This window comes from Saccharolobus shibatae B12 (genome assembly GCF_019175345.1).
GTDB lineage: Archaea > Thermoproteota > Thermoprotei_A > Sulfolobales > Sulfolobaceae > Saccharolobus > Saccharolobus shibatae.
This window is the reverse complement of sequence record NZ_CP077717.1, coordinates 1-57,671: the sequence shown is the minus strand read 5'-3', so window position 1 is coordinate 57,671 and position 57,671 is coordinate 1. Positions and strand designations below refer to the sequence as shown.

General features: G+C 34.0%; 61 protein-coding genes and 5 tRNA genes (1 of these 66 running past the window's edge). 22 read left to right on the top strand and 44 right to left on the bottom strand.

Going from position 1 to position 57,671, the window contains the following annotated elements; genetic code table 11:
- The 5 genes from J5U23_RS00605 to J5U23_RS00585 form a co-directional block, all read right to left on the bottom strand.
- A protein-coding gene (locus J5U23_RS00605; protein WP_218258987.1) for a CopG family transcriptional regulator crosses the window boundary here: on the bottom strand, nucleotides 1-394 show its 5' portion. 296 nt of this gene lie to the left of the window's left edge; 394 of the gene's 690 nt are visible here — the first part of the coding sequence; its start codon is at nucleotides 392-394; its stop codon lies beyond the left edge, outside the window.
- Nucleotides 395-439: 45 nt separating this feature from the next.
- Nucleotides 440-1,141, bottom strand: a complete 702-nt coding sequence (gene pdo / locus J5U23_RS00600) for a protein disulfide oxidoreductase (RefSeq protein ID WP_218258986.1) — start codon at nucleotides 1,139-1,141, stop codon at nucleotides 440-442.
- Between the two features lie 192 nt (nucleotides 1,142-1,333).
- Nucleotides 1,334-2,017 carry an AmmeMemoRadiSam system protein A gene (gene amrA / locus J5U23_RS00595; RefSeq protein WP_218258985.1) on the bottom strand — a complete coding sequence of 228 codons (684 nt, stop codon included), beginning with the start codon at nucleotides 2,015-2,017 and terminating at the stop codon, nucleotides 1,334-1,336.
- The gene (locus tag J5U23_RS00590) at nucleotides 1,944-2,474 is read right to left on the bottom strand and encodes a Mut7-C RNAse domain-containing protein (RefSeq protein WP_218258984.1); all 531 of its coding nucleotides are present in this window, start codon (nucleotides 2,472-2,474) and stop codon (nucleotides 1,944-1,946) included. Before J5U23_RS00590 ends, amrA begins: the two co-directional genes overlap by 74 nt.
- Nucleotides 2,471-2,722, bottom strand: a complete 252-nt coding sequence (locus J5U23_RS00585; RefSeq protein WP_218266612.1) for a hypothetical protein — start codon at nucleotides 2,720-2,722, stop codon at nucleotides 2,471-2,473. The genes J5U23_RS00590 and J5U23_RS00585 overlap by 4 nt, the downstream gene beginning before the upstream one ends.
- 11 nt (nucleotides 2,723-2,733) lie before the next feature.
- Here J5U23_RS00585 and rqcH point away from each other — a divergent pair, with 11 nt between their 5' ends.
- From rqcH to J5U23_RS00570, 3 genes are read left to right on the top strand one after another with little or no spacing between them, the layout of a single operon-like run.
- A complete protein-coding gene (rqcH, locus tag J5U23_RS00580) occupies nucleotides 2,734-4,563 on the top strand; it encodes a ribosome rescue protein RqcH (RefSeq protein ID WP_218266611.1) in 1,830 nt (609 codons plus the stop codon).
- 19 nt (nucleotides 4,564-4,582) lie between these two features.
- Nucleotides 4,583-5,446 (top strand): serine/threonine-protein kinase RIO2, encoded by an 864-nt coding sequence (locus tag J5U23_RS00575; protein ID WP_218266610.1) that lies wholly within the window; start codon nucleotides 4,583-4,585, stop codon nucleotides 5,444-5,446.
- Complete coding sequence (locus tag J5U23_RS00570) at nucleotides 5,443-7,284, top strand: DUF460 domain-containing protein (RefSeq protein ID WP_218258980.1); 1,842 nt, start codon at nucleotides 5,443-5,445, stop codon at nucleotides 7,282-7,284. The genes J5U23_RS00575 and J5U23_RS00570 overlap by 4 nt, the downstream gene beginning before the upstream one ends.
- Here the strand turns inward: J5U23_RS00570 and J5U23_RS00565 are convergent.
- Both J5U23_RS00565 and J5U23_RS00560 read right to left on the bottom strand, forming a co-directional pair.
- The gene (locus J5U23_RS00565; protein ID WP_218258979.1) at nucleotides 7,258-8,472 is read right to left on the bottom strand and encodes a methionine adenosyltransferase; all 1,215 of its coding nucleotides are present in this window, start codon (nucleotides 8,470-8,472) and stop codon (nucleotides 7,258-7,260) included. The two genes, J5U23_RS00570 and J5U23_RS00565, sit on opposite strands and share 27 nt — an antisense overlap.
- Nucleotides 8,473-8,507: 35 nt before the next feature.
- Nucleotides 8,508-8,771 carry a U6 snRNA-associated Sm-like protein LSm6 gene (locus J5U23_RS00560; protein WP_009990440.1) on the bottom strand — a complete coding sequence of 88 codons (264 nt, stop codon included), beginning with the start codon at nucleotides 8,769-8,771 and terminating at the stop codon, nucleotides 8,508-8,510.
- Nucleotides 8,772-8,877: 106 nt separating this feature from the next.
- Between J5U23_RS00560 and J5U23_RS00555 the strand changes: the two genes are divergently transcribed.
- Nucleotides 8,878-9,177, top strand: coding sequence for an ArsR/SmtB family transcription factor (locus J5U23_RS00555; protein WP_218258978.1), 300 nt, complete (start codon nucleotides 8,878-8,880; stop codon nucleotides 9,175-9,177).
- Here J5U23_RS00555 and J5U23_RS00550 read toward each other — a convergent pair.
- Entirely contained in the window at nucleotides 9,145-10,752 is a 1,608-nt protein-coding gene (locus tag J5U23_RS00550; protein WP_218258977.1) for a CTP synthase, read from the bottom strand. The genes J5U23_RS00555 and J5U23_RS00550 overlap by 33 nt on opposite strands.
- Nucleotides 10,753-10,842: 90 nt before the next feature.
- Here J5U23_RS00550 and J5U23_RS00545 point away from each other — a divergent pair, with 90 nt between their 5' ends.
- Both J5U23_RS00545 and J5U23_RS00540 read left to right on the top strand, forming a co-directional pair.
- The gene (locus J5U23_RS00545) at nucleotides 10,843-11,520 is read left to right on the top strand and encodes an orotidine 5'-phosphate decarboxylase / HUMPS family protein (RefSeq protein ID WP_218266609.1); all 678 of its coding nucleotides are present in this window, start codon (nucleotides 10,843-10,845) and stop codon (nucleotides 11,518-11,520) included.
- Between the two features lie 22 nt (nucleotides 11,521-11,542).
- Nucleotides 11,543-12,010, top strand: coding sequence for a DUF1411 domain-containing protein (locus J5U23_RS00540; RefSeq protein ID WP_012711902.1), 468 nt, complete (start codon nucleotides 11,543-11,545; stop codon nucleotides 12,008-12,010).
- A gap of 11 nt (nucleotides 12,011-12,021) precedes the next feature.
- On the opposite strand, the gene J5U23_RS00535 is transcribed toward J5U23_RS00540, so the two are convergent.
- The 5 genes from J5U23_RS00535 to coaBC form a co-directional block, all read right to left on the bottom strand.
- Nucleotides 12,022-12,441: a DUF2153 domain-containing protein gene (locus tag J5U23_RS00535; RefSeq protein WP_153424051.1), complete on the bottom strand. Its 420-nt coding sequence runs from the start codon at nucleotides 12,439-12,441 to the stop codon at nucleotides 12,022-12,024.
- Between the two features lie 42 nt (nucleotides 12,442-12,483).
- Nucleotides 12,484-12,873 carry a Trm112 family protein gene (locus J5U23_RS00530; protein WP_218258975.1) on the bottom strand — a complete coding sequence of 130 codons (390 nt, stop codon included), beginning with the start codon at nucleotides 12,871-12,873 and terminating at the stop codon, nucleotides 12,484-12,486.
- The gene (glmM, locus tag J5U23_RS00525) at nucleotides 12,870-14,237 is read right to left on the bottom strand and encodes a phosphoglucosamine mutase (RefSeq protein WP_218266608.1); all 1,368 of its coding nucleotides are present in this window, start codon (nucleotides 14,235-14,237) and stop codon (nucleotides 12,870-12,872) included. Before glmM ends, J5U23_RS00530 begins: the two co-directional genes overlap by 4 nt.
- A 65-nt stretch (nucleotides 14,238-14,302) precedes the next feature.
- A tRNA-His gene (locus J5U23_RS00520) sits at nucleotides 14,303-14,376 on the bottom strand.
- 49 nt (nucleotides 14,377-14,425) lie between these two features.
- A complete protein-coding gene (gene coaBC / locus J5U23_RS00515; RefSeq protein WP_218266607.1) occupies nucleotides 14,426-15,667 on the bottom strand; it encodes a bifunctional phosphopantothenoylcysteine decarboxylase/phosphopantothenate--cysteine ligase CoaBC in 1,242 nt (413 codons plus the stop codon).
- 32 nt (nucleotides 15,668-15,699) lie between these two features.
- Here coaBC and rimI point away from each other — a divergent pair, with 32 nt between their 5' ends.
- Nucleotides 15,700-16,203, top strand: coding sequence for a ribosomal protein S18-alanine N-acetyltransferase (gene rimI, locus J5U23_RS00510; RefSeq protein WP_218260181.1), 504 nt, complete (start codon nucleotides 15,700-15,702; stop codon nucleotides 16,201-16,203).
- On the opposite strand, the gene J5U23_RS00505 is transcribed toward rimI, so the two are convergent.
- The 10 genes from J5U23_RS00505 to J5U23_RS00460 all read right to left on the bottom strand — a co-directional run bounded on the left by J5U23_RS00505 (nucleotide 16,184) and on the right by J5U23_RS00460 (nucleotide 22,719).
- Nucleotides 16,184-16,690 (bottom strand): metallophosphoesterase family protein, encoded by a 507-nt coding sequence (locus J5U23_RS00505; RefSeq protein ID WP_218266606.1) that lies wholly within the window; start codon nucleotides 16,688-16,690, stop codon nucleotides 16,184-16,186. The genes rimI and J5U23_RS00505 overlap by 20 nt on opposite strands.
- Complete coding sequence (locus tag J5U23_RS00500) at nucleotides 16,641-17,528, bottom strand: triphosphoribosyl-dephospho-CoA synthase (protein ID WP_218266605.1); 888 nt, start codon at nucleotides 17,526-17,528, stop codon at nucleotides 16,641-16,643. Before J5U23_RS00500 ends, J5U23_RS00505 begins: the two co-directional genes overlap by 50 nt.
- Entirely contained in the window at nucleotides 17,500-18,399 is a 900-nt protein-coding gene (locus J5U23_RS00495; RefSeq protein ID WP_218266604.1) for a nucleotidyltransferase domain-containing protein, read from the bottom strand. Before J5U23_RS00495 ends, J5U23_RS00500 begins: the two co-directional genes overlap by 29 nt.
- Nucleotides 18,363-19,253, bottom strand: coding sequence for a DUF1464 family protein (locus J5U23_RS00490; protein WP_218266603.1), 891 nt, complete (start codon nucleotides 19,251-19,253; stop codon nucleotides 18,363-18,365). Before J5U23_RS00490 ends, J5U23_RS00495 begins: the two co-directional genes overlap by 37 nt.
- A 159-nt stretch (nucleotides 19,254-19,412) precedes the next feature.
- Nucleotides 19,413-19,485: transfer RNA gene (locus J5U23_RS00485), tRNA-Asp, on the bottom strand.
- A 98-nt stretch (nucleotides 19,486-19,583) separates the two neighbouring features.
- Nucleotides 19,584-19,686: transfer RNA gene (locus J5U23_RS00480), tRNA-Met, on the bottom strand.
- A gap of 646 nt (nucleotides 19,687-20,332) precedes the next feature.
- Nucleotides 20,333-20,416, bottom strand: a tRNA-Ser gene (locus J5U23_RS00475).
- Between the two features lie 33 nt (nucleotides 20,417-20,449).
- Nucleotides 20,450-20,758, bottom strand: coding sequence for a 30S ribosomal protein S10 (rpsJ, locus tag J5U23_RS00470; RefSeq protein ID WP_009990464.1), 309 nt, complete (start codon nucleotides 20,756-20,758; stop codon nucleotides 20,450-20,452).
- 26 nt (nucleotides 20,759-20,784) lie between these two features.
- Nucleotides 20,785-22,092: a translation elongation factor EF-1 subunit alpha gene (gene tuf, locus J5U23_RS00465; protein ID WP_218258966.1), complete on the bottom strand. Its 1,308-nt coding sequence runs from the start codon at nucleotides 22,090-22,092 to the stop codon at nucleotides 20,785-20,787.
- 45 nt (nucleotides 22,093-22,137) lie between these two features.
- On the bottom strand, nucleotides 22,138-22,719 hold the full coding sequence (locus J5U23_RS00460; protein ID WP_218258965.1) for a 30S ribosomal protein S7: 582 nt from the start codon (nucleotides 22,717-22,719) through the stop codon (nucleotides 22,138-22,140).
- Between the two features lie 78 nt (nucleotides 22,720-22,797).
- On the opposite strand from J5U23_RS00460, the gene J5U23_RS00455 reads away from it, so the two are divergent.
- Nucleotides 22,798-23,274: a bifunctional nuclease family protein gene (locus J5U23_RS00455; protein ID WP_012711889.1), complete on the top strand. Its 477-nt coding sequence runs from the start codon at nucleotides 22,798-22,800 to the stop codon at nucleotides 23,272-23,274.
- Nucleotides 23,275-23,345: 71 nt separating this feature from the next.
- Here J5U23_RS00455 and J5U23_RS00450 read toward each other — a convergent pair whose 3' ends face one another.
- The 7 genes from J5U23_RS00450 to J5U23_RS00420 are packed head-to-tail and all read right to left on the bottom strand — an operon-like array spanning nucleotide 23,346 to nucleotide 32,021.
- On the bottom strand, nucleotides 23,346-23,789 hold the full coding sequence (locus tag J5U23_RS00450) for a 30S ribosomal protein S12 (protein WP_012736067.1): 444 nt from the start codon (nucleotides 23,787-23,789) through the stop codon (nucleotides 23,346-23,348).
- A gap of 13 nt (nucleotides 23,790-23,802) precedes the next feature.
- A complete protein-coding gene (locus J5U23_RS00445) occupies nucleotides 23,803-24,234 on the bottom strand; it encodes a NusA-like transcription termination signal-binding factor (RefSeq protein WP_218260180.1) in 432 nt (143 codons plus the stop codon).
- A 6-nt stretch (nucleotides 24,235-24,240) separates the two neighbouring features.
- Nucleotides 24,241-24,558 (bottom strand): 50S ribosomal protein L30e, encoded by a 318-nt coding sequence (locus J5U23_RS00440; RefSeq protein ID WP_218258964.1) that lies wholly within the window; start codon nucleotides 24,556-24,558, stop codon nucleotides 24,241-24,243.
- A 6-nt stretch (nucleotides 24,559-24,564) separates the two neighbouring features.
- Nucleotides 24,565-25,743, bottom strand: coding sequence for a DNA-directed RNA polymerase subunit A'' (gene rpoA2, locus J5U23_RS00435; protein ID WP_012711886.1), 1,179 nt, complete (start codon nucleotides 25,741-25,743; stop codon nucleotides 24,565-24,567).
- The gene (rpoA1, locus tag J5U23_RS00430; protein WP_218258963.1) at nucleotides 25,740-28,382 is read right to left on the bottom strand and encodes a DNA-directed RNA polymerase subunit A'; all 2,643 of its coding nucleotides are present in this window, start codon (nucleotides 28,380-28,382) and stop codon (nucleotides 25,740-25,742) included. Before rpoA1 ends, rpoA2 begins: the two co-directional genes overlap by 4 nt.
- On the bottom strand, nucleotides 28,375-31,770 hold the full coding sequence (locus J5U23_RS00425) for a DNA-directed RNA polymerase subunit B (RefSeq protein ID WP_218258962.1): 3,396 nt from the start codon (nucleotides 31,768-31,770) through the stop codon (nucleotides 28,375-28,377). The genes rpoA1 and J5U23_RS00425 overlap by 8 nt, the downstream gene beginning before the upstream one ends.
- On the bottom strand, nucleotides 31,767-32,021 hold the full coding sequence (locus J5U23_RS00420) for a DNA-directed RNA polymerase subunit H (RefSeq protein ID WP_012711883.1): 255 nt from the start codon (nucleotides 32,019-32,021) through the stop codon (nucleotides 31,767-31,769). Before J5U23_RS00420 ends, J5U23_RS00425 begins: the two co-directional genes overlap by 4 nt.
- Before the next feature lie 382 nt (nucleotides 32,022-32,403).
- On the opposite strand from J5U23_RS00420, the gene infB reads away from it, so the two are divergent.
- Nucleotides 32,404-34,206: a translation initiation factor IF-2 gene (gene infB, locus J5U23_RS00415; protein ID WP_218266602.1), complete on the top strand. Its 1,803-nt coding sequence runs from the start codon at nucleotides 32,404-32,406 to the stop codon at nucleotides 34,204-34,206.
- Here infB and ndk read toward each other — a convergent pair.
- Both ndk and J5U23_RS00405 read right to left on the bottom strand, forming a co-directional pair.
- The gene (gene ndk / locus J5U23_RS00410) at nucleotides 34,195-34,611 is read right to left on the bottom strand and encodes a nucleoside-diphosphate kinase (protein WP_218258960.1); all 417 of its coding nucleotides are present in this window, start codon (nucleotides 34,609-34,611) and stop codon (nucleotides 34,195-34,197) included. The genes infB and ndk overlap by 12 nt on opposite strands.
- Nucleotides 34,612-34,614: 3 nt before the next feature.
- Complete coding sequence (locus J5U23_RS00405) at nucleotides 34,615-34,800, bottom strand: 50S ribosomal protein L24e (RefSeq protein WP_009990483.1); 186 nt, start codon at nucleotides 34,798-34,800, stop codon at nucleotides 34,615-34,617.
- Between the two features lie 69 nt (nucleotides 34,801-34,869).
- Between J5U23_RS00405 and J5U23_RS00400 the strand changes: the two genes are divergently transcribed.
- The 5 genes from J5U23_RS00400 to J5U23_RS00380 are packed head-to-tail and all read left to right on the top strand — an operon-like array spanning nucleotide 34,870 to nucleotide 38,496.
- A complete protein-coding gene (locus J5U23_RS00400) occupies nucleotides 34,870-35,121 on the top strand; it encodes a 30S ribosomal protein S28e (RefSeq protein WP_039698603.1) in 252 nt (83 codons plus the stop codon).
- 9 nt (nucleotides 35,122-35,130) lie between these two features.
- Nucleotides 35,131-35,781 carry a uracil phosphoribosyltransferase gene (gene upp, locus J5U23_RS00395; RefSeq protein WP_218266601.1) on the top strand — a complete coding sequence of 217 codons (651 nt, stop codon included), beginning with the start codon at nucleotides 35,131-35,133 and terminating at the stop codon, nucleotides 35,779-35,781.
- A 6-nt stretch (nucleotides 35,782-35,787) separates the two neighbouring features.
- Entirely contained in the window at nucleotides 35,788-37,215 is a 1,428-nt protein-coding gene (gene gatB / locus J5U23_RS00390) for an Asp-tRNA(Asn)/Glu-tRNA(Gln) amidotransferase subunit GatB (RefSeq protein ID WP_218266600.1), read from the top strand.
- Between the two features lies 1 nt (nucleotide 37,216).
- Nucleotides 37,217-37,957 carry a phosphoribosyltransferase family protein gene (locus tag J5U23_RS00385; RefSeq protein ID WP_218258957.1) on the top strand — a complete coding sequence of 247 codons (741 nt, stop codon included), beginning with the start codon at nucleotides 37,217-37,219 and terminating at the stop codon, nucleotides 37,955-37,957.
- Entirely contained in the window at nucleotides 37,954-38,496 is a 543-nt protein-coding gene (locus J5U23_RS00380; RefSeq protein ID WP_218266599.1) for an MBL fold metallo-hydrolase, read from the top strand. The genes J5U23_RS00385 and J5U23_RS00380 overlap by 4 nt, the downstream gene beginning before the upstream one ends.
- 221 nt (nucleotides 38,497-38,717) lie before the next feature.
- On the opposite strand, the gene tes is transcribed toward J5U23_RS00380, so the two are convergent.
- The 4 genes from tes to purB all read right to left on the bottom strand — a co-directional run bounded on the left by tes (nucleotide 38,718) and on the right by purB (nucleotide 43,050).
- Nucleotides 38,718-40,466 carry a tetraether lipid synthase Tes gene (gene tes / locus J5U23_RS00375; protein ID WP_218266598.1) on the bottom strand — a complete coding sequence of 583 codons (1,749 nt, stop codon included), beginning with the start codon at nucleotides 40,464-40,466 and terminating at the stop codon, nucleotides 38,718-38,720.
- Nucleotides 40,467-40,527: 61 nt separating this feature from the next.
- A complete protein-coding gene (locus J5U23_RS00370) occupies nucleotides 40,528-41,478 on the bottom strand; it encodes a thiamine-phosphate kinase (RefSeq protein WP_218266597.1) in 951 nt (316 codons plus the stop codon).
- 55 nt (nucleotides 41,479-41,533) lie between these two features.
- Nucleotides 41,534-41,621 (bottom strand) — tRNA-Thr (locus J5U23_RS00365).
- A gap of 73 nt (nucleotides 41,622-41,694) precedes the next feature.
- The gene (purB, locus tag J5U23_RS00360) at nucleotides 41,695-43,050 is read right to left on the bottom strand and encodes an adenylosuccinate lyase (RefSeq protein WP_456153902.1); all 1,356 of its coding nucleotides are present in this window, start codon (nucleotides 43,048-43,050) and stop codon (nucleotides 41,695-41,697) included.
- A gap of 55 nt (nucleotides 43,051-43,105) precedes the next feature.
- Between purB and J5U23_RS00355 the strand changes: the two genes are divergently transcribed.
- From J5U23_RS00355 to J5U23_RS00335, 5 genes are all read left to right on the top strand, one after another.
- Nucleotides 43,106-44,119 (top strand): formate--phosphoribosylaminoimidazolecarboxamide ligase, encoded by a 1,014-nt coding sequence (locus J5U23_RS00355; RefSeq protein ID WP_240780690.1) that lies wholly within the window; start codon nucleotides 43,106-43,108, stop codon nucleotides 44,117-44,119.
- On the top strand, nucleotides 44,120-45,169 hold the full coding sequence (locus tag J5U23_RS00350) for a formate--phosphoribosylaminoimidazolecarboxamide ligase family protein (RefSeq protein ID WP_218266594.1): 1,050 nt from the start codon (nucleotides 44,120-44,122) through the stop codon (nucleotides 45,167-45,169).
- Between the two features lie 123 nt (nucleotides 45,170-45,292).
- Nucleotides 45,293-46,300 (top strand): adenylosuccinate synthetase, encoded by a 1,008-nt coding sequence (locus J5U23_RS00345; RefSeq protein ID WP_218266593.1) that lies wholly within the window; start codon nucleotides 45,293-45,295, stop codon nucleotides 46,298-46,300.
- Nucleotides 46,301-47,710, top strand: a complete 1,410-nt coding sequence (locus J5U23_RS00340) for an NAD(P)/FAD-dependent oxidoreductase (protein WP_218266592.1) — start codon at nucleotides 46,301-46,303, stop codon at nucleotides 47,708-47,710.
- A 26-nt stretch (nucleotides 47,711-47,736) separates the two neighbouring features.
- Entirely contained in the window at nucleotides 47,737-48,720 is a 984-nt protein-coding gene (locus J5U23_RS00335; RefSeq protein WP_218258949.1) for an Lrp/AsnC family transcriptional regulator, read from the top strand.
- On the opposite strand, the gene J5U23_RS00330 is transcribed toward J5U23_RS00335, so the two are convergent.
- The 6 genes from J5U23_RS00330 to J5U23_RS00305 are packed head-to-tail and all read right to left on the bottom strand — an operon-like array spanning nucleotide 48,697 to nucleotide 53,908.
- Nucleotides 48,697-49,506, bottom strand: coding sequence for a prephenate dehydratase (locus J5U23_RS00330; protein ID WP_218266591.1), 810 nt, complete (start codon nucleotides 49,504-49,506; stop codon nucleotides 48,697-48,699). The genes J5U23_RS00335 and J5U23_RS00330 overlap by 24 nt on opposite strands.
- 29 nt (nucleotides 49,507-49,535) lie before the next feature.
- The gene (gene ilvA / locus J5U23_RS00325) at nucleotides 49,536-50,753 is read right to left on the bottom strand and encodes a threonine ammonia-lyase (RefSeq protein WP_218266590.1); all 1,218 of its coding nucleotides are present in this window, start codon (nucleotides 50,751-50,753) and stop codon (nucleotides 49,536-49,538) included.
- Between the two features lie 23 nt (nucleotides 50,754-50,776).
- Entirely contained in the window at nucleotides 50,777-51,292 is a 516-nt protein-coding gene (locus tag J5U23_RS00320) for an HIT family protein (protein ID WP_218258946.1), read from the bottom strand.
- 38 nt (nucleotides 51,293-51,330) lie between these two features.
- Complete coding sequence (gene radA / locus J5U23_RS00315; RefSeq protein ID WP_218266589.1) at nucleotides 51,331-52,305, bottom strand: DNA repair and recombination protein RadA; 975 nt, start codon at nucleotides 52,303-52,305, stop codon at nucleotides 51,331-51,333.
- Between the two features lie 56 nt (nucleotides 52,306-52,361).
- Nucleotides 52,362-52,910 (bottom strand): hypothetical protein, encoded by a 549-nt coding sequence (locus J5U23_RS00310; RefSeq protein ID WP_218266588.1) that lies wholly within the window; start codon nucleotides 52,908-52,910, stop codon nucleotides 52,362-52,364.
- The gene (locus tag J5U23_RS00305; RefSeq protein ID WP_218266587.1) at nucleotides 52,889-53,908 is read right to left on the bottom strand and encodes an RsmB/NOP family class I SAM-dependent RNA methyltransferase; all 1,020 of its coding nucleotides are present in this window, start codon (nucleotides 53,906-53,908) and stop codon (nucleotides 52,889-52,891) included. The genes J5U23_RS00310 and J5U23_RS00305 overlap by 22 nt, the downstream gene beginning before the upstream one ends.
- A gap of 9 nt (nucleotides 53,909-53,917) precedes the next feature.
- On the opposite strand from J5U23_RS00305, the gene cyaB reads away from it, so the two are divergent.
- Genes cyaB through J5U23_RS00290 form a run of 3 tightly spaced genes read left to right on the top strand, consistent with a single transcriptional unit; the run spans nucleotide 53,918 to nucleotide 55,750 of the window.
- Entirely contained in the window at nucleotides 53,918-54,478 is a 561-nt protein-coding gene (cyaB, locus tag J5U23_RS00300; RefSeq protein WP_218258943.1) for a class IV adenylate cyclase, read from the top strand.
- The gene (locus J5U23_RS00295; protein WP_218258942.1) at nucleotides 54,441-55,277 is read left to right on the top strand and encodes an SAM hydrolase/SAM-dependent halogenase family protein; all 837 of its coding nucleotides are present in this window, start codon (nucleotides 54,441-54,443) and stop codon (nucleotides 55,275-55,277) included. Before cyaB ends, J5U23_RS00295 begins: the two co-directional genes overlap by 38 nt.
- On the top strand, nucleotides 55,232-55,750 hold the full coding sequence (locus J5U23_RS00290; protein WP_218267466.1) for a nicotinamide-nucleotide adenylyltransferase: 519 nt from the start codon (nucleotides 55,232-55,234) through the stop codon (nucleotides 55,748-55,750). Before J5U23_RS00295 ends, J5U23_RS00290 begins: the two co-directional genes overlap by 46 nt.
- A 7-nt stretch (nucleotides 55,751-55,757) precedes the next feature.
- Here J5U23_RS00290 and J5U23_RS00285 read toward each other — a convergent pair whose 3' ends face one another.
- On the bottom strand, nucleotides 55,758-56,297 hold the full coding sequence (locus J5U23_RS00285) for an endonuclease dU (RefSeq protein WP_218258941.1): 540 nt from the start codon (nucleotides 56,295-56,297) through the stop codon (nucleotides 55,758-55,760).
- On the bottom strand, nucleotides 56,278-57,471 hold the full coding sequence (locus tag J5U23_RS00280; RefSeq protein ID WP_218266586.1) for a Cdc6/Cdc18 family protein: 1,194 nt from the start codon (nucleotides 57,469-57,471) through the stop codon (nucleotides 56,278-56,280). Before J5U23_RS00280 ends, J5U23_RS00285 begins: the two co-directional genes overlap by 20 nt.
- Nucleotides 57,472-57,671 lie beyond the last annotated feature (200 nt).

The window sequence follows — 57,671 nt, the reverse complement described above, 5'->3', positions numbered from 1 at the left end:
GTATATCTATTGCAGTCTTCTTATGCTGAGGTTCAGATTTTATGTTAAGAGATTTAGATTCAAAACTCTTTTTTGGTTTTTTATTCATATCTTTCGTAGTGTCCTTACTTTCACCTAATTTTTCCTCTAATATCTCTATTCTTTCCGTTAATATTGCTATTTTTTGCTTAAGTTCATCAATCTGAGAAGTAAAAGGATTGATCATGTCTTGCATCTTTTTTTCTATTCTTGATACAACTTGCGCATTATCTACTTGAGAACCATGAGAATAAGATGAAGTAGAGAAAATAAGTGATTTAACGAAATCGCTTAATAAAACGAAACCTTCTTTTCTAGCTCGTTCTTCTAACTCCTTATACTCCTCCTCTGTTAGCTTTATTGAAATTATCCTCATTACTCTCTACTATACTATTTAATAGATACTGTGATAAAAGAGTTTTTAGCTTATCTTTTGCTTTTCTAAAATTGCATTGATAAAGTTCTCTTCGTATGGTACTCCTATAAATTCTACAGATTCATTTATAGCTATAGATGGTACTGACATTACTTGATATTTCTCAGCAATATCTTGATTTTCATAAGCTTCTACTACATCAGATACAACATTACACTTCCCTGCTCTGCAAGCCTCAAAAGCAACCATGTGTGCCATTAACGCTGCATATGGACAATATGGACAAGATGGTGTGACAACAGTTTCTATCTTTACTTTACCGTTCAGTTTAGATTTTATAGCTTCTACAGTTTCTTGACTTAAACCGCTCTCGCCTTGTGAAAGCCTTACTATAGTCTCAACTAATGCTCTTATTTCCTCACCTAACGGAGCTCCTGTCCATCTAATATATCCATTATAAAATGCCACAGTAGGAACTCTCTCCACATTGAACTCTTCGAAAATCTTTCTGTCATTTTGATTTGCTCTATCCACTATATGAACCTTTAATAAACTACCATTACCATCTTTTGGTGCTGCACTAGCTATAAATTCCAGAAATTTAGTAGTGACACTACAATATTGACAATTGGAGTCTTCACTGTCTACGAATACATAAACATCTACGGGATTTCTCATATCTTTTAATGCGTCTTGTAATGCGTTTTTAACTTCATCACTAAATAGTTCGGCATATTCTTGTTCCATTCTTTAACACCGTATATACAACATCTCACTACTGGCATAAAAAAGTATTTCTGAGCTTTTTATCTAAATCTCGTTGGTCCTACTTTATAATTATTATATTTTTTAAGTATTTATTCAAGAAGAAAGAGTTTTATTTCCGAGGATTATTGTATAAGTCATAATCGAAGTTCCTCTTCTTAGCTTATAATATCCTCAAAAATTATTTAATAATTCGTTTAATTTACATTTAATATCACTTGGTTTTACTACTATAATATCACTTCCATCTGGTCTAGTCTCTCTAAATATTATTCCATGGAATCTTTTAATTCTGACCGAATTATCTAACCAACAATCTGGTTCTAAAGAAGCTTTAATACAAGTTTCTGCCAAGAATGTTTCTTCATCCCAACAATATTCCATGGGAACTTGAGGTAGTAAAAGGCCACTATGGAGAATACCTTTTTCAGCTATTAAACCATCCTCTCCAACTTTTATGATCTTAGGTAAATCCCACCTATCTTTTACCTTTATCTCTTCTGGTTTTGTTAACACTGTAACCTCAATAATAATTTCTGATAATTCATCCTTTTGTAGCGGATTAAATCTTGGATCTGAAAAAGCAGCAGCTTTAGCTGCAGACGCTACTATCTGCTTTAAAGGAGCAACTGCTTCAACATAACCTATGCAACCCCTTAAGGAACTCATGTTATACGTAATTTTCTCCAAAGTTACAAAAGCTAGACCTTTTTTGTCTAAAATGGAATTATTATAGTTACTCAAATCTAACTTGTCTAACTTGAATTCTTCTTTAATGGCTTTTCTAGCTATTTCTATTAGCAACCGTCCTATCTCGTTGTTTAACTCTTGTATCTGTACTAGATCCCCTTGAATCATTTTTAGCTTCCAATTTTATTAGCTCAGAATTAGCTTTAATTATTACCTCTTCAATTGTTTTCCAATGCCTACCTTTCCAATACTCTTTCTTGCATTTAGGGCACGTCCACCTACTTTCTGACAACTTACTCAAAACTGAATTGCACTGAGGACATCTAGTGGCGTTTATATTTACAGATAAATCAATTTTGGATCTAAATGCAATAAAAGCCAAATCTTGTATTATATCGGAATCCGGTGAAAGTAGAATACAATTTAATCCCCTTTTGAGAGAACGGTTATAAATACCTCTATCTCTAGTTACAATAATTCTTTTTTGCGTCTCAGCAATCTTCAGAATCTTCCAATCCTCAAGATCATTACTGTATAATGTATCATAACCCATAATTCTTAGCCATCTTGCAATTTTACCAAGCATACTATCTACAACGAATTTTTGCGTTAGCATGATCCTCATCTCAATGCGAGATTGTAAATTAATAGTAAACTTACAAACCATGAAGAAAGATATATTCCGGTACCTTTGCCAAAGACATTTCTTGCCCTTTTTTCCCTAAATAAGAAAAGTGAAAGCATTGCTGAGAAGACATAAAAGGAGATTATTACTGCAAGTATATAAATCGATGAATAAAATATTGTTGAGATACCTCCGGCTACAATTCCTAAAATGCCTCGCATAATTAATATTTTATCTTCTATTTCCACATGTCTAATGAATGAGCTCTCAGAATATAAAATTACAGAGAAAAAACAGTATGACGTACTTCGATTTAATAGCATGGATTACAGAAAATAGAAAAGCGGTAGAAGGATGTATAATAGATAATGTTTTCTTAGTACAAAATACTGAAGATACATATATTCTGAAATTACATTGTGGTGGAAGAGACCAAGAATTAATTATAGAGCCAGGTAAAAGAATAAACATAACGAAATATAATTATCCAAAAATTTCTTCAACAAAAATAACTGCACTAAGAGGATTAATTAGGGGAGATATAATTACAAATATACATATATTAAACCAAGAAAGGATATTAATTCTAGAACTTAAAAGGGATGAGAAAAAGATAATAGTAGAACTACTACCTAGAGGAGTTTTGGTAATAGTAGATAAAAATGATAAAATATTATTTGCAAATGAATATAAAGAATTCAAAGATAGGCTCATAAGAATAGGGGAAACATATAAACCTCCACCTACGGTCGAACCTAATAAAGAGGAATTAGAAAAGTTAATTAAGAAAGGGAGCATAGCAAAAGCCTTAGGAATCCCACAAGAAGTAGTAAACTATCTTAGTTTGCAAAGCACTACACCAGATATTAACTTGATAAGAGAAAAAATAAAAAACTTGGAGATTTCACTCATTAATGGAGAAATAAAACCATGTCTTATAGAAGATACAACTGTAGTTCCTTTTCCTCTTGATGGGTGCAAGGAATACCAAAGATTCAATGATGCAATAGACGATTATTTCTATACCATATCTCAAAAGGAGTTATCTGAAAAATCCTCCAGAAAAATCTCAGAAGAGAAGCAGAAGATGATAACCACAATTAAACAAATAGAGGATAGTATAAAAGAATATGAAAACAAAGAAAAAAGTTATAGACAATTAGGCAATATTATACTTTCCAAAGCTTACGAAATAGATCAGTTATTATTAGACAATAAACCAAAAAGTAAAAAGATAAAACTTAATCTAGATGGAGTTGAAATTGAATTAGATACTTCACTTTCAGCTACTAAAAACGCGATGAGATTTTTTGACGAAGCTAAGGAATATAAAAGAAAAATTGAAAAGGCTCTTGAAAGTTTAGATGAATTAAAAGAAAAATTAGAGAAAATCGAGAAGCAAGAAATAGAAAAACAAAATGAGATAAAACTGGTACTAAGGAAAAAGGAATGGTATGAAAAATACAGATGGAGCATTTCAAGAAACGGATATTTAATAATTGCAGGAAAAGATGCAAGTCAAAATGAAAGTATAGTTAAAAAATACCTAAGGGATAAGGATATATTTCTCCATGCAGATATCGCAGGTGCTCCAGCGACAATTATCATAGCACAAGAAAATAATACAATCCTTGAAGATGATATCTATGATGCAGCAGTAATTGCTGCAAGTTACTCAAAAGCATGGAAAGTAGGTTTAGCCTCTGTTGATGTATTCTGGGTTCTAGGTAATCAAGTCTCTAAATCGCCACCAAGTGGAGAATATCTGAATAAAGGTTCATTCATGATTTATGGAAAAAAGAATTTCGTAAAGAACGTTAAACTACAATTGGCAATAGGCCTTATACTAAGTGAAAACAGTGTATCAGTGATAGTGGGAAGCGAAGAAACCGTTTCAGCTAAGACTAAATACTATGCTATCATAGCTCCAGGTGATGACGATAAAGAGAGAATAGCCCAAAAGATTATAAAAATATTTAGTAGTGCTTTACCAGACATAAAAGGGCTAAATGCATTAAAAACAGATATTGAAGATAAAATTCCAGGTAAGAGTAAGATAGTTAAGACAAGTATAACATATAATAGTTAAAAACTAATATAAAATAGGAATGAGACTTTCACTGGCGGAGAAAGCATCACTAGTGGGGCCCTTTGATTATATATTGTTAAAAACAATATATAGTCTTAGAGATAAAAACGAATTTGTTAGTTTTAATTCCTTAAAAAGAAAATTAGATATTAAAGACGATAAAGAACTTAAAATATCCTTAATGAAATTATCTGAGCTTAGGCTTATTTTCAAAAATCCAACAGACTTATCTTTTAGGTTAACCTTTTCTGGCTTAGATATTTTGGGAATAAAACTGTTATTTGTGAATAAAATCTTGAATAGATTAGCAGAGATAGTAGGAATTGGAAAAGAAAGCGTAGTATATTATGGGTATGATTTTAATGATAATAAAATAATAGTTAAGTTTCATCGAGTTGGTACGGATAGTTATAAGAAAGTTAAGTTTAGAAAAAGCTTGGAAAAGAAAAGTTGGCTTTCAATTACCGTGGAAAATGCTAAAAGGGAGTATGAAGCTCTTACATGTTTAAGTAATGAAGGGGGCTATGTTCCTAAGCCATTAGGAGTAGAGTATAACGCAGTGGCAATGGAATATATCGATGGAATAGAGCTTTACAAAGTACCTGTTAATAATCTAGATCTAAACTTAGATGAGATCCTTGAAAAGATTTTACAAACCATGAGGATAGCCTACACTATTTGTAACATAACACATGGAGATCTAAGCCCGTATAATGTACTTATAGACAAAAATGGAAATCCGTATCTTATTGATTGGCCACAAGCAACAAAATCTGAGGAAAGATTAGAAAAAGATCTATCAAATCTTATAATGTTTTTTAGAAAATATGGAATAGATATAGATATCCGTAAGATTTTCGATTATGTAAGAGGGGTATCATGAAGATTATGGGAATTGATATAGAGGCGATGGAAAGCCCTTCCTCTAAGTCACAGCCACTATACTCAGTTATTATTATTGACGAGAACGAGAAAATAGTCTATAAAGCAGAAAACGTAAGTTTAAGTAGAGTTATTAGATTATGTTGGGAATACAACGTTGATATATTAGCGACTGACAATATTTACGAATTAGGAGAAAGTGATAAAGAGATCATTAATATCGTGAAACTATTACCCCAAAATACTAACATCGTTCAAGTCACATATCATAATGGAGAATTTAAACAAATAAAGGAATTAGCTAGGGAAATAGGGTACGAAGTACAAGGAAAATTATCACCACAAAAAACTGCATATTTAGATGCGTTATTAGTTTTAAAAGGATATGGAACTAGTATAAAAATTGAAGAAAAACGTACTAAAATAGTAGTGTCAAGGGGAAGAGCATTAGGCCCAGGAGGAATGAGTCAAAATAGATATAAAAGATATATTAGAGGAACCCTTCTTCGAGTAGCTAAGGAGATAAAGGAAAAACTTGACATGAAAGGATTTGATTACGATATGATAGTGAGGAGGTCCAGAGCTGGAATTGAGGGAGCAGTATTCATAGTTTATACTCCTAGAGAAAGACTCTATGGAATTATAAGAAAAATGAAAGGCCATGACGTAGTAGTAGATATTAAGCCAATATATAAAAATAAGATTGAATTTAAGGATAAAAGAACTGAAAGAAGATTAATTGTTGGAATAGATCCTGGTACAGAAGTTGGCCTATCAATAATTGATATTTATGGCAGACCAATTCTATTAATATCAAGAAGAAACATCGATAGAGATGAAATCGTCTCCTTAATCTCTAAAGAGGGAAAAGCAATAATAGTAGCGACTGATGTCAATCCATTGCCAGACACTGTAAAAAAGATCGCTAGTAAATTTAACGCTAAAATATTTATCCCGGAAAAAAGTCTAAGCATAGATGAAAAACAAAGACTTATTGACGAGTACTCTAAGCTACATAAGCTAAAAATAGATAATCCCCATATTAGAGACTCATTAGCTGCTGCTTTAAAGGCATATAATGAGATAGAAAGCAAATTAAGGCAAATTGAGAGTTTCATCAGTAGATTAGATATTGATGTAATAGACGAAAATCGTATTTATGATTGCGTAATATTTGGTACTACGGTATCTGAATGTGTAGAAAAGGAAATTGAAAAAATTATCAGAAAAGATGATAATAATAAAATAGAGGAGAAACAAAAGGAAAAAGATACTACTCAAAATGTAAATAAATTAACTAAATTAGAAGAGGAAAATAAAAGGCTAAAGTCGGAACTAATGCATTATAAGAGGATAATTTATAATCTCATTAATGAAAGGGATTCATTAATAAGGAAGATTGACGACATTAAACTGCATATTAATAAAGAAGTGGAGAGGGACAGGAAGATTTACGAGCTAAATCTAAACCTACAGAATGCATACAAGGTGATAAATGAACTTGAGAATAAATTACGTTATGACGAGAAACAAATTGAGAAACTAAAGGAAGTGCTATATAATCTATTAAATGGAAAAGTAATAGTCGTTAAGAGGAATAGTAAAGTTAATGGTATAACCTTTGATGGAAATAACATTTACATTGGGGAGGAAAAAGTTAACAATGAGATAGCAGAATATGTAGATAAGGAGATTATAATATTAGATAAACAAGTCTTGAATGATCTGGAAGTATTACGGAAAGAACTACAAATAGAAAGATCTAAGGATATTGATATAAAAAGAATAATTGATGAATATAGAAATAAAAGGTTAAAAGAGAGTAGCTTTTCCTTCTAATATTAGTTCAGTTAACTTATTAAATGAACTTAACATTTCGTCTACAATTCCGCTTATTTCATTTTTAGTCTCGTCATTAAGTTTTCCGTCATAAGTAATTACATCAACATTAGCTATTAAAGGATCGTCTATTGGTCTTCCTATTTGTCCAAGAACTTGAACTTGCGAGAATTTCACATCCTTTACTTCTTGAGCTATTTTATTAGCTATAAGATTAGCTAAAACGTTATACAATTTACCAACATGATTAACGGGATTCTTTCCAGCAGTAGCTTCTAATGACATAGGCCTCATTGGTGTTATTAACCCAACACCTCTATTTCCTCTCCCTGTCATTCCGTCGTCCCCATGTTCAGCAGAAGTACCAGTCACTGTTAAATAAAGTATATTCTTATCTATCTTATCCCCAGTGTTAACATAAATTCTTACATCATAGTCTGGTGCTATCTTTGATGCTAGATCTAGGATTTCGTTCTTTACTTGTTCTTTTACATTAATATAATGATTAACGTCTTCTATTAGTTCACTAATTGTTGCCATTGCTATCGTAAGGTCAACCTCATTCCCTCTCCTTAACCCCATGACCTTTATGTCCTCTCCTACCTCAGGTAATTTTGCTTTGAATTGTTTTGAGTTCAAATGTCTCTCCGTTTCATAGACTAGTTTTTCTAACTTAGTGAATGGAGCGAAACCTACTCCAAAACTCGTATCATTGGATAGCGGAACTCTCTTGCCAGCTTCAAATATGCCTACTAAATCAGTTGACCCTTTACCTATCTTATAGTCAACTATGAGGTGTTTTTCTGCATCAAGATATCTAAAGTTATTTCTTATCCACTCTTTTACGCTTTCTATAATGATAGTACCTACAGGTATTTGCTCTATTCCACTTTCCGTTTTTACCTCTGTTGTAGCTCTGCCTGCTACTATAATATATATTGGCTGTATTACATCCCCACCTTTAAAACGAGGCGTAGCTTGCCCTCCAACTACTAATGTTTTATCTAAATTATGATGTAAAATCACACCATATCTTTTGAGATAATACAATGAAAGCTTTCTGCTAGCCTCTTCAGCAACTGCATCTGCAATATAATCTGGATGTCCTAGTCCTTTTCTCTCTACTAATTCTACTTGAAGTTTCTCTATATCTGAGAGGGGATTTAACTGGACATTTATGTTTCTCATTATAGGTTCCTCAAACAAATATACTAATTTAAATCTTATTTCTCACTATTCATAACTGTCTCATAGTCAACACTAATGAATAATATATTGCTACCTCTTATAAGTACCCTACCATATTTTGCTACTGGTTCAGAAGTACCTTCTCTAATTTCAGTACAATCTCTTAATACTAAATTCATAGTTCCGTCAGTTTGTTCTAGTTTTCCAATGTACTCTGAGCCGTCCTTAAGTTTTACCAGCACGATCCTATTTATTGCCGTTCTTAAACTCTTCAACGGATTTTCTACTTTTGCTTGCACAATATCATCCCTCTATTTTCTAATTTAAATTTTATCTTGTAAGCTTTAACTTGCTGGCATATATGCATTATTGTTTATTAGAGTTAGCAATTAGAAGCTAATATTTATGGAGCTAGTAATCGATGATCCAGAGAAAATCTACGAAATTTCTAAGGCGTTATCTACAATGACTAGAATAAATATACTGCAACTGGTTTCAATAATGCCAATGAGCATATCAGAGCTCACTGAAAAACTTAATATGAGTAAGGGAAACATAAGCTCACATATTTCTGAACTTGAAAATCTAGGTTTGGTTGAAGTCGAGTATCAGAATGGAATAAAAGGAATAAAAAAGATTATAAAAGCCAAATATGATAAAATTATAATAGTTTTAAAGAGTAGCAACAGCCCTAATGAAGCCTAGATATATAGGAGATGGATTTGTTGGTCTGCTCTTAAATTCTGGATGAGCTTGAGTTGCTACAAAGAACTTATTAGAAGGTAACTCTATAATTTCAACCAAACCATTTTCACTAATACCAGAAACTACTAATCCTGCATCTTCTAGTAAATCAACATATTTAGGATTTACTTCATATCTATGTCTATGCCTTTCATATACAACCTTTTTACCATATAACTGATAGGCAATTGTCCCTTCTTTTATTATAATCTTCTGGGCTCCTAGCCTCATAGTCCCTCCAAGTTGAGTTACATTTTTTTGCTCGTCTAGTAAAGTAATAACTGGATCCTTAGTATTTGGATTAATTTCAGTAGAATTAGCATCACTAAGACCTAAAACATCCCTAGCGAATTCTACAATAGATAGTTGAAAACCAAAGCATATACCCAAGAACGGTATATTACGTTCTCTAGCGTACTTTATAGCCTTAATCTTACCTTCAGCTCCTCTACTTCCAAATCCAGGTAAAACTATGATTCCATTTACATTCCCTAATACCTCATCTAAATTCTTGGAATCCTTTTCCAAATCAGTCGATTCTATCCATATAAGATTAGGCCTTACTCCTAAGTAAGCTGAAGCATGATAAATCGCTTCCTTGATACTTATGTAACTATCCTTTAGCTTTGTGTACTTTCCAACTAGTGCAATATTAATGGTCTTTTTACTATTTATTCCTTTTATGTTATTAACGAAGCTTATCCAATCTGTCAAATCTACTTGCCTATCCTCTAATTTAAGCCTAGTAAGTATCTTAGAAACTAATTTCTGGTTTTCTAGGATAATGGGTACCTCGTAGGATGTTTCTACATCATAGCTAGAGACTATATGATCTACCTTAACGTTAGTGAACAGAGCAATTTTGCGCCTAGTTTCATCATCTAAGGCTAATGTAGCTCGGCCAACAATAAAATCTGGTTGTATTCCAATTCTTCTTAATTCTTGCACACTATGCTGCAATGGTTTAGTTTTCAGTTCTCCAGTTACAGATAAATATTCTACTAAAGCTATATGCACAAAAACAACATTATCTTCGCCTTCTTCTAGTTTGAGTTGTCTAGCTGCTTCTAGAAATGGTAAACTTTCTATGTCACCTACAGTCCCACCTATTTCCACTAAGGTAATCTCGGCGTTATTTATCTTACTTGCATATCTTATCATATCCTTTATCTGATCAGTAACGTGTGGGATAATTTGCACGGTTTGACCTAGATATTTGCCTTCTCTTTCCTTCTTTATAACCTCAAAATATACCTTACCTGCTGTTATATTATTATACTTTGTCATATTAATATCCATAAATCTCTCATAATGACCTAAATCTAAATCTGTCTCTGCACCATCCTCAGTTACAAATACTTCACCATGCATATAAGGATTCATTGTACCCGCATCAACATTAATATATGGATCTACTTTTACTGCAGTTACATTATATCCTCTTCTTTTAAGTAGCATACCAATAGAGGCAACTAACGTACCTTTACCAACACTTGATAAAACTCCACCTGTAACGATTATGTACTTGTTGGACACTAATATCCACAGTAATTTGCATTCACTGCTATAAAATAAAAAGTCACTGTCAATTACTTTAAGTACTTTTAAAGCACATATTTACCTTAAATGAGAGAGGTACTACTTGAAAAACTTCGTACTGAAAAATTTTTACAAATAGCTCTAGATTTTATAGATATCAATGACGCAATAAAAGTAGTTAATGAAGTTAAAGATCTAGAAAATGAAATCATTGAAATAGGAACACCATTACTAAAATCATTCGGGATAGAAGGAATAAGAAAAATAAAATCAATAGTTCCAGATAAAATAATTGTGGCTGATACTAAAACTGCAGATGCAGGAGACGTTGAAGTTGAAATAGCTAAACTAGGCGGAGCTAACATAATGACAGTTTTAGGAATAATGGACAATTCAACTATTCATTCAGCGGTAAAAAAGGCTAGAGAATTAGATATACTAGTCCAGGCTGATTTAATCAACGTTAAAAACGTATATGAAAGAGCAAAAGAACTTAAGCAATTAGGAGTAGATATTATAGGTTTCCATGTAGGTTTGGATGTACAAAAGAGTAGAGGCATAAGTGTAGCAGATTTAAAGAGTGAAATCAGAAAGGTATCTGAGCTAGACTTATTAATATCAATAGCTGGAGGCTTAAATAAAGATAGAATTTTAGAACTCATAGATCTACCGGTAAGCATATATGTAGTAGGAGGAGCGATAACTCGAAGTAAGGAACCTAAGAACGTCTCTAAAGAGATAGTTAACATATTAAAGGGGAGATAATAAGTATATATGGGGTTTAAATTTGTCACAACCGGGACAACAAAAGTCTAAAGACGTAAAGATGGTATCTAAACAAGTTATAAGTACCAATATAATAAATGAGGATAAGAGAAAATTACAGCTATTATATATAATAAGACAAATAGGTAAATTGACTGAAAAATCTATAATAATGTTGCTATATGAATTGAAGCAGAAAGGTGTTGATTTAGGATATCAATTCAATGTAATAGGAAACAATGTATTTAGTTTAATGGCAAAAGAGGATTTAACTTCGCTCTTATATCTAGGGCTAATAGAAAATGATCCAGTATCTAAGAAAATAGGTATCTCGAACAATGGTATAGAGATATTAGACAAAACTCAAATAGAAGAGGACTTCAAAAATAAAGTAGCTCAAGCTCTAAACGAAATAAAAACAAAAATACTCGCATATGATGAGGAGTATAACCTAAAGATAAAAAATGAGATGAAATTAAGAAGGAGATAATTAACAAATTTTTAAATCGTAGATAATGGACCTCTTCTTTCTCTTTCTGGATGTTCTTCAGTTACTGGTCTAGTCCATATTAATGGATCCAATTTGCCTTCTTTGCTCATTTTCGAGATCATTTCTCTAAATTGACTTGTATGTCTAATATCTAACTCTAATAATCTCTGAAGCAACTCCCAACTAGTATTCTTTACATCCTCTAACATTTCTCTAGGCATATGTTTTATAACCATTGGATCTTGTAACCATTGATCAAAGGCCTTTAACGTTCTCATCATATGCTGAAATGCAGTTCTAGACGCTAATATCAAGTCTAATCTATCCATATCCTCAGTTTTCTCCTTTTTCTCCATATCTTTTAAAGTACTCAATAAATTCTTCTGCAATTTTATCCATTCATCTAAATTTCCTATAAATGAACTTTCCATTACTTACACCATATTATACACTCATCAAACAAATTAATAAGCTCATTTTAAACGAAAAGGAACACCGCTACTTAGTATGGTCTTCGGAATCTTGTCTTTATGTTTCTCCAAAAATTTGATATCCTCTTCTTCTTTTCTCAGTTTATCTGGTAACATTCTTGGAATTTCATCAATTATTGGATACCATCTATTACAAGATTCACAATAAAGCACCCCTTCTACTATTTCGTTTCTAATACACTCCTCACAAGGAGGCAGAGAGTTTAAATCCTTAATAAATGCGGATTTATATGCACAATATAATTCGCACAACGGTTTTTTATCTTCTTGACTTAATTTTCTGTCTATTTCCTTTTCTGAGAAAACAAAAAGTTTTAATGGAAAATGTTTGCACATAGGGCACGCGAGTAAATCCATTAACCTATATTTCATGCTAACTCACTCACCAACTTTTCTAACTCTTTAGCTAATTCTTTGGATTTATTCTCATCTTTTGCCTCAACTAGTATTCTTATTATTGGCTCTGTACCACTCTTCCTAACTAGGAGCCAGAAATCGTTTCCAATAATCTTAACACCATCTATTGTAACTATATTCCCGTACTTTCCGTACTTATCTATTATTTCGTCATAAATCTTCTCTATATTACTCTTTTCCGTAATTCTTACTTTTGTTTTCACTAAATAATAAACAGGAAGTCTATTAAATAGTTCAGCAGAGTTTTCATTCTCGGATGCCATCATTTCCAGCATTAAAGCGAATGACATTGCACCATCTCTTACTGCTTGATGAGGAGGATACATAAATCCACCATTTTCCTCAAATCCCGCTACTCCTTTTTCCTTAAATAGCATATGTGCGATGTCTACACTACCTACCTTAGTCCACCTAACCTGTATATTGTACTGTTTTAGATATTCTTCAACTAAGCTAGAGCTAGAAACTGCAGTAAATATACGCTTAGGCAGATTTGGAGCTTTTATCGAAGCCCAGTATGACAATAAAGTACCGCTTCTATCGCCCCATTGAACTCTCCCTATGGAGTCTATGAAAATTGCCCTATCCGCGTCACCATCATGAGCTACTGCCAAATCTACGCCTAACTGTTTAGCAACTTTTGCAGTCTCACTAAGACTCTCAAATGTGGGTTCGGGTGTTCTAGCTGAAAATAGAGGATCTAAATTCCCATTGATAGTAAAAACTTTGCATCCCAATTCCCTTGCTACAATTGGAGTTACTAATGTACCTACACTATTTGCAGGATCTATGAGGACCTTATACTTTTTGCTCCTAATTTTATCAGTATCAACTTGAGAGAGTATCCCATGTACGTAAGTTTCAATAACTTTGTCTTCTCTTTTCACATCATTTACTAAACCATTCCATTCTACTACATGAAATTTATTATTAAAGTATATATCTTCTATTTTATCCTCGTCTTCCCTAGATATCTCAATGCCATGTGGAGAAAGGACTTTGATACCATTATATTCAGCTGGATTATGACTAGCGGTTATTATAATACCACCGTCATATCCTAAAGTTTTCACACCGTACTGGAATGCTGGAGTAGGAGCCATCCCCGCTTCATAGACCAATACGCCACTACTCAATAGTCCACTCTCAACGGCTCTAAGTAACATATCTCCTCCGGCTCTTACATCCCTGCCTATTAGAATTCTAGCACCTTTACCGAAATATGTTCCTACGGCTTTTCCTATCTTTAACGCAAATTCTGGTTGCAATTCAGTATTAGCAATTCCTCTTATTCCATCAGTTCCAAATAACTTACCCATATACTACTATAAAGTGCCACGAAATATAAAAATAAGCTTATGTGAATTAGTGCACTTAATGGAAGGGCTCGGGCCGGGATTTGAACCCGGGACTTCCGGGTCCACAGCCCGGCGCTCTTCCAGGCTGAGCTACCCGAGCCAGCCGCTATTCTATATCATTATCTAATTCATTTTAAACTCTTCTTTTATCATCTCTTTAACTGCTCCTTTACTATATCCAATATCTTCCTCGCTACCACCGTCTTAAAATTCTTTTCTATCTTCCTTACATTACCAGCCTTATCTATAACTATAACTTCATTATATTCAGATGAAAATCCTATATCCTTCCTCCTAACATTATTCGCCACAATTAAATCAAATCCGTGTCTTCTCATCTTAATTTTGGCTTTCTCAATCAACTCCTCATCGGAATTTACAGTCTCTGCGGAAAAACCTACTAATAATATATTGTACTTCCTTATATATTCAGAAATTTTTGGCGTTCTTTCTAATTCAACTTTTGGTATTTCTGTATGGCTGTCTATTTTAGTATCAGATCTGTTTTTAAACTTATAATCAGCAGGAGCTCCCGCTAAAATTACAACACTAAACTTGTCATTTTCTATACTTTTTACAACTTCATTAAGCATCTCCTCAGTTGTCTCTATACGCACTATATCCCTAACGTAAGGTTCTAGCTTAGAACTTATAGGACCAGAAATAACTCTAACATTAGCTCCTCTAAAATAAGCTTCATTCGCAATAGATATCCCCATGGTTCCGCTACTGGGATTTGATATAAATCTGACAGAGTCTAAATACTCACGTGTAGGTCCAGCAGTAACTAGTATATTAAGTCCAGATAAGTCTTTTCCCCTCAAAATAAATGAGGTTATTCTGCCGGTTAAGTATTCTAATTCTGGATAGTGCGCTAAATCTCCTATTATATCTGGTTCTATTATCTCTACTCCTATCCCCTTTAACCTATTTACAGCATCTGCGACTTGAGGCGAAATATACATTTGTAAATGCATTGAAGGAACTATAATTAAGGGCTTTTTCATCCCAACGAAATTCAACGCAGTAGCAGTTATTGGTGTATCAGCTATTCCGTAAGCTATCTTTACTATAGTATTTGCAGTTGAGGGAGCTACAATCATTATATCATTATCTTCTGCCAACGAAACGTGTTCTAGGTCTCCAGTAAGTTTAGTAAATACGTCATTCCCAGTAGCCCACTTAAACATCTCTGGAGAAATTAGTTTCGCTGCATCTTTACTCATGATAACGCTCACTTCTGCGCCATTCCTCATTAAGCTTCTGGCCAAATCTAATGATTTATATATCGCTACACTTCCAGTTACTGCTAATAATACCTTTCTATTAGCTAGGTCCTTACTTACACTCCCGATTATCTTCTTTGAAGGATGCGTCATGTATGTGTGCATATATATTAACTACATTATATAAAGATATTGATATGGAGCTCGCTGAAAAAGATAAAGGAAGAGATTTCACACTAAGAAATGCAAGAATGGATGATATAGACCAAATAATAAAAATAAATAGACTAACACTACCAGAAAATTACCCATATTATTTTTTCGTTGAACATTTAAAGGAATACGGCTTAGCATTTTTCGTAGCCGTAGTTGACGATAAAGTAGTAGGATATATAATGCCTAGAATAGAATGGGGATTTAGCAACATTAAGCAGTTACCCTCATTAGTTAGAAAAGGACATGTGGTTTCAATAGCGGTATTAGAAGAGTATAGAAGAAAAGGAATAGCTACTGCGTTATTAGAAGCCTCAATGAAAAGCATGAAAAATGACTATAATGCTGAGGAAATATATTTAGAAGTAAGAGTTACCAACTATCCTGCAATTGCTCTATATGAGAAACTGAACTTCAAGAAAGTTAAGGTGCTAAAAGGTTACTATGCTGATGGAGAAGATGCCTATCTTATGGCAAGACAACTCTAGCCAGTTTTACCTCACCTTTTTCAGAATCATATTCAGTATAATACCCCTTACTGAAATTACCGATAGATATAACCCTTGTATTATTTATATAATACTCCTCTTGAACCTCAGAATGAGCATGAAAAAGAATCTTAGGTTGATTAGACAATACCTTAGCCATAACCTCTTGAGAACCAACTTTAACACCACTTATAATCCCAGTGATTGAGCCTTTAGGGGGATAATGTGAAATCACAATATTTGTTGAGAAATCTGAGGAGATATTGAAATACTTCTCGAGATATTTACCAGTATTTCTTAAATATTTTAACACTGAAACATCCTCCATATCCCCAATTATGCCTATAAAATTTCTTATAAACTGAGGACATTCAATATCCCCTAATCCAATAAAAAGATCAGCATCGAACTCATTTACCAAATTTATAAGATCTAAATTACACGGAAATCCAGCTATGAGGATTATCTTTCTTGCTATACCATTCATCTAGATAATATATAGCTAATGAGGATGCTATAAGATCAGCTGTTGACCCTGGATTAAAATTGTTTTCAACCAAATACTCATTAAGCCACTCTAACTCATTAGAAGATGGACAATCATTAGAGGAAACAAGTCTGGCAATCTTAGATACTTCTAATGCGGCATAAGCTCCATATTTTTTATAAATTAAAGTATCTGGATAATTTGAAAGTATATACAAAAACGCTCTTTGCACATCTCTTTCAAATCCACATAGTCCTTTCTTTATAACGTTATATGCATTAAAGGTTATGGAATAGTCATTAACCATATTTAACGCTACTATATCATATTTAGATGAAAACTCCATAAGCGTAAAAAAGTCCACATTCTCTATCTCCCTATAATCCATTGAACTTAATCTACCTAAATATTTCAAATTTACCTCTTTTAATGCATCGAGAAACCATTTAGCCTCTAGAACTCCAAAACTCCTTATAAGTTTAGCAACTTTTTTCCTCAATTCAAAAACATTATCACTCTTAGCAGCCTCATATGCAAAGGGCGCAATTAAAAGATAGGTACCAAGTAACTGATATTCAAATCCAAATTTCCTAGAATGAGTTACCAATTCAACTAACGTATCGTAAAGCCTCATAATCCCCTTAAATCCCCTTACGCACAACTCTTTATAATACGTAGAAGAAATTAACGCACTTTTCACTATATCAATATATTTCACATTAGTGATATCTTGAAATCTACTTGCATTACCTGGTTTAAAAATATAGGATTCTACAAGTGAAGCTTGAGATAAAATGTAAGAGACATCATTACAGTGGTCTAATAAACCCTCTGACATCCCTATCACCAACAATCACAACGTTCTCCTTCTCACACCTCATTAATAAACCCTCAATCTCAGCCTGTCTCTCTCCAAATAAAACTGATGAAAAAATACCCTCATAACTTATTATTTTAGAAACGTTATATTCGTTATTACCTAAAACATATGCAATAGAAGGGTAAATTAAAGCTTCATAATCACCTGAAATATGAGCTCTAAATCTCACCTTACCTACTTTTTTACAAACATCATTACAGTATCTCCAAGGTTTATCATCAGCGAAGAGTACAGAAATCTTTATACCCTTGTATATCCCTCGTCTCCTATTATCATATAATAAATTTGCGAAATCTATATCATAATTCTCATTAGCCCCAATAATCCACTCATAATCTTTTTCAAATCCGTCAAAAGATTCAATGAAATCTAAGGCGCTCTTGCGCCCATATATTATTATATCGATGTCAGAATTGTTGTGATAATTATCTAGTAAAATAGATCCGGTAACACCTACATTATTTACTCTTACGTATTCTTCTATAAAATTAATAAGAGTATAGATTATATTATCGTTAGCACTTTTCTTTAGTATCTCTTGTAATCTTTCTTCAGGTTTTAAATGTCTAGAAATATTAGATAGAAGAACTATAGGAAAGGATGCATCATAACAACTCTCAAAACTAAACATTTGATTAATCTTAATAAGATTATGGACACCATATTTCTTAAATATCCTCTCATATCCTTTCCAAAGACCTTTACCAGTATAAACATATTTCAAATAAGCAAAAACATAGCCGGGGGGATTATAGTTAGTTAAAATGGTATATACATTGCCCTCTTTATCGATTATAATGTCTCTATCAAAGAAACAATCTCTTCCCATTCTTTCAACCTCACAAACGAGATTGGAGTCCCACTGCTATCCAACATGTTAATATAATGACGTAAAATTCCACCAAAGTATGCATTAGCAATAAATGCTGCACCAACTGCAGCCTCTTTAAACTTAAAATCATATTTCTCACCAATCCCTAAGGAATTCTTATTATATCCAGATACTATAATTGGTAACTTATACTTCTCACTATACCATTCCAATATAATCCTAACAAGATCTAAATTTTTACCAATACTATAAATAGTTGACTTATCAATCCTAGAATATTTATGAAGAAGATAAGCTATCTCTCCATCTAAGCCCGCCAAATATGTTCCACCGTAACCATCAACAATTTTACCGTTGATAATGATAACAATCGCTGCAAATCTTCTTCCCATTTCAACTAGAATAAAATTATCTAGTTTAAGATAAACCCTATAGAAAAATGCAGAAGCAACTTTATCTGCAGTACCCTTGTCTATAATGTTTGTCTTCTTTTCACTAGATACACTGTCTAACTCAATTACTGAGGGAATTGTAAACGAATTGTAAAAAGACAAATATTGCTTTGAAGCTAATAGAAAATCCCTTAAAGGGCCGTGAGATAATGGATCTTTTAGTGTAAGAAGAAATATTTCCTTATAGTTAATGTTTCTAATGTCATAAAAAGGTAAACCGTGGCCAGAAGGTAAAGTCACTGCTATAGGTCTATAACCCGCTATCAATTTGGCTAAAATTATAGCATTTTTCTCTACAAGATCTGTAGGTATCTCAAAATATTTAACCAAATTACCTATCTCATCAACAAAGGCAAAAGCGTAACTTTCACTACCTGGATCAATGCCTACATAAATCATCAGTGGCTGCCTCGCCATATCACTGTTTCAAAACGGCTTTTCGTCATCATCAAAATCAAGATAGTATAACACAAGTATATAAAGTATAACATTCTGACTCCTTAAGGCTTCTTACCCCATTTCGTGCAAATAGATATATATTCATTAGAATTTCCAATACGCCGCGGCCGGGATTTGAACCCGGGTCAGGGGCTCGACAGGCCCCCATCCTAGACCACTAGACTACCGCGGCAATTTCACGTATGCATGAGTATCTACTAATAACTTACTTAAAAAGCCTTCGCTTGTTAAAACTCTCAGATAATATATAAGATAATAAATTAAATGAAATGGTAGCGGGGCCTGGATTTGAACCAGGGACCTCGGGGTTTCCCAACGCGTGCTTTAAAGAGTATATGAGCCCCGCGGCCTTACCAGGCTAGCCCACCCCGCTATTCTACCCCGCTATTTTAAGATATAATCTGTACTAGCTTTAAAGTTATTGTTGTCCTTCCCACCAGAATAACTCACTCAAACTCAATTCTTGAGCAACTTGCATCTTTGTTATAAATTTGATTTATAATTATCTGAGCAAAGCGAGACTGAATATTATTGAGAAGAGATTAAACTTTATGATTGAGGAAGCTAGGGGCTTAAAGAATCACTTAACTTTTATTTCGAAGTTCATGAAATAAATCATAATATTAGGAGTCTTTTCACAACTGAAAGCTTAGCCATTTATGACAGGATGAGATAAACGGTGTATTAATTTAGAGAGCATTAGTTGGCATAAGAAGGGATCTCTGACTATCCCGATTGCCTTCTCAATACGACATGTAGTCTTGAATTAAGGGAGATAACTTGGGAACGGTTAAAGGAACCCTCATCCTTTAATGTGGAGAGGAGATCAGATCTAATTGTATGCCTCTTCGATGAACGAGATTGTGGCTCTAAAATCAAGAGTAACATATAAAGAAATTTTTACGATAAAATTTTATTAGCAGAAAATATACTACATTAGGAATTTTAGCCTTAGTCTGAATTAACACTTTGCTACAGTTATACTAATTGGAAATATAATCAAAACAGAAATTTATAAGCGCCGGGGACGGGATTTGAACCCGTGCGGGGAAACCCCCACTGGCTCTCCAGGCCAGCCCCTTAGTCCGCTCGGGCACCCCGGCACTCTACTATATTATATAGAAGTGTAAAAAGGTTTATATTAACTGTATCTCTATGTAAACGTCTTCTGGTACTCTGACTCTCATTAATTGTCTCATTACTCGTTCGTCTGCTGCAATATCTATTAATCTTTTATGTACTCTCATCTCCCATTTTTCCCACTTTTTCCTTCCCTCTCCATGAGGAAGTCTCATTATTGGAACTTCCAGTTTGCTAGTTGGCAATGGTATCGGACCTCTCATTTCTATTCCCGTTTTCTCAACGATACCCCTTATTTGCGTTATAACATAGTTTAAATTCTCTACGTTAGTGCTCCACAATCGAATTCTAGCTTTTGTAGGCATAAAAACCACCAATAAAAAAATTAAAATTATTTGATTTCTACTTTGGCTGGCTTTACATCAACAATTATGCCAACTCCAACAGTCTTACCCATATCTCTCATCGCGAATCTGCCTAATGGTGGGAACTCATTATACTTCTCTACGCATAGTGGTTTGATTGGTTTAAATTTGACTATCGCAACATCTCCTTGTTTAAGGAACTGTGGGTTCTTTTCTGCCTCTTGACCAGTTCTCGGATCTAATTTAGACACTAGTTCTGAAACCCTGCATGCCACGCTTGCAGTATGAACGTGAACCACTGGTGTATAGCCATTCGCCAATGCCGTTGGATGCCATACTACTATTATTCTAGCAGTGAATTCGTCAGCAACAGTTGGTGGATTATTTGGATGACCTACAACATCTCCTCTCTTTATATCTTTCTTTTCAACACCTCTGACGTTAAATCCAATGTTGTCACCAGGTTCCGCTTTGTCCATCTTAGTATGATGAGTCTCTATGGATCTGACTTCACCTACTTTGCCAGCTGGCATGAATACTATCTTATCACCGACCTTTAATACTCCACTCTCTACTCTACCTACTGGTACAGTACCTACTCCAGAGATTGAGTAGACATCCTGAATTGGAATTCTTAATGGCTTGTCTACTGGCTTTGGTGGTAATTCTAGCTGATCTAGATATTCTTCTAAGGTAGGACCATTATACCACTTCATATTTTCTGATCTATGAGTTATATTATCACCAGTGGGTGCAACTACTGGTACAAATCTAACCTTATTTGTATTAAAACCATAACTTCTCATAAATTTACTGACTTGGTCAACAATCTCCTTATAGCGTTTTTCATCATACGGTGGTTCTGTTAAGTCCATTTTGTTTACTGCTACAATTAATTGATCTAGACCCATGGTCTTGGCTAGAATTATATGCTCTCTTGTTTGCCCTTCTACGCTCATTCCAGCTTCATATTCACCCTTTTTAGCTGAAACTACTAGAATTGCAGCATCAGCTTGGCTTGCACCAGTTATCATGTTCTTTACGAAGTCTCTATGACCGGGGGCATCAATTATTGTAAAGAAGTATTTCTTCGTCTCAAATCTCATGAACGTTAGATTTATTGTTACACCTCTTTCTCTTTCCTCTTTTAATCTATCTAATAGAAATGCAAACTTTTCAGTTTCTTTACCTAGTTTTTTGGCAGCTTCTTCTGCTTCCTTTACTGTTTTTTCGTCTATGAAACCTCTATCCATTAATAGCCTTCCCACTAATGTGCTTTTACCGTGATCGATGTGACCTATTACTATTAAATTAAGGTGAGGCTTTTGAGACATTTATAACACTCTCTTAACCGATATAGTGATAGAGTTAATAAAAGTTTACCTTGAGCTTAAGGCTATTCTTTCTATCTCTTCTTTCCTTTTAATTGCAAAACTCTTGGGGTCGTTATTTGCTGCAGCAATTATTTCTTCCGCTAATACTTCTTCAATAGGTTTTGGATTATTGAATGAGGCATCTTTGGCACCAGTAGCTATATGCCTTAAGGCTAAGTCTATTCTTCTTTGTGGAGCTACGTCTACTGCAACGTAATACACTATACCACCGTACATTATTCTCGTAACTTCTTCTCTAGGTGCACTATTTTCTATAGCTCTAACTAATACTTGTATTGGATTTTGACCAGTTTTTAAATAAATTATATCAAATGCTAATTTTACGATATTATACGCCAAATGTTTCTTTCCTTTATTTCTACCGGGTCTCATTATTTGATTTATTAACCTCTCAACTATTGGAACCTTGGCCTTACCAAATCTCCTGTGTTCGTGCCTACCTCCGGTATGTGGTAAATAAACTGGCATTAGAGAAATGTACTTCTTTAGGCTAGGATCTCTGATTTCGACTTTAGTATCCCACTTACCAAATACTTTGATGTCTAATTGCAAGTTCTCTAAGGACATCTATTTGTTACCTCTTAATGGTATCTATGATTTGGATATTTAAATTTATGATACATAAGTATATGTAGTGTATACGTGATGAGTCTTCAGCCAATTAAGGACGAGGATTATATAAAAGTTAATTCCGTTGATGCGTTCTTTATGCCTCTTCATGGTATACCAACTATAGTATGCTACTTAGAAGATGGAAGGCAATTTTATCTATTTAGTGTACCCGCAGAAATCGTTATAGCAATAAATAAAACAAAAGGAAATAAAGAGGAGGAGTTTGGCGATAAAAGAGAAAATATATATGATATTATCTCATTTATCCCTGAAATTATGGAAGAGTTTTCTAAGCATATAGAAAAAGTTGTAATAGATGATATGATAAGAGATACGGGAGTTTATGTTGCTACAGTTGAGTTTAAATTTGATGGTGTGATAATTCAGAAAAGGATGATACCAAGTCATGCAATATTTCTTGCTATAATTTCGAATAAACCAATTTTTGTCAAGAAAGGATTAGTTGATGAACAAGAAAAAGAAAGTAGAGAAGGTCAACAAAAATTTTAAAATTACCCATCTTACTTTTATATTTATAAATAGATAGTAGCCTATTATCTATAAAATACATTTATAAATATTTATCTAACTGGCTTTTGCTTCTTGCCTTTATATAACGCGTCTAAGGATACACCATTTACCATTATAACTTTGTATCTCACTCCAGGCAAGTCACCCATCGATCTACCTAACGTACCTCCAATTCCGGTAATTATAACTTCATCGTGTTCGTCAATGAAATTAACACCACCGTCCCCGGGTACGAATGCAGTAACAACTCTACCATTTCTCACTAACTGAACTCTTACACACTTTCTAACCGCTGAATTTGGTTGCCTTGATTCTATTCCTACTTTTTCTAAAACTATCCCTCTCGCCATTGGCGCTCCTCCTAAAGGATCGTATTTTTCCTTTAACTTTAGTATCTTGGTCTTATACTTTCTTTGGCTCCTTCTGAATTTTAACCTTTTTAGCCTTAATTTCCTAGCCGCGTATATTCCCTTAGGTGATTTACTCTTACTCACTTTCTCCAACCCCTTAAACTATTACTACATTATCAATATCCATATACCTCTTTAAAATTAGCTTTGCTCTTGCGACATTCCTTCCATTCTTACCTATTGCCAATCCTTTATCTTGAGGATCTATAGTAATATATACTGACTTTTTAGAACTAGTATTTACTACTTTCACGCTTCTAACTCTAGCTGGACTCATCAGATTTTTTACTAGTTCTTCTAAATTATCACTATAGGCCACTAATTCTATATCTTTACCTATGATTTTCCTTAACTTCTTAACATTAATACCACTTTTACCTATTGCAACTCCCATATCTTTTGAATCGACTAGAAATATTATCCTATTATTTTCATTATCGATTATACAATCCCTTACGTTGGCTCTCGTTACTTCTTGAAATAGAGAAATATAACGTATTTCCTCTGGAGTTAATTTAATTTCTGGCAGAAAAAATCACCTCTCCTTTATAATATCCAAAATTTTGGAATCTCCCTCATCAATAATGCTTATTGTAGAAATCATAAATGGTTTACCACATAGTGTTCCAAGATCCCAACCACTACCTTTATACTCATATACGGGTACGTTAGATAGTTTTGCATAATGCAATATATCTTGCTTAAGATCTCCTCTTAGTGTTGATGCGACAATTACCATCTTCACTTTATTTAATTTTATGTATTTTATAGCTCTCTTGGCACCAAAAATAACTTTACCCGTCTTTAAAAGAGATTTCAACTCTCCTTCAAATGAAACTTGTTGTTCTGACACTTTTTATCACCTTAATATCGGCCTCATTGTTAATTCAACCATTCCGGTACCTAGTTTAATCGGATGGCCAATTATAATGTTTTCTACTACACCTTTAAATTCTTCTACATCTCCTCTAGCCGCAGCATCCAAAAGGTGTTTTACAGTAACCTCAAATGCAGCTCTTGCCAATACACTATTCTTCTCCCCAGTTACACCATGCCTACCTATCTGTCTTACGACACCTGTTCTAGTCATCACATCCGCAACCAGCAATATGTGTCTCATATCAACATCCAAACCTTGCTCTGCTAATACTTTACTAATTTCTCTAATTATAATTTCCCTTGCAGCCTCTATTCCAAATACCTCCTCGATCTCACGAATATTATTAGTTTCCACTTTGGCAATATCAACTCCTTTGACACTTAGAACACCAGATAGATTTGAACCATCTGTTAGAATAATATATTCATCGCCTTTTTTCTGAACTATTGCACGTTTTATTCCCTTTATTCCCTTTATTTTAGTATTAAGTATCTTATCCCTTAATTTAAACAATGCAGCTATACTATCTATATTAGCGAAACTTATATTTAATGTATTACCCTCAGATTCATCTATTACAAATTCTCCTAATTTCAATCTATTTATAGCTTTTTTAACGTCGTCTACAGTAACGCCTTTGTCTTTAAGCATTTCATTATCAAGTTGGAGAATAATCGACATTGAAGCTATATCAATACTTGTTGAACTAACTACATTCTCTATTTTTGTATACTCTAATTTTCTAGCAACTTCTAACGCTTTTTCCTTATCATGTTTGTATTCATCAGTCAAATAAATGGTCATCATTGGAGTTGATGGAACTTTTTTTGCGTCTACAATTTCTATTAGTCTTGGAAGGCCTAACGTTACGTTCAACTCTCTTATACCCGCAAAATGGAAAGTCCTTAATGTCATTTGCGTACCTGGCTCTCCTACTGATTGTGCGGCGACAATTCCAATAGCCTCTCCTGGAGCTATTAGTCCTTCACTATACTCTTTAATAGCCAAATCGAAGATTTTGTCGATCTCGTCTCTAGTAACCAGTACTTCCTTGTTAGATATCAAATTTTTCAAATCTTCCACAATTTTTTGAGGAAGGATGTTGGAAGCCTGTTTCACTTTCTCTTCTAAATAAGATTTATCCTTTTCATCGATCACGTTTTCCACCCCACGACTCTTTCAAATATCCTGTTTACATCTACCGTTTTACCATGAGCTGAATACATGGGAAATACACCATCATCGCCGTACGCTACTTGAATAACTTCGCCATATAAACTTCTTACAGTCCCATCATATTCAGCCCTTAAGTCCGATAAGGCATTTATTAATCTTCTTTGCATATAACCGCTCTGTGAAGTTCGCACTGCAGTATCCACTAGACCTTCCCTGCCTCCAGCAGCATGGAAGAATAATTCAGTTGGCTTAAGACCTGTTCTAAATGAGGAATATATGAAACCTCTAGCTTCTGGTGAGATGTCATAAGGTTTAAAGTGAGGCAAAGTCCTTGTCATATACCCTCTTTTTATCCTTTCACCTCTAACTGATTGCTGACCTAACATAGCAGCCATCTGTGTTATATTTAATACACTACCTCTGGCTCCAGTCCTTGCCATTACGTAAGCGAAATTAAATGGATCTAGATATTTACTTGCTATATCACCAGCAGTGCTTCTTAATTTATCTAATGTATCAAGAATATAGTTCTCTAAACTTTCCTCTAAAGTTCTCCCGGGTATTGGTTCTAACTCTCCATTTTTATACTTTTGTATTAGATTATCAACTTCCACCTTAGCCCTATCTATTTCATTGTAAATTTCTTTCTTTACATCGTCCCCTAGAGATACATCTTCAAGTCTCATTGTAAACCCTTGTAATTCAACAAATCTAATAAATACTCTAAATAGATTATCCATCAACCACTTTCCATATTCATCTGAATATTCCTTAATTAACCAATGGAGAATACTTTCTGGTTGCTGGTTGCCTATAGCCTTTTTATCAAACACGCCTTCTAATAATATTCCGTTCTTAATTACTACATACGAATCGTGTGGACAATCCTCATTCTTACATAATCTAGGGCCACTACTAACGTTAGCTTGGCCGTGGAAATTAAAATCTTTAGGTAGGAAAGCACTTACTACTTGTTTCCCAGTATAATACTCTCTAGGTGCTAAAATTGCGGGTTCTCCAAGATCAATTTTAACATCTGCTACACCTAATATTTGCTGGGCTTCTTCTTTAGTTAGTAATGTAGTTTTTACTGTTAGTAGATATGCACCACTTATATAATCTTGAGCAGCTCCTATAATTGGACCGCCATATCTTGGGGTTATTATGTTTTTATGTACAAGCATTATTTCCTTGGCTTCCGCTATTGCCTCTTCTGACTGTGGAACGTGTAAGTTCATTTCGTCTCCATCAAAATCGGCATTATATGGAGGACATACAAGCAAGTTTAACCTAAATGTTAACCCTTTTAGTACTCTAACTCTATGAGCCATCATTGAAATTCTATGAAGAGAAGGTTGCCTATTGAACAAAACCACATCTCCATCAGTTAAATGACGCTCTACTACATAGCCGGGAGCTAAAGTTGATGCAAGTTCCTTTCTATCTTTAACATATCTTAAATCGATTCTTCTACCATCTGGTCTAATCACGTAATTAGCACCAGGCCATTTATCGGGGCCATTAATAACAAATTGTCTTAGCTTTTCTATATTCCATGGGGTTATTCTTTCCGGAACTGTAAGCGTTCTAGCTATAATCTCTGGGACTCCTACTTCATCGATACTAATATTAGGATCTGGAGATATGACCGTTCTGGATGAGAAATCAACTCTTTTACCAGATAAATTACCTCTAAATCTACCTTCTTTCCCCTTTAATCTCTGTGCAAGTGTTCTTAATGGCCTTCCTGATCTATGTTTAGAAGGAGGTAATCCCGGGATCTCATTATCAAAGTAAGTTGCAACATGATACTGTAAAAGATCCCACAGATCTTCTATTATTAGCTGTGGAGCTCCGGCATCTATGCTCTCTTTCAATCGTTCATTAATCCTAACTATATCGACTAGCTTATGAGTTAGGTCGTCCTCGGCTCTTATTCCACTCTCTATCATGATAGAAGGTCTAATTGTAATTGGAGGAACTGGAAGAACAGTTAATATCATCCACTCTGGTCTACTGGTTGTAGGATCGTAGCCCAATATTTCGACATCAGATTCTGGTACTTTTTCCAATCTTTCTCGTATATCGGAAGGTGTTAGTTTTGCTACACCTTCTTTCCTCTCTTCATAGAAATTATACGGTTTCTCTAACTTTATCTTGAACTGTTTTTCGCCACAATGGGGACAAACTTGAGCTTTCATTGCAGTCTTCTTTACGTATTCAGTTAACCTTCTGGCTGCAGATGGCCATCTTTTCTTTATTGCATTATATATTCTAGAATATTTCTCTATTTCGTCTTCAGAAATTTTAACTCTACCACACCTTCTACATGTAGCCTTTAGAAACTCGTATACATGTTTTACAAAGCCTACATGAATTACTGGTCTAACTAATTCTATATGCCCAAAGTGTCCAGGACAGTTACCTAAAGTATTACCGCAGGTAGGACATTTCTGCCCAGGTTCTATAACACCTAACCTAGGGTCCATTACACTACCTTCTATCGGAGTCCCGTCTTCATCGTAAACGTCTGGAGTTATTATTGCGGTCACTGACATCTTTCTTATTTCGTCAGGAGAAAGTATTCCAAATTTTATTCCTTTTATATTCTTTTCACTCATTTCCTTTACCCCCACTCAATCCAACCCTATCCTCTAAAATTAATCTAGGTGAGATAATCATACTCATTAATTCTTGAATTAAAAGCTTAAATGCATAAGATACAGTAACTGGGAACAAGTTACTCTTATCACCATGTATTGGACATACATATTTATTCTTATTCTTATCGTACCAACCTATATAACCGCATTGATCGCAAACGTAAATTGTTGTCCTATCAGAGTTATCTAATAACCTATCCTTAAGGAGCATTGCAGTACCAAAACCAATTAAACAATCTCTTTCCATTTCTCCAAATCTTAAACCACCCTCTCTTGCTCTTCCTTCAGTTGGCTGTCTTGTTAAAATTTGGACTGGACCCCTAGCTCTGGCGTGAATCTTATCTGCTACCATGTGATGCAATTTCTGATAGTACACTACTCCAAAGTATATTCTAGATTTAATTTTCTGTCCAGTACGACCATCATACGTAACTTCGGTAGCGTCTGGTAAATACCCATATTTCAAAATCTCATTTTGTAGTTGTTCTATAGGTGTCTTGTAGAAAGGCGTAGCATCTACAATATTCCCAGATAATGCCGCATATTTACCAGCTATTCCTTCCATAATTTGGCCTAATGTCATTCTAGATGGCAACGCGTGAGGATTTAATATTACATCAGGCACTACACCTTTAACAGTATATGGCATATCAACTTGTGGTATAAGCATTCCAATAACACCTTTTTGTCCATGTCTACTGGCGAATTTATCACCTATTGAAGGTATTCTAAGATCTCTTACTCTTACCTTAACTAGCTTATTGCCCTCCGCGGTTTCAGTAATTAAAACTAAATCTACGATACCCATTTCACCATGTCTAGTAACTATTGAGGTATCACGCTTAGCTTGCTCTGGAGATAATTCTTTAAATTCTTGTAAGAATCTCGGAGGACTAACTTTACCTATCAATACATCTCCTCCTTTCACTTCGACCTCAGGTGAGACTACTCCGTTGTCCTCTAGAAGTCTATAGTATTCTTTGCCTTTATATCCTCTAACACCTGGTTCCGGCATTACTATTTTGTCTTCTTGACCTCCAGGATATTTTACCTCCTCCGTTGAGTAAAGTCTAAAGAATGTAGACCTATACATTCCTCTCTCAACGGAGGATCTATTCATAATTATTGAATCTTCCATATTGTATCCAGTAAATGATATTACAGCTAGGATAGCGTTATTTCCGGCTGGTCTATTCGTATAGCCTATAATATCTAATGCCCTAGTTTGAACTAAAGGTCTTTGCGGGTAATGGAGTAAATGAGCTCTTGTATCCGTACGTAACTGATAATTCGCTGCATATAGACCTAAAGCTTGTTTCGCCATAGCTGACTGATATGTATTTCTAGGAGATTGATTATGTTCTGGGTAAGGTATTATAGACGCTGTTATGCCCAAAATAGCTGGAGACCATATCTCTAAATGAGTATGCTCTGGAGTTAAGTCACTAGGTTCTAAAGCAACATAAGCGTTCTCCTCTTCTTCCGCATCTAAATACTCTATCTTCCCTTGTCTAACAAGATCGTCAAAGGTAATAGAACCAGAGTCTAACTTTTCAATATCTTCTCTAGTTACCAACGGGTTACCGTTAGAAACAATTATAAGTGGCCTTCTAACTCTTCCAGAATCACAATTTACATGAACTTCATTAATGAAATCTGTAACTATATGACCTACATTTACCTCATCACTAATTTCTCCTTTTCTCCTTCTTTCCCTGATCTTCTTGGCTAATTCTTCCCCATCTCGATAATAGCCTACTAATCTTCCGTTAAGTATAACTTTAGACCATTTTAGATATTCATTCTGATCCTCCCCGCCTTCCGTTACTCTTCTTATAACCTCCTCCACCGGAACTACTCCCATTTCGTATAGTGTTTTTTCCACAATCTTCTCATTTATTCCTACTGCAATTTGAGCCATTAACGCTAAATTCTTAACTAGTCCACTATTTGGACCTTCTGGTGTTTCAAAGGGACACATCCTACCCCATTGCGTACCATGTAAATCTCTAGCCTCGAAATTAGGTTGACCCCTTGCTAATGAGGATATTACTCTCCTCAGATGGCTTAACATAGAAAGCCAGTTAGTTCTATCAAGTAATTGGCTAACTCCAGTTCTTCCACCAACCCAGTTCCCAGTAGCTAATGCGTGCCTTATTCTTTCTGTTACGATATCTGGTCTAACTAATGCCTTTAAAGCTAGCTTCCTACCTCTTACCTTAGATTTTTCTAATTGGTATGTCAAATCTTTTACGAAAGCTTTGAAAGCTACTCTAAATAATGACGCGAATAAATCTCCGGCTAATCTTAATCTTTTATTAGCGTAATGATCTTTATCATCAGGTTCCCTTCTGCCTAGATATAGTTCAATAACTTTCGATATAGCATAAGCCAAATAATATGCTTTCTTTCTTCTATCGTCTGCTGAAGTTCCTAAATGAGGTAGGAAGTATTTATCAATTATTTGTTGTGCTTTTTCTATCCTATTCTCTCTCTTTTGGCCTATGGCTACTCTACTACCTATAAAATCTAGCGCATCATCAACATTAGCTATAGAACTTGCTTGTTCTAAAGAGGGAAATAATTCATTCTGAATCTCAGGATCTAATGATACTGCGTATACTATGTCCCTGTCGGTTAATATACCAAGTGCTCTCATTAGAATAACAAACGGAATTTTACCTGGAACTGCTGGAAATGATACGTGAAATGTACCATCTTTTAGTCTTTCTATCGTAACAGGTACTCTGTAGCCTGCGGTACTCGAGATAATTTTCGCTGTATGCGTGATATTTGATCCCGTCTTTCCGGTATCTACAAGAACTCTATTTGGAGCTAAATCTTCTTGAGTTACTATAACCCTTTCGGACCCATTTACTATGAAGTAACCTCCAGGGTCTTTAGGATCCTCACCTATCTCAATTAGCTTATCTAGAGTATACTGTGATATTGGATCTATTGCTGATTTAAGCATTATAGGTAAGTCTCCTATATAAACCTCCTCTGGTTCTGCTTCAATATTGTTTTCAACTGGAATCATTGTAAGCCATAGTGGAGCAGCATAAGTCAAGTTCCTTAATCTAGCCTCCATTGGGCTGATCTCCCTTTCTCCCCTATCTGATTCCCTAACTCTTGGTTTTCCTATTCTTATCTTGCCTAATCTAACTTTCAAACCTGGAATTTCTGTCGGTATTTCTCCTTGCTCATCAATGATCTCTTGAAGCTTGTTTCTAACAAAGTCATTGTATGAATCCAGATGCTGTCTAACTAAGCCCTTGGATTTAAAGTAGGCTTCAATAACTTTCCATCTTTCATCAATGCTTAAATTAGATGACAACTCATTCACCCACTAATTACATACCTATACGAGACAACTTCTCCATACAATTGGCTCTTCCTTATAATTCTAATTATATCCCCTGGTTTTGCATTTATACTTCTAGCAACGGGATCTGAGGCCCTTATCCAAGGCAATTGTTCTGGCCTAATTCCTAATTCTTTTAGAATTTTATACGCTTCATCGATACTAAGTACCTCATGCTTAGGTACAAGATAATGAATTCTTGGATCAATTTTCCTATTAGATGATCCTCTCATTATTAACCATTATTCACATACTACATTTGGTTAATAAGAGTTTTACTCTGACTTACTTAATAGGCTATATAATATTCAATGCGCTAGCTTTTAAGTACTTGTAATTTTATTCATAAATAAATATATAAAAGTTAAATCCAGTTTTAGAATCATTTATTCCTAATCTACAAGAAATTACTTAAATCTTAATAGTATCCAAGCGACCTCTTGGTTAAAATATTCATCCACAATATATTAATTACTTTTAAATATATAGAAGTAATTTTTACATTAATATCTAAACTATAGGCATAACCAATACTATTAAAAGAAAATTCTGTCTTCCACGTAATTTCATGGCAAACTAATTTATTCTAATAATGCATTAAGGTCATATAGGTGAATGAAAATTAGCAACTCTGAGAAAAGGCTTAGGCAACCAATAGTAGTAGTATTAGGCCACGTAGATCACGGAAAAACTACATTACTTGATAAAATAAGGGGCACAACAGTGGTTAAAAAGGAACCTGGAGAAATGACACAAGAGGTAGGAGCTAGTTTTGTTCCAAGTTATATAATTGAAAAATTAGCGGAACCTCTTAAAAAGGTAATACCTATAAAACTCCAGATACCAGGATTATTATTTATTGATACACCCGGTCATGAGTATTTTTCAAACTTGAGAAGAAGAGGTGGAAGCGTAGCGGATATTGCAATCCTAGTTGTTGATATAACTGAAGGCCTACAGAAGCAATCAATAGAGTCAATACAAATACTAAGAGAAAGAAAAGTTCCATTTCTCATAGCTGCTAATAAAATAGATAAAATACCAGGATGGAAATCAACTAATGATATACCGTTTTTAGCGTCAATCGAGAAACAACGGAACGATGTTAAAGTTTATTTAGACAACTTAGTCTATAATTTAGTTTCTCAACTGGCCAACTTAGGCTTTAGCGCTGAACGTTATGATAGAATAAAGGATTTCACTAAAACAGTAGCAATAGTTCCCGTTTCTGCGAAGACTGGTGAAGGCGTTGCAGACCTTTTAGCATTACTTGCTGGACTAACCCAAAGGTACTTAGAGACTAGATTAAAGTTTGCAGAGGGCCCGGCAAAGGGAGTTATATTAGAAGTAAAAGAAGATCCTGGGTTAGGACATACCATAGATGTTATAATTTACGATGGAGTTCTTAAGAAAAATGATACTATAATATTAGGAGGTATTAACGGCATTATTATAACTAAAGTTAGGGGAATATTTGTACCTAGACCATTACAAGATATGAAATTAAGCAAATATGATTTAACGCCGATAGATGAAGTATATGCAGCAGCTGGAGTGAAGATATCTGCGCCTAATTTAGAGGAAGCCTTAGCTGGATCACCACTTTATGTGATAGAAGACGAGTCTAAAGTTGAGCAATATAAACAGCAGATAGAAGAGGAAATTAAGGAAGTTAGACTCTACAGTGATATTGATGGAATAGTACTCAAGGCGGATAGTTTAGGAACATTAGAGGCCTTAATTAGCGCTTTGCAGCGCGAAGGGATACCAATAAGGCTAGCAGATATAGGACCAATTTCGAAGAGAGACGTTATAGAAGCGAGTATAGTAGCTCAAAGATCAAAGGAATATGGAATTATCGCTGCTTTTAGAGTAAAATTATTACAAGGAATTGATACTAGTGGAGTAAAAATATTATATAATGAAATAATTTATCAATTAATTGAAGATATCAAGAAGCATATAAATGAAATAAGAGAAGCAGAGAAAAGGCGTACATTTGACACTTTGATATTACCAGGTAAAATAAAGATCTTACCGGGTTATGTATTTAGACGTAGTGATCCAGTAGTAGTAGGTATTGAAGTGATAGGAGGTGTCATAAGACCCAAGTATCCTTTAATTAAGGAAGATGGAAGGAGAGTTGGTGAGGTACTACAAATTCAAGATAATAAGAAGAGTCTCGAAAGGGCTACTAAAGGAATGGAAGTTGCAATATCAATTAAAGGCAATGTAATGATAGGAAGACATGTAAATGAGGGAGACATTTTATACACAGACGTACCTAAAGAAGATCTTGAGATATTGGTCAGTAAGTATCCAAGTTCTATTACAGATGATATGAGGGAAGTAATAAAAGAAATAATAAGAATAAAGAGAAAAGAAGATCCTTTATATGGTTTGGGATTACAGATCTGATTTATCGAAGAATAACGACATCTCCAGCTGAGCTTTTTCGATAGAATCAGACGCATGAATGACGTTTTCTGACTTAGATAACGCGTAATCTCCCCTTATAGTACCAGGGGGTGCTTCTTTAGGATCCGTATTACCAATCATTCGCCTTATCACTTGCACTACATCATCGCCCTCTATCACCATACATACTACTGGACCGGAGGTCACATAATTTACAAGTTCGTCAAAGAAGCTTTTTCCTTTATGCTCTTCATACAATTTTTCAGCTGTATTCCTTGACATTTTCACCATTTTAAGAGATACAATTTTTAATCCTCTTTTCTCAAATCTACTAATTATTTCTCCTATTAATCCTCTCTTAACTCCATCCGGCTTTATCATTACAAATGTCCTTTGTACAACCATTTTTCATCGAACCTTCATATATCTAGTAGTCCATTTATACTTCTTTGGATCTCTATGATACTTTAGCATTGATTTTCTACACTTACTTGAACAAAACCACAAGATTGTACCATCATTCCTTACATACATTAATCCAGTACCTGGAGGTATTTCGTGACCACAGAAACTACATTGCCTAGTAGTAGGCATTTAAACCACAAATAAACAATATGGGTGAAGTATTTAAGTGAATTGTTCATAGTAATAGCTGGTGGAAAAATGAGTGAAAAAACCCAACAATCACAAAGTTCATCTATAATAGAAGAATTTGGATTTCCCGCGGAAGTTATCCAAATTTTGGATAGAACTGGCGTAACTGGAGAAGTTACCCAAGTAAGGGTAAGAGTATTAGAGGGTAGAGATAAAGGGAGAATACTTACCAGAAATGTAAAGGGACCAGTAAGAGTAGGTGATATTCTAATATTAAGAGAGACAGAGAGGGAAGCTAGAAAAATAACAACTAAGAGGTAACAAAAACTAATGCCATTATATGTAATCGATAAACCTTTAACATTACATATATTAACGCAACTTAGAGATAAAAATACCGATCAAATTAACTTTAGGAAAAATCTGGTAAGATTAGGGAGAATACTGGGGTACGAAATAGCAAATACATTAGATTACGAAATAGTTGAAGTTGAAACGCCATTAGGTGCTAGAACTAAAGGGATAGATATAACAGACCTAAACAACATAGTCATTATAAACATATTAAGAGCTGCAGTACCCTTAGTTGAGGGTTTACTTAAGGCATTTCCTAAAGCGAGACAAGGTGTGATAGGGGCAAGTAGAGTAGAAGTCGATGGGAAAGAAGTACCAAAAGATATGGATGTTTACATATACTACAAAAAAATACCAGATATAAGAGCTAAAGTTGATAACGTAATAATTGCAGATCCCATGATTGCTACAGCAAGTACTATGTTAAAAGTACTTGAAGAAGTTGTGAGAGCCAATCCTAAAAGAATATATATTGTGTCAATAATTTCTTCAGAATATGGAGCCAACAAAATTCTCTCTAAATATCCATTTATTTACCTTTTCACAGTTACAATTGACCCTGAACTTAATAATAAAGGCTATATTTTGCCTGGTCTCGGAGACGCTGGAGATAGAGCATTTGGGTGATGAGATGTGGATGATGATGTAAAAATAGGATTGGAAGTTCATGTTCACATAACCACGTTGAAAACCAAACTTTTCTGTTCATGTCCATCGGATTATACTGGAAAAGATCCAAACACAGTAACTTGTCCCGTATGTTTAGGATTACCTGGGGCTATTCCAGTATTGAATGAAAATGCAGTAAAATATGGCATCTTAACCGCATTAGCCCTTAACTGCCAAATTGCTGAGAAATTAATTTTTGATAGGAAACATTATTTTTATCCAGATATGTCTAAAAATTATCAAATATCTCAATATGATGGACCAGGCAGTATGGCCATAGCAAAAGACGGTTATATCAAATTAAACGATAAAATCATAAGAATTAGAAGAATAAATATAGAAGAAGATCCAGCAAAGATAGTCTACCCTACTGGTTCTATACTAACTAGCAAATATACGTTACTAGATTATAATAGATCAGGCACGCCATTGTTAGAAATTGTGACAGAACCAGATCTAAGATCTGCTAAGGAAGCCAGATTCTTCTTAGAAAAATTAAGATCAATTCTAGAACATTTAGGTGTATGTGATTGTAGTATTGAAGCTGCAATGAAAGCTGATGTAAATATATCAGTAAAAGGGGGAGAGAGAGTTGAGGTTAAGAATGTAGGTTCTCCTAAAGACGTGGAGGATGCTATAAATTATGAAATCGCAAGACAGAGAGCCAGTGTACTACAAGGTATCAACATAAAAAGAGAGACCAGACATTGGGATAACGAAAGAAGAGTTACAGTACCTTTACGAACTAAAGAAACAGAGGAGGATTATAGATACTTTCCAGATCCAGATTTACCACCATATTCAATAACACCAGAGCTTATCGAGAAATTTAAACGCGAAATGCCAGAGCTACCAGACCAGAGAGCAGAGAGATTTGTAAAACAATACAATATTACTCCATATCAAGCTCAAGTTTTGGTTAATGAAAAAGCATTAGCGGATTTATTTGAAGAAATTACAAACAAGTATAAAAACTATACTAAAGTTGCAAATCTACTAATTAACGATTACATGAGATGGCTTAATGAGAATAATATCACGGTAACCCAAAGTAAAGCTAAAGCTAATCATATTATCGAACTATTTGAATACTTAGATTCTGGCTTAATATCAATAAAAATAGTAAAAGAGTTATTACCTGAAATGATCTTAACTGGAAAAACTCCAGGGCAACTGATTAAGGAAAAGGGCATGACAAACATTAAAGATGAAAATTACTTAGAAAAGATTATAGATGAAGTATTAAATGAAGAGAAAGAGGCTGTAGAGAAGGCTAAGAGAGATCCGAAAGTTGTGAATTATTTAGTAGGAATGGTAATGAAGAAAACGGGAAAAAGAGCAGATCCTCAAATGACAGTTGAAATGATAAAACAGAAGCTAGGTTTAGCTTAGCATGGAGATTTTTATGATGCAGAATAGTCAAATAAAGGAAAAAGAATTACGGCTTAGGCTATTTAGTGTTGATATCTTAAAAGAATTGAAAAATATTTATACTTATAAAGAATTATCTAATTTCTTCAATATTCAAGAAAGTTTGATATGTAGATACGTTAATGGGAGAACAATACCAAGCGAGAGACAAGCTTTAGAAATCGTTACAAGGATAAAGAATAAGGAGTTTCTATATAATTTCTTTATAAGAAAAATAAGAGTTTATGAAGATGATTTCATAGATGTATCTAACCTACTATTTTATCCTAACTTGCTAAGAACATTTCTGGAATTATATTTAATTAAGTTAAATAAAGTTAATGATATAACAAAAGTAGTAGGTATTGCATCAAACGGAATCCCATTTGCTACAATAGTAGCTTCGATATTAGAAAAACCTCTCATAATATCGAAAAAACATAAGGACTCTACTCAGATACAATATATTGAGGAAAATATCAGAGAAAGCAATGGCGTAATTTCAACAATTTACTTAAGAGGAGATTACATTTCAAAAAAAGATAAAATACTTATAGTCGATGATGTAATTAGAAGTGGAAAAACACTGCTTTCACTTTATAATTTAATAGGTAAAGCAAATGCAAGTGTAGTAGGTGCTCTTATAATAGCAACTAATACTGATATTTGGAAGGATAAATTCGCAAACAAAGATATGAATCTTATGGTGCTTTTTAAAGTATGAGTATAGCTAAAATTCAAAGAAACGTTTACGCCATAGGTGGTAAATTAATAGATGATAATGATGCCAATGCGTATCTAGTTTATGACGATGAAAAAAAATATTATACGCTTATTGACACTACAACTGGTGCTAACATTCAATATGTAATAGAGAGTCTTTTAGAAATCTTAAAAGGAAAGGACAAACTAAAATACGTCATATTAACAAGCTGTAAATTCGAAAATAGTGGTGGATTATACTATATTTATAATTTATTTAAACCAATTACAATAGCCCATTTTCCAGACTCTATAATGATCAGAAAAGGTGAGTGCGAAAATAGAACATACACTCCATCCCCAATATCGTTAGAAATTAAGCAAAAACAGTATATTTTGGATAATTTTTTAATACTTCTAAGTAAAAATATCACTAATGGGAATATAATAGTAAAATATAATGATGTTTTGTTTTCTGGAAGTAATACAAAGATCACTCAATATACTAAACACATAAAATATATTTGCGATGTAAACAAATGTAGATCAGTGAGTGATTAGAATGGTCTTCGAGGAAAATTGTCAATCTTGCGGAAAAATAAAGGAAACAAAGTATTGTTCAATACTCAAAATTAATGTTTGTTATGAGTGCTGCACATTGTGTAAAAGACGAAGTGATTGCAATCTAAGAGTTTGGTTCAAAGATTTAATTCCAAATAAAAAACAGTTGTTTAGAAAACAAGAAAAAACTTCATTAGAAAAATATTTTTAATTAAATTAAGTTACATTTGTTGGAAGGATTTATAAGTATTCTTATAGATCTCGGAATTCTCTAAGGTTGAGGCCATACGTTTATACTTTATAGCATCACCTAATGAGTTCTCCCCATGCTCCTTAGTCCATTTATCAAGAGGTATTTGATATTCTCTCAGTACTTTATCTCTATACAAATCATTTAATACATTATAGGTACAGAATGGGATTACTCTACCATCTGGCACAACATAGTGAATATCACATCTCATCACTCTTTGTACATCGTAGTTATATAAGTCCATGAAGTGCATAGTTCCTAAGAATAATGTTCTGTAGTGCCACTCTCCAAGTGCTTCGTAGTTATGATGAATTATTATGTTATAGAGCATCTTATATACATCAAAGTCCTTAGGTCCTTGTTCTTTATCTATGAACTTCCTTATACTATACAATACTTTACTTGCAACCCATACTTTGTTAGCACCTTCCCTTAACTCTTCTTCTTTCTCTTTAAGATATTCTAGCAAACCTTCTAAGTCAATAAACTTCGAAATTGGTATGAAGTGAGGTTCATGGTTTCTCCATTCTACATATACGTACGTTCCAGCTCCACAAGAAGGATGATTAGCCATTTCGAATTGCTCCTTACCAGTTAATGCTTCAACTAGCCTTGAGAAGACAACAGAAGTACCTATCGGATACCAACTATCCTTAGTTATCTCACCATCAGTTTGTTCTTCTATATTCTTTATAACTTCGGGTATCGTGATTCTGAATTTAGCTCTCATATTCCTTTTCATCATTCCGGTTAAACTCACTGGCTGGAAGTTTACTGACCTAACAACATCCATATTGTATGCTGCGAACTTAACTATATTACCTAGATCATTATCATTAACTGTCTTAATTACAGTAGGAACTAATACAACACTTGTCATTCCCGCTCTTCTAAATACTTCTAACGTGTATGGAATTTCCCAATGATTCTTAGGATTAGTTTTTCTAGTAGTACCGTCAAAACTCATGTAAACAGTATTCACTCCAGCTTCTCTAAGAGCTCTAGCGTATTTAATCGCCTTATCGGGATCTTCTAAATACAGCTTGGCAAAAGTACCTCCCCAACTATTTAATTGAATATGTTTTACACCGTTCTCTCTAAGCATCTTTACTATTTCTATTATATCCTCCCTTAATGTAGGTTCTCCTCCAGTAACTTGGATAACCAGCGTAATATCTTGTTTCTTTAATTGCTCTACCATAAACTTGATTTGCTCTAACGTAGGTTCATAAACATATCCTGCCTTTTCAGCATAGAAGAAACAATACCAACAAGATAAGTCACATCTATTTGTTATTACTAAATTAACCAATGCTGAATGTTGATGATGCATCGGACATAATCCACAGTTATAAGGACAAGGAGATTTCAAGTCGACATAGGGAACTTTAGGTCCTTTTCCTTCATACTCCCAGTAGTCGAACTTATAGTATAAACTAGAATCTGCGTAATATAAGTCCTCAAATTCTCCATGTTCTGGGCATATTTTTCTTATGAACAATTTTCCTTCCTTTTCAAATATAGTAGCTGGCAAAAGCCTATAGCACGCTGGACACAGTGAATGAGTTACCCTAACTAACTTCTCATCTTTAGCTAATGTTGGTAAGGGTCCTCCTATCTTAATTTCTTTATCTCCAAATTTGACTACTCCTTCCTCGAAACTTGATGGTGCAGGCAAAAGTCTAGAATGCCTTTCAGTGTTTACTGTCTGAGCCATTGAAAGTATGATTGGCGATCTTTATATATAAAGATATTCTCTTTGACTTACGTACATTCAGTTAATACCAACCTATAAAATTATCCCATCCAGTATTTTTAATGACTGTATTTTTATATATGACTGCTTTCTTTTCATGGATAACTTGCCCGATAATTAACGGATTAAATGCTAGATATTGAAGTTCATTTAACATTTCCTTCACCAGCGAATTTTTGTCTATAATTAGCAAGGGTAAAAACTCCTCTCCGGCATACTTTAAAATATCGAGTTCAGTTAAATTTAAACGAAGCTTTAGCGTATTGAACACGTTTTTATCTATTGGAATTTCGGTAATATTTATCCCTAAATCGAAATTATCGATTATTTTGTATAAAGATACCATAAGACCATCACTAATATCCGTAGAATACTTAATGAACTTACAATATTTTTTCATAAAAAATAGTAAGGACTTTCTAACAATAGGATGTTTTACTTTAAGTAATGATTCTGGCAAGATCTGTATATTAAAATTGTTTATATAGGAAATAAAAACATTCGTGGTATAACCAATATAGTCGCCAACTACTAAAAGATCGCCATCATCAATATCCTTATTGCTAATATCACATAAAACTTCTCCTTCTACAAAAACATCAACCCAACCACTAGAATCAGAATCATTTAAATCCCCTCCTATATACCTTCCTCCATAATAATGGATAGAATCAGATATACCTTTAATAAGTTCTTCTGCTTTATTCACATCAAAATCTGGTGGTAAACCCAATGAAATTAAATAAAATTCCGGTTTGACTCCCTTCGCTATAATGTCACTAGTAGAGGCTGAAATCGCTTTCCATCCAATATCGTAGAGTGACATAAACGGAAAAGTATAGGATAGCTTAAATCCATCCACCTTATATCCTCTTTTTTCATGGATGAATACATCGTCTAATAGTCTAATATCCATGTAATTCTTAATATATCTCTTGATGAACTCGTGCTCGCCTATATCTTTTAGTCTCACAAAGTATTAGTTACTTATCAAAGTCTTATTTAATTTCTCAAAAATAATGCTTTAAAGCCGCCGGCGGGATTCGAACCCGCGACCGCCGGCTATCTCACTTTGGGTACGAGGCCGGCGCTCTAACCAAGCTGAGCTACGGCGGCATCATTTTACTATATATTTAGTGGATTATTTAAAGCTTAAAATATGAACTTTGCTTCATCTATCTTGAGCTTCTCATATTTCTGAACCTTTAATTATTCCTTTTGCATAGCCTATAGCTCTCTCTATTAACTTATCATAAGATCCTAGGTAGTTTTTAGGGTTAAGTACGTTCTCAAGTTCTTGCTTAGAGAAATAACTTAGAATCAAATTATCCTCTAGACAAACCTCTAATAACGTTTTTCCAGTTTGCCTTACTTTTGACGTTAGTTTGTTAACGTACTGATGAGCCTCGTGCCTTTTCATGCCTTTTAAGGTTAAGTTTATCATCAGACTTTCTGCCATTATTTGTCCTTTAGTGAAGTTCAAATTCTTTTCAATATTCTCGAAGTTAACTCTTAGATTCCTTAAAAGATTTGTCATACTATCCAATATTTCGTCGATAATTAGAAATTCATGTGATATTATTATCCTCTCTGACGAACTGTTAGTCAGATCTCTTTCGTGCCATAATGGAATATTTTCTAATGATGCTACAACAAGAGAGCGTAAAACTTTAGCTAAACCCCCAATCTTTTCTGACGTAACTGGATTTTCCTTCTGAGGCATAGTACTACTTCCTACACGACCTTCTACGCCTTCACTTATTTCATTTATTTCCGGTCTCATCAATTCTCTGACTTCTAATGCGAATCTATCACATTGAGATGCTAAAATTGCAAGATCAGAAGTTAATTCTGCAAACGCGTCTCGTGGAGCAACTTGAGTTGAAATCTCATGAGGTCTTAATTCTAAAAGTTTCATAACATTTTCTTCGATTTCTAACCCTATATTGCCCCAAGCAGCCATCGTGCCAACTGCACCTGCCATTTTGCCTTTTGCTATTCTTTTCTCAACCTCATTTAATCTCTCTAACGACCTAGAAAACTCATAGATGTAATTAGCAATTTTAAAGCCTAAGGTTATAGGTAATGCGTGCTGTCCATGAGTTCTCCCTACCATTACTAAATCTTTGTACTTAATTGCTAAACTAATCATTATTTCCAATATTTCAATTACTTTTCTCTTTACCAATCTTATTGCGTCTCTAAATATTAACGCATAAGCTGTATCTACAATATCATAACTTGTTGCTCCAAAATGGACGTATCTCCCTGAGTCTCCACTCCTTTCTGCCATTAGCACTACCATAGCCATTACGTCATGACCGATTTTTGATTCAAGTTCATCAACTTCTTCTGGTCTTATTGTTAATGAAGCTTTCTCAACTTTTTGGATGTCTTCCTCTTTTACTAAACCGTATTTGCTTAATGCTTTTAGTAACGCTATTTCTACTTGAATTCTCCTCTTCAAGATTTCTCCTCTACTGAAAAGCTTTCTCATCTCATTACTACCGTATCTCCATTCTAAAGGACATATACCATCTTCCATGGCTAATTGTAAAGTATGTTCAACATTTATTAACTTATACTGTAATCTCACAACAATGATAATTGCTACAATCGGTAGTCATTCTGCATTACAAATCTTGCATGGGGCTAAAAAGGAAGGATTTCAAACTATGATAATAACGGATAATAAAAGAGAAGGATTTTATAAAAATTTTAGTTTCATTGATAGTGTTTCTGCGTATACTAGTCTAGATGAAGCAGTATCTATGATTAATGAGATTAAGGATAATGGAATATTGATCCCACATGGAAGTTTAGTAGAATATTTAGGCAAGGAAAGAGTGGATAGAATTGAGACAAAAATTTTCGGGAATAGGAAAATATTCGAATGGGAGGCTAATCAGAAAAAGAAAATGGAACTACTTAAAAAGTCAAACATAAAGATTCCAGAGATCTTTGAAAGACCAGAGGATGTGGATAGATTAGTAATTGTAAAGCTTAATGGAGCTAAAGGGGGTAAGGGATACTTTTTAGCCAAGAACAAAAGTGAAGTGAAAGAGGGAATTCAAAAGCTCATTGAGAGTAAAATGATAAGAGATGAAGATGAAGTAATTATCCAAGAATATATTATAGGAGTTCCGATGTATTTTCAGTTTTTCTATAGTAATATTATAGATAGAACAGAAATCTTCGGAATAGATATAAGATATGAGACTAACATAGATGGGCTTAGAAGACTTACTTATGAGTACATGAAAGAACTTGACATAGACCCTACGTTTGTAGTTGTTGGTAATATTCCAGCTGTGGCCAGAGAAAGCCTACTACCAGTTGCTTTAGAATACGCCAATAACTTCGTTAGAACTACTAAGGAATTAGTATCTCCAGGAATGATAGGACCATTTTGTTTAGAGTCAATAGTGACTGATAATTCGGATATAGTGGTTTTCGAGTTCTCTGGAAGAATAGTTGCCGGAACTAACTTATACGTAAATGGAAGCCCATATAGTTGGCTTTACTGGGATGAGCCCATGAGTATGGGAAGAAGGATCGCAAGAGAAATCAGAGTTGCAAACGAAAAAGATAAGTTAAGTCTTGTGGTGAGTTAAATGAATGTTAAGATAGCTGCACTAGCTAGCCATTCTGCACTTGACGTTTTCGATGGAGCTAAAGATGAAGGTTTTCAAACAATAGGACTGTGTAAAAAAGGAAGAGAAAGACCTTATTTGGAATTTAAAGCAATCATGGATAAATGTATGATCATGGATGATTTTAAAGAAATAATCTCGGATAAGGTGCAAGATAGTTTACTCAGCGAAAATGCAATAATTGTTCCTAATAGGAGCTTAGCGGTTTATGTAGGTTATGATGGAATAGAAAACATGAAAACGAAAGTCTTTGGCAACAGATATATGTTACGATGGGAAGAAAGAGTAGGCGAAAAGAATTATTATAAAATACTAAATGAGGGGAAAATCTCTATACCCAAATTATTCAAACCAGAAGAGATCGATAGACCAGTAATAGTTAAACTACCTGAGGCTAAAAGGAAAGTTGAAAGAGGATTCTTTTTCGCTGTAAACAAGGAAGATTTTGAAGTTAAACTCAACGAATTATTGAGAAATAACGTAATAGATAATGAAGGTTTAAAAAATATGGTAATAGAGGAATTCGTGTTCGGGGCTCACTTTAATCTTAACTACTTCTACAGCCCAATATTTAATAGACTAGAACTAATAAGCGTGGATAGAAGAATTCAAAGTGATTGGGATAGCTTATATAGATTGCCTGCTGACATACAAATAAAATTAGGTAGGATACCAAGACTGATAGAGGTTGGCCATGAGCCAGTAACAATAAGAGAAAGTCTATTAGAAAAAGTCTTTGAGATAGGATATAGATTTGTAGAGGCCACACAAAAACTTGAACCCCCCGGAATAATTGGACCCTTTACTCTACAAGTTATGGTGACTCCAGATTTAGATCTTGTCGTATACGATGTCGCTCCAAGAATTGGGGGTGGTACGAATGCATATATGGGAATTGGGAGCCAATACTCTAAATTTTACTTCGGAAAGCCAATAAGTTTAGGGAGAAGAATAGCATTAGAGATAAAGCGCGCTATAATAAATAATCTTACTGAAAAAATACTAACTTAATATGTCATTATGATTTTGCGTTAATTAAAGAGATACTACGAAAGTGTCTAGATTTCTATAATGATAAATAACGCATAGATATGTTTAAATAAGATAAAGTAGAGGTATACAAAACGGTGTTTGATGCTAGAATTAATTGTTGGAGGATTTTTTGGTGATGAAGGAAAGGGAAAAGTAGCAGCTTATTTAGGTATTAAAGATAAACCAAAATTAAGTGTGAGAACAGGGTCTATTAATGCTGGTCATACCGTTACGTATTCAGGAAAGATATGGAAGCTAAGGATTATCCCATCTGCATTTGTAAATAAATCCACTGAATTAGCTCTAGCTCCCGGGGCACTTACGTCATTAGACGTCCTATTTAAAGAGATGAGGGAAACTGAAACTTATGATAGATTATATATTGATTCTCATGTTGGAATTATAACTGAAGATGAGGTAAGAGAGGAGAAAAACGATCCGTATCTTATGAATGTAATTGGGAGCACTGGCCAAGGCGTCGGATATGCGGAGAGTAAAAGAATATTAAGAAAATTAAAGTTAGCAAAGGATTATAAAGAACTTGAAAAGTTCGTCATAGATGTTCCTAATAAAATATTGGATTATTTAGAGAATGGTTACAATATTCTTATAGAAGGAACTCAAGGACATTATCTAAGTCTATACCACGGCGAATATCCATATGTAACTAGTAGAAATACTACAGCATCAGGAATATTAAGCGAGGCCGGAATAGGACCAAAATATGTGGATCACATAATAATTACCTTCAAGAGCTACGTTACCAGAGTAGGAAAAGGCCCACTGGAAGGTGAGTTAACAGAAGAAGAAGCAAAAAAACTTGGTTTGGCAGAATATGGTACAGTAACTGGGAGATTAAGGAGAGTTGCACCATTTAATACTAAACTTGCAAGAGAAGCCATTAGAATAAATTCAGCTACAATAGTCGCCATAACCAAATTAGACGCACTCTTTAAGGATGCATATAGAGCCAGAGAATATGAAAAACTACCCACTGAAGCCAAGAAATGGTTGGATGAACTAGAAGAAGAACTAAAAACACCTATTGGACTTATTGGCACTGGAGAAGATGCATACGACATGATAGATCTTAGAGAGGAGGTGAAGTAAATGAGCTTCTATGATGTTGTAATAATTGGAGGAGGTCCAGCTGGACTATTCGCTGCATATGAACTAGCGAGTTTGGCTAAAGACAATGTTTCCAACTATAAGATACTATTAGTCGATAAGGGAGCCAGAGCAAGTAAAAGAACTTGCCCACTTTTGTCCCCGAAGGAGAAATGCACATTTTGTGATCCATGCCATATTATGTATGGTTTTGGAGGAGCGGGAACGTTCAGTAGTGGAATAATAAACCTTAGGCCAGATATTGGAGGAGAATTGCATGAAATAACGAGAAGTTGGGATAAGGCACAAGAATTAATAAACTATGTTGATGATATTTTCGTAAAATTTGGAGCTCCAAAGGACAGGGTATTTGAACCAAATATGGAAAAAGTCAAAGAAATACAAAGAAGAGCTGCAAAGGTAGGTGCGGAGTTTGTTCCAATTAGACAAAGACATATGGGGACCGATAAAACACCATTAATAATAGACAGTATTGTAAACTACGTTGAGAAGAAGGGAATTAAAATTGGTGAACTAACGGAGGTCATAGATATAGAGAAGAAAGGTAATAAATTCTTACTTAAAACTTCAAGAGGTGAAATAGAGTCTAGAATAGTCCTTGCGGCTCCTGGTAGAGCAGGTGCTAAATGGTTCTATGAGCAAGCTAAAAAATTAGGAGTTGATACCATACCAGGGCCATTGGATATAGGAGTAAGAGTAGAAACTGAGTCTTTTGTATTTGATGAACTTACAGAAGCTGTATGGGATCCCAAGGTAATATTATACTCTAAGAGATACGATGATAAAGTAAGGACGTTCTGTGTTAATCCAAGAGGATATATTATGAAAGAGGTTTACGATGACGGGACTATTGGAGTTAATGGAGAAACTTATGTCGATAAAAAGAGCAATAATACTAATTTTGCATTCCTAACTACGATTAAACTTTCAGATCCACTTGAGGATACTATAGAATATGGCAAGAGCATAGCTAGATTAATGACTAGACTAGGTGGTGGGAAACCAATATTACAAAGGCTAATAGATTTTCAAAAAGGAAGAAGGAGCACGTGGGAGAGAATAAATAGGTCTACCGTAAAACCAACCTTAAGAGATGTGACACCTGGAGACATAAGTATGGGACTTCCTTACAGAGTAGTAGATAATTTAATAGATGGTTTAGAAAGGCTAGATAGTATAGCACCAGGTATATTCTCTTCAAATACGCTGCTATATGCACCAGAAATAAAATACTATAGCGTAAGAGCTGTAGTTGATAATAATATGGAAACTGTAGTTGATAATCTATTCGCAGCTGGTGATGGAACTGGACTTTCTAGAGGAATAAACGTAGCTGCCGCAACTGGTATATTAGCTGCAAGAGGAATTGCTATTAAGTTAGGGTTAGATTAATATATCACGTTAACGCCTTTTTAATTATGGATTTATCCGAAATTTCAGATATTGATAAGGAAATATTAATGAAACTAGAATACAACTTTCCCTTTGACCCTCAACCTTTCAAAATTATTAGTGAAGAGTTAAAAATTTCTGAGGAAGAATTATTAAATAGAATTAAAAAATTGTTAGAAGATGGTATAGTTAAAAGAATAGGAATGTATGTTAGTTTTAGAGCAAAAGGAATGGATGGAGCGTTAATTGCAGCACGTATACCTCAAGATAAGATAGAAAAGTTTAGAAAGATTGCGCTAGGAATTAAAGAACTAACACACAACTATGTTAGAGATCATCCAAAGTATAACATATGGTTTGTTTTAAAGGCAAGCGATAGAGATACGCTTAACAAGAATGTTAAAGAATTACTAAGCCAGGTGGATTGTAATGATTATGTCATATTATATTCTAAAAGAACATTGAAATTAAGTGTAAAATATGACGTCATAAGAGGTGTATCATGGAGTCCTAACAATACCATAAAAAGTCTTAATAAAGTTCCTACTGCGGAAGAACTAGGGATAGACAAACAGCTATTAACAGAGTTATCTTATCCATTAAAAATTTCACAAAGACCATTTAAAGAAATAGCGGAAAAACATAAAATGAAAGAAGATGAGCTAATCGAATTAGTTAGAGAATTATATGATAAAAATGTAATTAAAGATTATGGGGCAACCCTTAATGGAGAGAAAATAGGAATAGTTGAAAACGGGATGGTTCTGCTAGATACTAGTAATATAGAAAAATCTTGTGAAAAACTAGCTTTAAACATTCCAGAGGCTACACATGTAGTACTTAGAGAATCTAACGATGAAGACTGGAAATATTTGTGTTATAGTATGATACATGCAAGTAGGAAAGAAACTATAAGAAATGTAGCAAAAGAGATCTCGAAAGAAACGGATTCAAGAAGTTACATGATATTGTTCAGCCTAGAGAACCTAAAACCTGGGATCGTTATTTAGTTTAGAGAAAGCTCCTTTTATTTTTAACACAGATGTAGATTTAACAAGTTTTTGAATAAATTCATGATTTGAGATGTTACCTTCATACTCTAAATAAAAGTAGTATTGCCAAGGTATCGATTTCAGTGGCCTAGAATAGATCATCGAAATATTTATGTTGTACTCATAAAATACTTGCAGAACTTTATAAAGAGCACCAGGCTTATGAGGAACAGTAAATAATATCATGGACTTATTTCCATTGGAGCTCATTTCTTTAGATAAAACTATGAATCTAGTATAGTTATTATGTGAATTAATCGTAAAGAGAACTTTTAAATTGTAAAGCTTGGCCGCAAAAGTAGAGCAAATAGCTGCAGCCTCTGAATCTTGAGATACGATCTGTGCTGCTTTTGAAGTGCTTTCTACTGGTATGTATTCATTAAAGCCTAACTCCTTTAACTTTTCTCTAGCCTCATTAAAAGCATGGGGATGTGAGTATATTCTTTTGATCTGACTTAAATCATCACTTCTGGTTGCCAGAGCTAATTCTATCCTTTTCTCAATTTCACCTATGACATATATATTATCATAGTTGTAGAGATTATCAAGTGTTTCATTTACTGGTCCTTCTAGGCTATTTTCTATGGGAACTACACCTATGGAACCTTCTCTTTCATCGACTTTCTTAAATACTAAAGATATTGTTGATTCACTCTTCAAATTTCCTTTATTAAGCAGAGTGGCTGCTTCATGTGTAAAACTTCCCTCTGGACCTAAATAATAAATTCCATCCGCATCTACCACCTAAAATCTCTACATAAGAGACTTATAAACTATTCTACAATTTTAACATCTATACCTTCATTTGCCAGATTCGTCAAAAGTAAGCTAAGAGCTTCTGAAGATTGAAGCTCGAAAGTTATATATATTTTAGTATATCCCGGTAGTACATCGCTACTATGCCTATCATGAACTATATCAATTATATTACCTCGGATCTTAACCACATAACTTAATACTTTATTTAGTTGCCCTGGCTTATCTGGAACTATTACTCTTACTTTGACAACTCTTTTTTGTCTATATAAAAACTTCTCAGTGAGAGTAGACAATAAAGATAGGTCAATATTCCCTCCACTTACTAGTGAAATTACTTTTTTGTCTATTCCATTCACTTTAACCTTTCCTGAAATTAGTGACGCCAGTGCAGCAGCCCCTGCTCCTTCTGCTAATGTTTTACTTCTTTCCAGTAGTAAAACTATTGCTTCAGCTATTTCTTCATCATCTACTAATACTATATCATCTACTAACTCATTAATGATACCAAAGGTTAATTCAGAAGGAGACTTAACCAGTATGCCGTCAGCTATAGAATAGCCGGGCTCTATTTCTACAAGCCTTCCTAGATCCTTAGAAACCTTCATAGAAGGGGAAGAGGAAGACTGAACACCTATTATCTTGACATTTGGGAATCTATACTTTAAAGCTATACTTATACCAGAAATTAGTCCTCCACCTCCTATTGGAATAATCACGTAATCTGGTTCAATATCGTATAATTCTAATCCTATGGTACCCTGCCCCATTATCACGTCTAAATCGCCATAAGGATGAACAAATATTAAACCAGTTTTTTGAATCAATTCTTCAGCTTTCTTCATACTCTCATGCAAGTACTTACCATATAGTACCACATCTGCCCCATAGGATCTTGTAGCTAAATACTTAGAAGCTGGAGCTGTTTCTGGCATCACTATAGTTGATCTAATATTCAACGTTGAGGCAGCATATGCAACTCCTTGAGCGTGATTACCTGCTGAGACAGCAATAACGCCTTTCTTTCTTTCTTCCTCCTTCAGAGATAACAGTTTATTGAAGGCACCTCTAACTTTAAATGATCCCGTTTTCTGTAAGTTTTCTAATTTAAGATAAACTTTTGCGTTTGTAATCCTAGAAAATGTTGTGGAATAGTCTATTGGAGTAGTGTGTACATATTTTTCTATTTTCTCTTTTACTAGTCTAATTCTATCGAAATATTCTAAATAATTCATCCGTAAAACCCTGCCTTCATCAATTACTCAGATTTCGAGGGCTTCTTCATAATCTCATTAATTTTTGCATTTAATTTTTTAAACGTATCTCCAAGCGTCTCTGGCATAACCTTAGTGTTAAAAATAACTGGCATAAAATTGGAATCACCATTCCATCTTGGCACAATATGAACGTGAACGTGAGCTTCTATACCTGCTCCAGCTACTCTACCTATATTTACACCTATATTAAAACCGTCTGGGGTATAAATTTCTCTTATAGCCTTTATTGCAACACTAATTAAATTAAATATGTCTAATACCTCATCGTCACTTAAAAGTTCAATTGAAGGGACATGCTTGTAAGGGACAACCATTACATGAGCAGTATTATAAGGGAATGCATTAAGTATTATGAAAGCATATTTTCCCCTATATACTACGTAATTTTGCTCATCATTTTCTTCTTTTATTACTCTACAAAATAGACATTCATCTTGCTTTAGCTTGCTAGTTTCAGAAATATACTTAGCTCTCCATGGTGCCCATAAAATATCCATAAGTGAACTATACTTCAATGACACATAAAATATTAACTTTACTCTTCCGCGTCCCTTATTCCTTCTTCAGTTAATGCAAACACTACTTCTCCTTCTGGTAAATGTGGGGCATCAACAACTCTAGCTATTCTTCTATTTCCTCTACTCTTTTTAAGCTGAATTCTTATACCTGGTACGTGATAAAGAGTATGACCACCTACTGCTACGGTGGGATCTCCATAAAACATATCTGGCCTAGCCATTACTTGATTAGTTATAATCACTGCAATATCATAAACCTCTGCAAGTCTGGTTAATTGATGCAAGTGTTTGTTTAACTTCTGTTGCCTTACGGCTAAATTTTCTCTTCCAGGATATTCTGCCCTGAAATGTGAAGTTACAGAATCTACAACAATTAATTTAATTGAAGGATCTTTGCTAACTAACTCTTGTAAATCATCAACAATAGCTATTTGGTGATCTGTATTTATCGCTCTTATATAATATATGTTGTTCATGACATTATCGATATCTAATCCTAGAGCTTTAGCCATATTTTCAATTCTTTCCCACCTAAAAGTACCTTCTGTATCTATATAAACTGCTTTACCGGATAAGCCACCCTTCTCGGGTGGTAATTGTACATTAACACTTAGCTGGTGACATAGCTGAGTCTTACCAGACCCAAACTCACCGAAGAATTCCGTCATAGTCCTAGTTTCTATACCACCAGCTAAAAGACCGTCTAATGCTTGACTACCAGTAGATATTTTCTTAACATTCATTCGCTCCTTTTTAACCTCTAAAGCTGTCTTAAACCTTATATCTAATGCGTCTCTCGCTTCTTTAATTATCTTTTGCGCAGTAGATAACGGAATACCAGCTGCTACACTTAGATCTTGTGGAGATGCAACTGCTAAGGTTTCAAGAGAAGAGTAACCAGCTTCTATTAGCTTACTAATTACAGTCTGGCTAATTCCAGGCAAATCATTAATCGTTTTTATGCTCTTTTTCTGCTCAACTTCATTTGACATCTATTATCACCAGACACTTATACTAGACAAATACCTCTACTTTCTAATTTTTATATTTATCCACCGCGCCTTAAATACCATCCTATATCTTTAACTGGTATTACCCCGTACACTCTTCTCTTCCTATTTTCAACCTTTGCATACGCTATAAAATTGTTCATTTTATCTACAATTATCACATCGTTATAATTATACGCAGAACTAATATATATAGGCTTTTTATATATAATCTTATATATCAAATTGTAATCTGATATTACTAACTTATTCTCACATATTTCAGCTAAATACCTTCCGAAAGCCAAAGTAGGCAAGATCTCAGATTTATCATAAATAATTATTGGTGTACCAATGGAGTATGGATGAAAACCTTTACTCAATAGTCCACTTAGGAACTCCAGCAAACGGTCTTTATTTACATTATTATTAGCTAACATAAACAGTTGATTATATTTGCCTTTAAGCTCATAGAATGACTTGTTAGTTATAAATGTACTTAACTTATTTACACAACCATATCTTGAGAAAATAACCTCAAGTTTGGGTTTAACTTCATCTATTCCAACCTTACTAAAACTCATCTTTATTCCTTCTTTAAAAGGCATAGGAAAAACCCCTCAGTACCTTGTGTATGAGGGAAAAATCTTAAACAATTCTTCACATCGATATTAAATCTAGTATTATAGTATTCTACGTATCCGTTAGAAGCAGGATATCCTTCTACACTCATGGTTTTCATACCTAATTCTTCGATAGCGAAATTAACAATTAATTCATTCTCTTCTGGTGCAACACTACATGTTGAATAAACGATATAACCACCCTCTTTCAATAGCTCATATGCTATCTCGATTAGAGATAGCTGCGAATATGCAAAATCCCTTAAGTCATCAATTGTGGTTTTATATCGCCTAGTAGGATCCTTTTGTATTAGTCCTTCACCGCTACAAGGTGCGTCTAATAAGATTCTATCGAATTGAAATTTATTTATTTTTCTTAAATTTAATACATCGGTTTTGACTAGTACAACATTCTCTGCCCCTAACCTATTAACATTACTGAGAAGAGCTCTAATCCTACTACGTTTTTTCTCAACTGCTACTACCAAACCTTTATTCTGCATTATTTGAGATAATTGTGTAATTTTTCCACCAGGTGCTGCAGCCATATCCAAAACGAAATCATCTTGTGAAGGACTTAGGACATACGCGGGTACCATAGAAGCTAGCCCTTGAATATGATAATATCCCATGAGATACTCAAGTGTAGAACCTAGAGACGGCTTAGGCGGAGTTCTTTTAATTATATAACCATGCTGAAGCCATTTGACTTTTTCCAAAATGAATCCTTTCTCTGACATCATTTCTTCCAATTTTTTGCAGTCAGTTCTCAATGTATTACATCTAATACTCTTTTTTAATGGAAAACTACAAGAATTTAGATATTCTTCTAATTCTTCTTTACTACTAAACATATTCAAATATCGTTCTATCATATAATCTAAAAATCCATACTTAGAGGCTAATCTTTTAGCCTTATAACTAGGAGAAATATGAAACAAATTGGCATGTTCACTTAAATACCTCGCTATGCGATTTTCCATCAGAGAATAATGATCGAAAAAGAGGTTAAAATAGTAGTTGAGTATCCATCATTAGACGAGTTAAGAGAATCGTTGGAGAAAGAACTAAAATTATTGGATATAGAAAAACAAGAAGATATTTACTTTAATTATGTTTATCGAAATTTCAAAATAACTGATGAAGCAGTTAGAATAAGGGTTAACAATAAGGGAATAGAGCTTACGTATAAAGGGCCTAAATTACATTCCTCATTAAAGGCTCGAGAAGAAATATCTATAATTGTAAATGACCTTAATAAAACAATCGAACTTTTGAGGAAAATAGGGTTTTATCCCGTTATAACTATCAAAAAGAGTAGAATAAATTACTTAGATAAATCATTTATTATATCATTAGATTTAGTAGAGAACTTAGGTCAATTTATAGAAATAGAGGCCATTAGTGAAATTAGTGACCAAGAGATCCAGAACTATACTTCCAGCTTCATTAGAAAATATAAGATAAAAGGAAAGTTAACGACAAAATCTTATCTAGAGTTATTAATTGATAAATATGAAGCGAATCCCAAGTCAAATAGCAATACTTACTGACTTTGGGCTTAACGATAACTATAACGGGGTAATGGAGGCAGTAATAAGGAAAATAAACCCAGAGGCCAAAATCACCTATATAACTGGAAATAGCAAACCTTTTAACCTAATTGCTGGTGCGTATCTATTATATACCTCTTATAAATATTTTCCTAGAAATACGATATTTCTTGTAGTTATAGATCCAGGAGTGGGTACTAGTAGAAGGCCCTTAATAGTAAAAACAAAAAATTATGTATTTATAGGTCCAGATAATGGCGTACTATACCCAGCTATAACTTCTGAGGAAATAATAAAAATTGTAGAGATAAAAAACGAGAAGCTATATTTAGCTAAAACAATTTCGAATACTTTCCACGGTAGAGATATCTTCTCCGTAGCTGCTGCTCTTATCTCAATTGGAGTAGAACTTGATACATTCGGAAACCAAGTAAGATACGAAGATCTTACAAAATTAGATTTTACCTATAAATCGTTAAGGAATGAAATTTGCGGAAAGGTTCTATACGTAGACCATTTTGGAAATGTAGCAACTAGTATACCTAAAGAAGTTTTGTTAAACAACTTCAAATATGGTGAAAACGTAGAGATAAAAGTAAATAATTCCAGACATAAATGTAGATTCGTGAAAACATTCGGTTACGGAATGGAAAACGAGTTGTTGATTTACTTCAACGGTTATTTTCTGGTCGAGATAGGAATTAATAAAGGGAGTGCAAAAGATAAATTAAACGTTAGAGAAGGTGATGAGATCTGTCTAGAGGGTTATATCCAGGAAGATTTCAGCCATTCCATCTAGGTCATCTAAATGTAATTAAGTGGAGCTTAGAGAGAGTTGATGAGTTGATAATTTTAGTAGGTAGTTCACAAGAAAGTCACACTGTAACCAACCCCTTTACCGCAGGAGAGAGAGTAGAAATGATAAGAAATTCTCTTAAGTATAGCGGGATAGATTTGTCTAGAATATTTATAATACCGATGCCAGATATTTTAATGAACAACATTTGGGCACATTATGTGAGCACTTATACCCCTAAATTTGAAGTTGTATTCGCCAGAAATCCATTAGTAGTTAGAATATTCAAGGAAGCCGGATATAAAGTAGAGATTCCTCCAGCTTTTAATAGAGAAAAATATAACTCAACTTATATTAGACGTCTTATAATCCTAAACGATAATTGGAGTGAACTAGTTCCAGAACCTGTATATAAGTACATCCTAGATATCCATGGGGATCAAAGATTAAGAGAGATAGTAGGTACAGATAAGTAAAATTTTTTTATATTGTTTTCTTATAACGAGATAAAAATCTTCCCAAACTACTTGCGATTACATGTGCACTCTTCAACAACTCCGGTATTTTCGAATAAATTTGATATTTCTCTATAATCGATTTAGCGATACTTAATTCGACTGTAGAGTAAAGAAAGACATTTCCCCTCTTTGTGGGAATTTGTTTAAGATTATTTAAAACATAGAGTATTTCTCTTACTCTTTCCGTATCAGCCTGGAAGTGTTTCATAAGAGCACTTTTGATCAGATCTACCTTCGGCATCTTAGAATAAAAGAAAATCATGTTATCAGAATAAGGTACAATATAGTTGAAACCAGCAAATATTACACCATCTAAAATAACAATATCACCTTTTCTCAACTGCTTCAAAACATCAGTAGCGTCATTTCCATCAACAGTTATGAGACCCCAATCTAAATCAATCATGTCGTAATCGTAAAAAGTAACTACAACTAATGCAGTTTTACCTTTTCCTCCCTTATATGATAATGGAAAATAACCATCATCAACCCCAGAGATCAGCAAACCTACTATCACTTTCTATTAAAGATTTAACAATTATATTCTTATCAACAGCTAAACCTATCTCCTTAGTCTTACCATACCTACCACGATTAACAACCTTGGCTGTTAATATACCTACCATATCTAATTCATTTATAATATCACTAACTCTTCTTTGCGTAATAGGTTCCACACCTAACTTCTTACAAATATTCAGATAAGTCTCATATACAGCACCAGTAGTCAAAACTACGTTATCTTCTGAAGACATAGAAGCCACTGCGGTAAGAACTAGCTTAGAGTGAAAAGGAAGGGTTAGTATAATGTCCCTTACTCGATCCCTCTCTATTTCTTCCTTAGCTAGATGTACGTACTCCTCTTTAACCTTAGAATCCTTCAACCTCTCAGCTATTTCACCTGCAACTCTCAAAAGATCTAAAGCCCTACGTGCATCTCCATGCTCTCGTGCAGCTAATGCTGCACATAATCTAATTACATTATCCGGTAAAACTCCAAGCCTAAATGCCATTTGGGCCCGCTTTGTCAGAATATCCTCTAACTCTTCAGCGTTATAAGGGGGGAAAACTATCTCTTCTTCACTTAAACTACTTTTAACTCTAGGATCCAATAAATCTATAAACTTAACATCATTAGTTATTCCTATAAAAGAAACTTTACTCCTATTCACCTCACTATTGATCCTGCTTAACCTGTATAGAATATCGTCATTATACCTCTTAACAAAAGCGTCTATCTCATCCAAAACTATGACAACTTGTGAATCATACTCTCTTATAGCTTTTACTAAACGTCTATACAGCTCAGCTATGGACAACCCGGTAAAAGGAACCTTTACATCTAAGGATTCTAGTAAATCAGCCAATACTCTATATGGGGTATCTGTCTGTCTAGTGTTAATATAAATATACTTAAATTTTCCCAAAAATTTTTTATGAAATCTAGATAAAACAAACTTTACTACAGCCGTTTTTCCTGTTCCAGTCAATCCATATATAAAGATATTGTTGGGTTTCTCTTCCCTATATAGTGGAGCTAAAATGCTTGCAATTTTTCTTATCTGATCCTCCCTATGTGGTAACTCATCTGGAATATAATCAGGCATCAAATATTCTCTATTTACAAAGATAGTTGAAGTTCTAAATGAAGAAATAACTTCATCAATTATATCACTCATCTTTTTTACTATTTGAGCTAATACAGCTTTTAAGATATAAGCTATTTAACTGGGGAGTAAAAACCCCTCTATTTCCACTGGAAAATGTGAGTTGATTCATATACAAGGCATACCCCAGTATTTCATTTGGAGATTCTAGTGACATAAAATAAGCTTTAATTTTATTCTTATATAATTCTTTTGTATAATGGTTATCTAAT

Bases quoted from the DNA above. Each gene is read 5' to 3' on its own strand.
- J5U23_RS00350 (WP_218266594.1), top strand. From the start codon at position 44,120: ATGAATGTTAAGATAGCTGCACTAGCTAGCCATTCTGCACTTGACGTT.
- rpsJ (WP_009990464.1), bottom strand. From the start codon at position 20,758: ATGCCTACAAAAGCTAGAATTCGATTGTGGAGCACTAACGTAGAGAAT.
- J5U23_RS00575 (WP_218266610.1), top strand. From the start codon at position 4,583: ATGAGACTTTCACTGGCGGAGAAAGCATCACTAGTGGGGCCCTTTGAT.
- J5U23_RS00545 (WP_218266609.1), top strand. From the start codon at position 10,843: ATGAGAGAGGTACTACTTGAAAAACTTCGTACTGAAAAATTTTTACAA.
- coaBC (WP_218266607.1), bottom strand. From the start codon at position 15,667: ATGCACACATACATGACGCATCCTTCAAAGAAGATAATCGGGAGTGTA.
- J5U23_RS00530 (WP_218258975.1), bottom strand. From the start codon at position 12,873: ATGAAATATAGGTTAATGGATTTACTCGCGTGCCCTATGTGCAAACAT.
- infB (WP_218266602.1), top strand. From the start codon at position 32,404: ATGAAAATTAGCAACTCTGAGAAAAGGCTTAGGCAACCAATAGTAGTA.
- J5U23_RS00355 (WP_240780690.1), top strand. From the start codon at position 43,106: ATGATAATTGCTACAATCGGTAGTCATTCTGCATTACAAATCTTGCAT.
- rpoA1 (WP_218258963.1), bottom strand. From the start codon at position 28,382: ATGAGTGAAAAGAATATAAAAGGAATAAAATTTGGAATACTTTCTCCT.
- glmM (WP_218266608.1), bottom strand. From the start codon at position 14,237: ATGGGTAAGTTATTTGGAACTGATGGAATAAGAGGAATTGCTAATACT.
- J5U23_RS00295 (WP_218258942.1), top strand. From the start codon at position 54,441: ATGAAGCGAATCCCAAGTCAAATAGCAATACTTACTGACTTTGGGCTT.
- J5U23_RS00535 (WP_153424051.1), bottom strand. From the start codon at position 12,441: ATGGAAAGTTCATTTATAGGAAATTTAGATGAATGGATAAAATTGCAG.
- J5U23_RS00340 (WP_218266592.1), top strand. From the start codon at position 46,301: ATGAGCTTCTATGATGTTGTAATAATTGGAGGAGGTCCAGCTGGACTA.
- tes (WP_218266598.1), bottom strand. From the start codon at position 40,466: ATGGCTCAGACAGTAAACACTGAAAGGCATTCTAGACTTTTGCCTGCA.
- J5U23_RS00590 (WP_218258984.1), bottom strand. From the start codon at position 2,474: ATGAGGATCATGCTAACGCAAAAATTCGTTGTAGATAGTATGCTTGGT.
- ilvA (WP_218266590.1), bottom strand. From the start codon at position 50,753: ATGAATTATTTAGAATATTTCGATAGAATTAGACTAGTAAAAGAGAAA.
- J5U23_RS00400 (WP_039698603.1), top strand. From the start codon at position 34,870: ATGAGTGAAAAAACCCAACAATCACAAAGTTCATCTATAATAGAAGAA.
- J5U23_RS00335 (WP_218258949.1), top strand. From the start codon at position 47,737: ATGGATTTATCCGAAATTTCAGATATTGATAAGGAAATATTAATGAAA.
- rimI (WP_218260181.1), top strand. From the start codon at position 15,700: ATGGAGCTCGCTGAAAAAGATAAAGGAAGAGATTTCACACTAAGAAAT.
- J5U23_RS00305 (WP_218266587.1), bottom strand. From the start codon at position 53,908: ATGGAAAATCGCATAGCGAGGTATTTAAGTGAACATGCCAATTTGTTT.
- purB (WP_456153902.1), bottom strand. From the start codon at position 43,050: ATGGAAGATGGTATATGTCCTTTAGAATGGAGATACGGTAGTAATGAG.
- J5U23_RS00460 (WP_218258965.1), bottom strand. From the start codon at position 22,719: ATGTCCTTAGAGAACTTGCAATTAGACATCAAAGTATTTGGTAAGTGG.
- J5U23_RS00380 (WP_218266599.1), top strand. From the start codon at position 37,954: ATGAGTATAGCTAAAATTCAAAGAAACGTTTACGCCATAGGTGGTAAA.
- J5U23_RS00405 (WP_009990483.1), bottom strand. From the start codon at position 34,800: ATGCCTACTACTAGGCAATGTAGTTTCTGTGGTCACGAAATACCTCCA.
- J5U23_RS00280 (WP_218266586.1), bottom strand. From the start codon at position 57,471: ATGAGTGATATAATTGATGAAGTTATTTCTTCATTTAGAACTTCAACT.
- J5U23_RS00385 (WP_218258957.1), top strand. From the start codon at position 37,217: ATGGAGATTTTTATGATGCAGAATAGTCAAATAAAGGAAAAAGAATTA.
- ndk (WP_218258960.1), bottom strand. From the start codon at position 34,611: ATGGTTGTACAAAGGACATTTGTAATGATAAAGCCGGATGGAGTTAAG.
- amrA (WP_218258985.1), bottom strand. From the start codon at position 2,017: ATGATTCAAGGGGATCTAGTACAGATACAAGAGTTAAACAACGAGATA.
- J5U23_RS00490 (WP_218266603.1), bottom strand. From the start codon at position 19,253: ATGATTTATGTAGGCATTGATCCAGGTAGTGAAAGTTACGCTTTTGCC.
- J5U23_RS00420 (WP_012711883.1), bottom strand. From the start codon at position 32,021: ATGAGAGGATCATCTAATAGGAAAATTGATCCAAGAATTCATTATCTT.
- J5U23_RS00495 (WP_218266604.1), bottom strand. From the start codon at position 18,399: ATGGGAAGAGATTGTTTCTTTGATAGAGACATTATAATCGATAAAGAG.
- J5U23_RS00505 (WP_218266606.1), bottom strand. From the start codon at position 16,690: ATGAATGGTATAGCAAGAAAGATAATCCTCATAGCTGGATTTCCGTGT.
- upp (WP_218266601.1), top strand. From the start codon at position 35,131: ATGCCATTATATGTAATCGATAAACCTTTAACATTACATATATTAACG.
- cyaB (WP_218258943.1), top strand. From the start codon at position 53,918: ATGATCGAAAAAGAGGTTAAAATAGTAGTTGAGTATCCATCATTAGAC.
- J5U23_RS00565 (WP_218258979.1), bottom strand. From the start codon at position 8,472: ATGAGAAACATAAATGTCCAGTTAAATCCCCTCTCAGATATAGAGAAA.
- rqcH (WP_218266611.1), top strand. From the start codon at position 2,734: ATGAGCTCTCAGAATATAAAATTACAGAGAAAAAACAGTATGACGTAC.
- pdo (WP_218258986.1), bottom strand. From the start codon at position 1,141: ATGGAACAAGAATATGCCGAACTATTTAGTGATGAAGTTAAAAACGCA.
- J5U23_RS00320 (WP_218258946.1), bottom strand. From the start codon at position 51,292: ATGGATATTTTATGGGCACCATGGAGAGCTAAGTATATTTCTGAAACT.
- tuf (WP_218258966.1), bottom strand. From the start codon at position 22,092: ATGTCTCAAAAGCCTCACCTTAATTTAATAGTAATAGGTCACATCGAT.
- J5U23_RS00345 (WP_218266593.1), top strand. From the start codon at position 45,293: ATGCTAGAATTAATTGTTGGAGGATTTTTTGGTGATGAAGGAAAGGGA.
- J5U23_RS00555 (WP_218258978.1), top strand. From the start codon at position 8,878: ATGGAGCTAGTAATCGATGATCCAGAGAAAATCTACGAAATTTCTAAG.
- J5U23_RS00570 (WP_218258980.1), top strand. From the start codon at position 5,443: ATGAAGATTATGGGAATTGATATAGAGGCGATGGAAAGCCCTTCCTCT.
- radA (WP_218266589.1), bottom strand. From the start codon at position 52,305: ATGTCAAATGAAGTTGAGCAGAAAAAGAGCATAAAAACGATTAATGAT.
- J5U23_RS00500 (WP_218266605.1), bottom strand. From the start codon at position 17,528: ATGTCAGAGGGTTTATTAGACCACTGTAATGATGTCTCTTACATTTTA.
- J5U23_RS00310 (WP_218266588.1), bottom strand. From the start codon at position 52,910: ATGCCTTTTAAAGAAGGAATAAAGATGAGTTTTAGTAAGGTTGGAATA.
- J5U23_RS00455 (WP_012711889.1), top strand. From the start codon at position 22,798: ATGAGTCTTCAGCCAATTAAGGACGAGGATTATATAAAAGTTAATTCC.